The sequence below is a fragment of the Trichococcus pasteurii genome (genome assembly GCF_900112935.1).
GTDB classification, from domain to species: domain Bacteria; phylum Bacillota; class Bacilli; order Lactobacillales; family Aerococcaceae; genus Trichococcus; species Trichococcus pasteurii.
In genome coordinates, this window is record NZ_FONM01000019.1 from 1 (window position 1) to 57,671 (window position 57,671).

A 57,671-nucleotide genomic window follows, 5' to 3' on the forward strand; every position below is an offset into this window, starting at 1 on the left:
TAGCTGGATAAGTGTTCCACTGGCTCATGCGTCGGGCCGTCTTCGCCGACCGCGATTGAGTCATGCGTCATCACGTAAGTGCCAGGCAAGTGCGAAATGGCAGCCAAACGCATCGCTGGGCGCAAGTAGTCCGTGAAGACGAAGAATGTCCCTACATACGTTCTGGTTCCACCATGCAGAACGATACCGTTCATGATAGCAGCCATCGCGAACTCACGCACACCGTACCAGATATTGCGGCCGGCATAGTTGCCCGGCTCAAAGTCGCTTGCCGACTTGATCATTGTGTTGTTTGAAGAAGATAAGTCCGCAGAACCGCCCCAGAAGTAAGGTACGGCTTCACCCAATGCTTGAATGGATTCCGCACTGGTCACACGGCTTGCTTTGGCTGCGCTGCCCACTTCATAAGTCGGCAGCTTGTCTTGCCAGCCTTCAGGCAATTTACCGGTGATAGCATCTTCGAATTGTTGCGCCAATTCCGGATAAGCTGCTTTATAGTCGTTGAACATGGCAGTCCACGCTGCTTCAGCCTGTTGGCCTTCTTCGACCATCTTTTCATTGAATCGTGCCGTCACTTCAGCAGGTACGCAGAAAGCTTCGTCCGAACATCCGTAAGAGGCTTTCGCGAAAGCAACGCCTTCCGCTCCCAATGGAGCGCCATGGACTTTATGTGTTCCTGCGTCAGGAGCACCAAAGCCGATGATGGTTTTGATTTCGATCAGTGTCGGTTTTTCTGTTTCAGCTTTCGCTTCTTCGATGGCCTTGGAGATGGCTTCCAGATCATTGCCGTCCTTAACCAGGATATGTTGCCAACCGTAGGCTTCGAAGCGGGCAGCTACATCTTCCGTGAAGGATTTCGAAGTCGGGCCATCCAAGGAGATATCGTTGGAGTCATACAAACCGATCAATTTGCCCAATTTCAGGTGGCCAGCCAAGCTGGCTGCTTCATGGGAGATGCCTTCCATCAGATCGCCGTCGCCGTTCAGGAAGTACGTATAGTGATCCACAACCGGGAAGTTTTCTTTGTTGTAGGTAGCAGCCAAGTGCGCTTCCGCCATTGCGAAACCGACTGCATTAGCGATCCCTTGTCCCAACGGACCAGTAGTTGCTTCCACGCCATCCGTGTCATGCACTTCCGGGTGTCCAGGTGTCTTGCTGCCGAATTGACGGAAGTTTTTCACGTCGTCCAGGCTCACATTGAAGCCGGATAAGTGCAACAAGCTGTACAACATGGATGATCCATGTCCAGCGGATAATACGAAACGGTCACGGTCTGCCCACAAACTGTTCTTAGGGTTGACTTTCAAATGTTTTGTCCAAAGCGCGTAGGCCATCGGAGCGGCTCCCATCGGCAAACCAGGATGCCCTGAATTGGCCTTCTGTACGGCGTCTATGCTAAGTGTACGTACTGCATTAACTGCTAACTCATCAATTTGATCAAACATTTTTTTCCTCCTCAAGATAGTGAATCTAGTATTGAACTCCTCAACAAACTTTTTTAATCATGATTTAATCTTATTATAACATATTCCGAATCGGTTTATATCAGTTTATTAACTTAGGTATGCAGCAATAATGGGTTATCAATCCGACAATCCAACCAATCGCTCACCCTCGGCTTCCTTGCATCTTTTCTCTTCCAACAATGTCAACTTCCTTTTCAACTGACGATAGGCGTACATCATCGGAACGGCTGCCCCGACCCAGGCAACGGGATTGGCAAAGGCGACTGCCTGATAGCCTAACAGACCGGAAAATCCCAACGGAACGATGACACGCGCCACCATTTCCATCACTCCCCCAAAGGTAGGCGCAGCATTGTCACCCACCCCTTGCAGCGTATAACGCAAAATGATCAAAGTCGTCAACACAAGATAGAAACTGGCCGTGGCAACAAAATATGTATGCGCATATGCCAATACGGACGGATCATTCTGGTCGAACAACAACCTGATGAGATCCGTGCCGAATAACAAAAGCACTGCTCCCAACAGGATGCTGTAGGCAAAGGACAGCAGCAAACTGATGCGCGCGCCTTCCCAAATACGCGAATACAATCCGGCCCCGTAGTTTTGGGCTGCGAAAGTCGCCATCGCGATACCGATGGAGACTATCGGCAGCGTCGCCATGATGTCTAATTTTTGGGCGATGGCGTAGCCACCGACCGCATCCGGACCAAAGCCATTCAGGCTTTTCTGCAATACGATTGAACCGATCGCAATGATGGAGGCTTGCAGACCGATCGGGAGCGAAATTTTCAACGGCAACGAGAATTCGCCAGGCTGCATGCGCCAATCTTCTCTGGAAAAGCTCAGAATCGCCATTTTTTTCCGGATATATACGAAACAGAGAAAACTGGCGAATAATTGCGCTGCAACTGTTGCCAGCGCTGCTCCTGCAACCCCCATAGAAAACCAGACAATGAACACATAATCCAATACCACATTCAATAGGGAAGAAATCACCAGGATGACCAATGGAAGTTTGCTGTCACCCAGTGAACGCAGGATGTTGCTCAACAAATTGAATACCATGATCGCCACCGAACCCCACATCAAAACCAAAAAATAGGCTTCGGCTTCCTTGCGTATTTCTGCCGGCGTATCCATGAACAACAGGATATCTTCAGCCAGCCAAACGCTCAGGATGGTTATAAGGACAGTCATGAAAAGAGTGATCCAGACGCTTATCGTGATGCTCTTCCGAATCCGCTCCTCATTTTTCGTGCCAAAACGCTGCGCGGTGACGATCCCTAAACCGGAAGTGACACCGATCCCGAATCCATGGATAAAAAAGAGCACCCCGCCGACCGATCCGATGGCCGCCAGTCCGTCCACTCCCAATGTCCTGCCGATGATGATCGTGTCCGCCAAGCTGTACAGTTGTTGGAACATATTCCCTATCAGCATCGGAACCGCGAACAGCACGAGCAGCTTTGCAGGACTGCCGGCAGTCATATCTTTTGTCATCCTTCACCTCCATTTGATGATCCTTGGCCTTGCTGCTTTATATTATACCAGAGATGTACGAACAAATTAACAAAAATATTCAAATTGTACCTACAAAAATTCCGATTTATTCGTTTGGCTTGCTTCCGAAGCCGTTGTCGACGAGTATTTTCTCGCACAGCGAGTGGCTCAGATAGCTCGTTTCCGTGGAGACGGGGTTTGTGCGTTCCTTGACTCCTGCGACAAACGAACCGATCAACGGCGCGAAGCCTCGCTTGCGGAGCGTCCATTCCCAATCGCCAAAAGCAACTTGCTGCTTGCCATTTTTTTGTTCGATGGTCATATCGGCCAAATTCAGGACGCGCACAATCCCGTCAGGACTTTGGACTTCCATGACTTCCTGATTGGCTCCCGCTTCATAGTTCATCGAGACGAAACAAGTGGTGCTCTTCGTTTCGAGCATCAGCCATAGCCGTTTCAATTCCCCTTCGTCTTCGACCAGATGCGATTGCAACGAAACTACCTCATCATCCAACAAATACAAAGCGGTATCCGCGATATGGATGAACAAATCATAGACGGCAAAACGGACCGGTTCTACATTCTTTACACGATCCTTCTGAATCAGGATCATCTTTTTGTCAGGAATCTCTTTCAGCCGTTCCACCATCGGAGCAAAACGGCGATTGAAGCCAGCGGTAAGCAGCACGCCCTTGGCATCGGCCAACTCGATCAGTTCCTTTGTTTCTTCCAGATCCTCACTGATGGGCTTGTCCACATAGACCGAAATGCCGCGCTCCAGCAGCTTGCGGATGATTTCCGCATGGGCAACGGTAGCTACGTGCACAAAGGCAGCCTCGATTCCGCTGTCCAACCATTCCTCAATCGAAGTGTACAAATGTTGAAAGCCGAATTTTTTCCCTACAGTTTCCAGCGTCTCCCTATTCCGTGAGCACAGATGCCATTCCACCTCATCCTGCATCTCGACCATAACCGGAAGATACGCCTTTTGCGCAATGTTCCCTAACCCGATGACTCCAATTTTCATCATCTATCGCCTCCAAACCTGTTTGTTCTTTTTATACCATAATCTTGGTACTAATTCTCGCTAAAAGGCTGAAATAAGCAAGAAATAATAAAAATATATATTTTTTAATTGAAATCGATTGCATTTTCTTTTCTTGTTTTGTATAATTCTTGTTGAAGTTATGTATAGACATAGAAAAGGAGTTGTTTAGATGAAATACGAATTTCCTGCAGGTTTTTGGTGGGGATCGGCAGCAAGCGGACCGCAGACAGAGGGTACGGTTGCCGGAGACGGCAAGGGGGACAGCATCTGGGATCATTGGTACAAGCAGAATCCGGAGCTGTTCTTCAATCAGGTCGGGCCAGAAGACACATCTTACGTATACAATCGCTACAAAGAAGATATAGCACTCATGAAAAAAACGGGACACACTACGTATCGAACCTCCATTCAATGGAGCCGTCTGATTCCGGATGGGATCGGCGCGGTGAATCCGGAAGCGGTGGCGTTCTACAACAGCTACATCGACGAGTTGTTGGCCAACGGCATCGAACCTTTCATGAACCTTTATCACTTTGATATGCCGTTGTCATTACAACAGAAAGGGGGTTGGGAAAGCAAAGAAGTCGTGGATGCCTATGCAGATTACGCGCGCATCTGCTTCGAGCTGTTCGGAGACCGTGTAAAAAAATGGTTCACCCACAATGAACCGATCGTTCCGGTCGAAGGCGGCTATCTCTACCAATTCCACTACCCTAGTGTCGTGGATATGAAAAAAGCCGTTCAAGTCGCTTATCACGAAACTTTGGCAAGCGCAAAAGCCATCAAAATTTATCATGAAATGAACCTTGACGGGCAAATCGGCATCATCCTCAATCTGACGCCTAGTTACCCGCGCAATGAGAACGATCCTGAAGACGTCAAGGCAGCCCGTCTCGCTGATGCCTTCTTCAACCGATCCTTCTTGGACCCTGCCATCAAAGGCACCTTCCCAGAGGATTTGGTTTCGCTGCTGAAGGAATTGGATTACCTACCGGAATATACGCAATCGGAACTGGAACTCATCAAACATAATACCATCGACATTCTGGGGATCAATTACTATCAGCCAAGACGCATCATGAAAAAAGAAAGCACGGAACGCTTATCCGACAAGCCGATGCCGGATGATTACTTCGACAACTACATCTGGCCGGAACGGAAAATGAATCCGTACCGCGGCTGGGAAATCTACGAAAAAGGCATTTACGATTGCCTGATCAATGTCCGCGACAACTACGGCAACCTGCCCTGCTACATTTCCGAAAACGGGATGGGTGTGGAAGGCGAAGAGCGCTTCATCAACGCGGATGGCATGATCGAAGATGATTACCGTATCGAATTTGTCCAAGCTCATCTGAAATATGTCCATCAAGCGTTGCAGGAGGGTTGCAACGTGAAAGGTTACCACATGTGGACGTGCATGGATAACTGGTCCTGGACCAACGCCTACAAAAACCGCTACGGATTCATAGCGGTCGATCTGGCGGAAGAAGGAAAACGCACAATCAAGAAAAGTGGCTACTGGTTCAAAGAGGTTTCAGACAACAACGGTTTTGACGCATAAGGTTTCCAGGAAAGGAAAATGATTAATGAATAATTTTATTGATAATTTAGCCGAAAAATTGACTCCGCTTGCCGGCAAGCTCGGCTCAAACAGATACTTAGCAGTATTGCGTGACGCTTTTATGCTTTCTTTCCCACTGACGATGTTCGGTTCCATCGTAGTGGTGCTGAACAACCTGCCCTTCTGGAGCGATGACTTGAAAGGCACTTTGGGCGGTCTCTTCGGGAACGGCCAAAATGCGACCATGTCCATCATGACGATCTTCATCACGTTCGGTATCGGGTATTACCTGACCCGTTCCTATGATGAGGACGGCATCTTCGGTGGAGCTGTTTCGCTGGCTTCCTATCTGATTTTGACACCTTTCAGCTTCACGACTGCAGACGGCGCTGAAGTAAGCGGCGCCCTGTCCCTGGATCGTTTAGGCGCAAAAGGGATGTTCATCGGGATGCTGGCTGCCTTCCTTGCGGCTGAAATCTATGTCCGCATCACGAAAAAAGGCATCGTCATCAAAATGCCGGAAGGTGTTCCTGATGCCGTTGCCCGTTCTTTCGCTTCCCTGATCCCTGCCATTTCGACTCTGACCATCTTTTTGTTTGTGAATGCCTTGGTTTCAGGCGTGTTCACGACGAACTTGCATGATGTGGTCTACACCGTTATCCAAAAACCATTGGTAGGTTTAGGCAGCGGCTTGCCTGCCACCCTGCTTTCCTTGTTCTTTGTCCAAATCCTATGGTTCTTCGGTCTCCACGGCCAAATCATCGTCAACTCCGTTATGGACCCGATCTGGAACACTTTAGCTCTGGAAAACCTCGATGCTTTTAAAGCAGGCGAAGCCCTGCCGCACATCATCACGAAACCTTTCATGGAAACCTTCACTGTCGGTCTGGGCGGTTCCGGTATGACATTGATGGTAGTCATCTTGATGGCTTTCGTCATGAAGAGCAGACAAATGAAAGACATCGGTCGTCTGGCGATCGGACCTGGCTTGTTCAACGTTAACGAACCCGTCATCTTCGGCTTGCCGATTGTATTGAACGCATCTATCGCTATCCCTTGGATTTTGACGCCACTGATCGTAACGACCGTAAACTACTTATCAATGGCATCCGGTTTGTTCCCTACTCCAACTGGCGTAACGGTTCCGTGGACTGTTCCCTTGTTCTTCAGCGGTATGATGGCCACCAACTCCGTTATGGGCGGCGTGCTGCAATTGATCGACTTCGCAATCGTCGGAGTGATGTGGTATCCATTCCTGAAGGTTGTCGATAAAGCGAATTTGGCACTGACCGTTGAGGAAAATAAGCAAGCATCTGACCGCACTCCCTTGCAAGGCGCGCAATCAAAAAACTAAGCTGACTCATTCCGGAAACTACATTCTCTGATCTTTTCGAGCAAATGGCCCGAGGCAAACTGCTTCGGGCCATTTGCCTTTCCTTAATCAGCCAAATGTAAAGGTTAGCTTGTTTCAAGTCTAGCCATTACGGTATAATGGGAATGAAATCGTGTAATTTCCGGGAGGTTCGACAATAATGAAAAAATATGAAGAAATAGCGGATGAACTGCGGCGCCGCATCGCTGAAGGTGAATACGCAGAAGATGAAATGCTCCCGGACCAGATCGCTTTGGCGGAAGAATTCGGTGTCAGCCGGATGACATTAAAGAAAGCCATCGACATGATCGCAATGGAAGGCCTGATTTTCCGCAAACGGGGTGTCGGAACCTTTGTCATCAAGAGCGCCCTTTGGAACAGCGGAGATTCCAAAGCAGATGAATATGCTGGCTTATCCAAACAGTTCCCGAATAAGACTGTAAAGAGCAAAATCATCCTTTTTGATATCATGTTCCCTCCCAAAAATATCCAGGCCTTGTTGATGCTGGAGGACAACCAACCTGTCTATCATCTGCAGCGCCTGAGGATCATCGACGACAAACCGTATATACTGGAAAACACCTACTTTGTGGCCGGATTGGTTAAGGACCTGACGGAGGACATCATCCACCGTTCCATCTACGATCACATCCGCGATACGTTGAAACTGAAAATCGGCGGCGCCTACCGAAAAATCCACGCTGACCGATCCAATGAACTGGATTGGCAAGAACTGGATTGCGATGCGAATACTCCAATCCTTGAAGTGGAGCAAGTCGTTTATCTTACGAACGGGACACCTTTCGAATACTCAACATCCCGCAGCCGTTTCGATACGCGTTCCTACACCATCACCGATATTATTAAACAATAGCAAAAGCAGAACGGGTTCGCTCAGCCCTGAAAGAAATTTAGGAAATCGTGCCGACTGAGCATCGTAGAGCGCAATAGGTACGATTTATCTAATTTCCGAAGGGCTTACCCGTGAAGCTGGCCGTCATTATTAGATACATAATGCATTTTGTTAATCTGCGCTTTGTTTAATTCATCAAGAACATTTACTACTCAAACCTAGGAGGAAAAATATGCAAGAGCCATTGTTCATCCAACCTGTCCTGCAAGAAAAAATCTGGGGCGGCACAAAGCTGCGCGACATCTATGGTTACGATATCCCCAGCGACCACACCGGGGAATGCTGGGCCATCAGCGCCCATCCCGACGGCACCGGAGCGGTAGAAAACGGTCAATACGCCGGCACAAAACTGGATGTCCTTTATGCGGAACATCCTGAGTTGTTCGAAAATCCGACTTCGCCCGTCTTCCCATTGCTGACCAAAATCATCGATGCTGCGGAAGCCTTATCCGTCCAAGTGCATCCGGATGATGCCTATGGACTGAAGCAAGAAGGCGAGCTGGGGAAAACTGAATGCTGGTACATCATCGATGCCGATGAAGATTCCGAAATCATCTACGGACACAATGCCCAAACAAAAGAACAGTTTTCCGAAATGATCTCGGAAGGAAACTGGGCTGGGCTGTTGCGCCATGTCAAAGTGAAGAAAGGCGACTTCTTCTTTGTACCAAGCGGCACCATCCACGCCATCGGCGGCGGCATCACGATTCTGGAGACGCAACAGAGCAGCAACACGACTTACCGCGTCTACGACTTCGACCGCAAGGATGACCAAGGCAACAAACGCGACCTGCACATCCAGCAATCCATCGATGTGTCGATGATTCCGCACAAGGATCCTTCGAACCATTTCGAAACCAACACAGTGGACGGCAACACCGTGACGACTTTCATCGAAAGCGACTATTTCACTGTCTACAAATGGGATATCCTTTCGGAAATGGCCTTCAATAAAACCGCTCCCTACACCTTAGGAAGCGTCATCGAAGGCAACGGCAGCCTGACTGTCGACGCGAAATCCTATCCGTTGCAAAAAGGCGACCACTTCATTTTGCCTGCGACCGTTTCAGCTTGGTCCCTATCCGGCAACATGGAACTGATAGCCTCCACTCCCGGCCCGAAAAACAGCTAAGAAAAATAATAAAGCGACCCATTCCCGACGATAGATTCGTCGGAAATGGGTCGCTTTTTCTGTTGCTTATCCGAAATTTTTAAGCTTTCACTTCATTCGCCAGGATGATCGCACCCGTGATGCCGGCATCATCGCCCAAGCCTGGCAACACAAGATAATCATCGACAGCAGGGACCGGCACATAGTCGGCAAGCAGCTTCGTAAATTTGCCTTTGATATTATCAAGCATACCAGGGACCTTCATGACGCCACCGCCCAACACTATGCGTTCCGGACGCAGGATGACCGTGTAGGCTTCCAAAGCTTGAGCGATATAATAAGCGATGTAATCCCAGACCGCATCGGTAGGTTCCACGTCTTTACCGGCTTTACCCAGTCGTCCGTCGATTGAAGGACCGGCAGCCATGCCTTCCAGGCAGTTGCCGTGGTATGGGCAGAAGCCTTCATAATGGTCATGCTCATGCGGACGCACCAAAATGTGCCCCATTTCCGGATGCCCGATGCCTTCCAGTATTTTCCCATCCACGATTGCACCGGCTCCAACACCTGTGCCGATCGTGATGTACATAATATTCTTCATCCCTTTTGCTGCACCCAGAGCGGATTCGCCCAAGGCAGCGCCATTCACGTCTGTCGTCCACCCCATCGGAACAGCATATCTTGCTTTCATGGCACCAAGAAAATCAAAATCTTTCCAGGCCAACTTTGGCGTGCAGAGAATATGGCCATATGTTTCCGAGTCTTTTTTGACGTCAATCGGCCCAAAGGAACCGATTCCGATTGCAGCTAAATCAAAACGATCAAAGAAAGCAAATACCTGCTCCAATGTTTCTTCCGGCGTAGTCGTCGGGAAAGCGACCCGCTCCAACAACTCATTTTTTTCATTTCCGACGGCGCACACAAATTTTGTTCCGCCTGCTTCAATTCCACCTACTAGCATAAATGTCTCACTCCAATTGGTTAGTTTTTGCGTGCGTTGCCACCATCGGATCCCACTCGATACCTGCCCGATTTTTCCTGAAACAGCATACTCGCACCTCTTTCCATTATACCGCTTTCAGTGGCCGGAATCATGTTTTTCAGGCATTTTCTGCTGAAAATCGGCACTTTTTTTGATGAACGGATAGGCATCAGTAAAAATTTACTTAACTTATTAATTATTTTACTATTTTTGTTGCTTCGGGTAAATCAAACGCTTACAATAGAGAGGAAACTTAAAACAGCATTCCCAACAAAATTTAGCGGATTGATTCGCTTAATACTAAACAAGCAGGAGAGTGGAAAAACAATGAAAGTATCTGAAGCAATAATCGGGCAAGCCAACGGAACGGATGTCGTAGCTTACACCTTGACGAATCCGAACGGCATCTCCCTTACAGCAATGACTTACGGCGCAACCATCACGGAACTTATGATGCCGGATAAAAATGGAAAGACTGAGAATGTGATTTTGACGATGGATTCGTTGGATGATTATGTGACGCATCGCCCGTATTACGGAGCCACAATCGGTCGGGTCGCGGGACGCATCGCCAAAGGATCTTTTGATTTGGACGGAACTACGCATCAGTTAGTCGTGAACGAAGGCGTCAATCAGCTCCACGGCGGCCCAGCTGGACTGGATACGCATGTTTGGGACGCGGAGATCGAGGCTTCCGCTGATGAAGCCAGCATCCATTTCACAACGATCGATGCAGACGGCGCCAACGGCTATCCCGGAAACCTGTCGGTAACGGTCAGCTATACGCTTACTGCCGAGAATGAATGGAAAGTCACTTATCGGGCTACGACCGATAAGGCGACCTTGTTCAATCCGACCAACCATGTCTATTTTAATTTGAGCGGCGACATCAACAGACCGATTCTGCAGCATAATCTGCAACTGAACAGCGCTGTTTTTGCCGAATTGGGCGACGAAAACCTCCCTACCGGGGCCTTGTTGCCTTCAGAAGGGACCCCTTTTGATTTCCGCAGCGCAGGAACGCTTGCAGTTGCTGCTGAGCAGAGTCATCCACAGACCCAAAAAGTCGCCGGTTTCGACCACCCTTTCCTGCTGCAGCACGATGATGGAAAACCTGATGCGATCCTCAGCGATGTGGAATCCGGCCGAAGCGTAAAAATGTATACGGATCAGGATTGCGTCGTGATTTTTATGCACAACGGCTCGGTGGATAAATACACGATCTCCGGCAGTCCGGTCATCCAGTATGCGGGCATCACCTTGGAGACTCAAGCTTTGCCTGACGCCATCAACCAAGAAGGCTTCGGTGACATCACGCTCCGACCGGATGAAGTCTATTCGGCTGAAACGATCTACAAGTTCGAAGTGCAGGACTAATTGATAAGCAAAAGAAGGTGGACCGTAAATCCTGATGATTTACGGTCCACCTTCTTTTCTTGTCCTAAAGCGGCAGCATGTCCTGCATACTTTTCAGTATCTTTGGCCGGCAAAATCTTGACTACCTTTAGTCTTGGATATCCGTAATGGATTTTCGGTCTGTCATGGTTGTCTTCGGTTTCAATTCCACCACCAGAACGCCAGCTAGAATCAGCGCTGCTCCGATCAGCATCCTCAGCGTTATCGCTTCCCTCAGAAAAAGCGCTGAAGCGATCATCCCGAATACAGCCTCCATCGACAGGATGATTGCTGTTTCAGCCTCTTTGGTGAACTGCTGCGAGGCCGTTTGGATCAGAAAGCCCAGCATCGTGCTGACCGTCCCCAAATAAAAGATGGAAAAGTAGCCCTCTCCGGCTGCAGAGAACACGAATTCTCCCCTTGCAAGCGATACGATCACTCCCAATACAGCGGCTGTCCCCATCTGGATGGTGGTCAATGCGTATATGTTTTCACCCAGCACGAACCGATTTGTGAAGATGATCTGCAAGGCAAAGAATAATGCGCAGAGCAGCGTCAGCATATCCCCGAAGTTTACGCTGTGGAAATCGGTCAGGGAAATGACGGCGATGCCGCTGATCGATAACAGCGCGCCCACGATGGCCGGGGCTGTAACTTTTCTCCTGAAGAACAAGGCGCCAATGAACGGCACCAACACAACATTGAAGGCGGTAAGGAAGGCGTTCTTCGAAGGTGTCGTATAGACAAGACCTACCGTCTGAAACAAGAAAGCCAAGTAAAGGATGGTTCCAAGACCGATGCCTTTCAGATAGGTCTTTTTGGTCGCATGCTTCAGCTGGCCGAAAAAAATTGCCCCCATCAGTATGAATGCCAACAAAAAACGCATAGTCAATATTTGGTATGGGGAAAAATACTCCAATGATATGGCGCTCACAACGAAACCTGAACCCCATATCATTGTCACAAAAATAAGTCCGATCTGTCCCTTTCTTCTGTCTGTCATATCACTTCCCCTTTCTATTGATAACGATACTTGCCCGATTCTATTAAAGCCAATGAACAATCCGGGCGTACTTATCCACTTTACCCAATATTCTGATTGTCTGCAAGCAGATTTCAGCAAAATAATACAAATCCCTGACCGAGGAGCCTGATGCAGCTTCATCATCCTCTCAACAATCGAGTAGGAGGAGCCAACAGGCTCCGACCTCTCACACCACCGTGCGTACGGTTCCGTACACGGCGGTTCAATAACTTAAGTATCTGCGCTGGTAAAGTTGATTAAGGTCTTTCAGACCCCAACTAGCCAGCCTTTTGTTGTTAATGGCCCGGTGAATGGTCTGGTTCTTAGACATTCTCCAGTAGCCTTTACGGGAATTCGCAACTTTCCAAGCTTCTTCCTTGTCGATGCCATAACGCATCAATCTGTAAAAGCGGGTAGAGACTCTTTTCCATCTCTTCCAAATGAGTTGTCTTAGTCGGTGGTTCAGCCATTGGGCTGTTTCCCTAATAAAGGTTTTCATATCACCAATGCCATAGTAGTTTATCCATCCTTGTGTATACTGATTGATTTCTTTTACTATGTCCAGGAAGGTTCCTGGTCGTTTCCGACTGGTTAGACGTCTTAATCGTTTGCGGAATTTTTGTTTAGCCGTCTTATGTGGACGGCTTCTGACTTTCCCATCGTTTTCCAAATAGTGAACCCAAGGAATTTAGCACTACCTGGGGTAGTGACCTTACTCTTATCGGTATTTACCGTCAGCTTCAATTTCTTCTCTAGGAAGGTCGTAACACTAACTAGCACCCGTTCTCCCGCACGAGGGGTCTTCACATATATGCAGAAATCATCCGCATAACGCACAAAGCGATGACCTCGTTTTTCCAATTCCCTGTCCAGTTGATTGAGATAGATATTGGCTAAGAGCGGGGAGATTACCCCACCTTGCGGAGTTCCCTTGTAGGATTGGATAAATACATCCTGTTCCATAATCCCTGAACGAAGAAAACTCCAGATTAACTTCAACACGATTTCGTCTTGTATGAATTCCCTCAAGTACACCATCAGTTTCTGATGATTTACCATGTCGAAGTAATTCTTCAAGTCACAGTCGACGATTGTTTTGTATCCTTCTTCAATGTACTTCTCGGCTTGTTTGATTGCATCATGTGCGCTTCTTTCTTTTCGAAAACCGAAACTGTACTTGGAGAAGTATGGGTCAATCAGCGGTTAAATTATCTGTAGGATAGCCTGTTGCACGACTCTATCTCTCACTACAGGGATCCCTAGATTACGCATACTGCCATTTTCCTTGGGTATAGATACCCGCTTGACCGGTTGTGGCTCATAGGTTCCATCCAATAATTTCGCAATGATTGCCTTTTGGTATTTGACCATATGGTCATCTATTTCGTAGACCGTTATGCCGTCTATACCTGCGGCGCCTTTATTTTTGTAGACTTTCTCGCAAGCAACCACTAGGTTGCTTGTTGTTGCGATTTTCTCGATTAACGTGATACCATCTTGTTTCCTCATATCCATGCTGTATCTCTCTACGCTTCTCCATATCTCTTTCGTTTCCAACTTATCCCTTCTGGAGACAGCCGTCATTTGGTCTATACCATGACGTTTTCTGTAGTGCCGAGATACATTCACCTCCTTGTTTCTATCAAGATTATTATTGTTCAGCCCTTCATGACCCTAAGGTCACTACTACGGCTTCTGCTGACTTCTTATGGCAAGCTTTACTCCATGATTCCTCATGTCCATAAGACCTCCCCGGGTAAGAATGATAACCTTCCACTCATGTCACTGCCTCATTTACTGTAGGAGATTCGTGCAGTATAGGACTTTACTTTGTGATGCAAGCTCTTCCGTCTCCATTCAGCCTCATATGAGATTTCTGTTCGTCAGTGCGAGTGTTTGCGTCCGACTTCCTTCAGATTCCACCTCACGGTGGACACCCTTGTCATTCGCTAACAGTTCCTACTGCAAAGTCTGTAGTGGACTTTCACCACCAAGTTATCACCCATGCCGGGCGCACAACAAAAGCTTCCCGAATGATGCATGGCATCGCTTCGGGAAGCTTTTTCTATTTCATTATTTTGCCAATACCGCTTCAATTTCATCCAATTCTTCATTGCTGAAGTCAAGGTTTTCCAACGCTTTCACATTGTCATCAATTTGGCTCACTCTGCTGGCGCCGATCAGCACGCTTGTGACTTTCCCATCGCGGAGAATCCAAGCCACTGCCATCTCAGCCAATGTTTGTCCGCGTCGCTGGGCGATTTCGTTCAGAGCGCGTGATTTCTCGATGGTTTCCTGCACCCGCTCCGCATTCAGGAATGGTGAAGAAGGTCTCCCCGCACGTGAATCTTCCGGAATGCCATGCAGATAGCGGTCGGTCAGCATGCCTTGCGCCAACGGACTGAAGGCGATGGTGCCCAACTTGTTGGTTGATAACACATCCTGCAAGCCATCCTCAATCCAGCGGTTGTACATGTTGTAGGCCGGTTGGTGGATAATGAACGGCGTCTTCAAGTCTTTGAAGATTGCTGCTATTTCAGCAGTCTGCTCTGCAGAATAGTTGGAGATGCCGATATACAGAGCTTTTCCTTGACGGACCATCAGATCCAATGCTTGCGCAGTCTCTTCGAATGGTGTTTCGGGATCCGGGCGGTGCGAATAAAAAATATCCACATAATCAAGTCCCATCCGTTTCAGGCTTTGATCAAGGCTCGCCGTCAAATACTTTTTGGATCCCCATTCCCCGTATGGTCCGGGCCACATATCATAGCCGGCCTTGCTGGAAATGATCAATTCATCCCGGTAAGGCAGGAAGTCTTTTTTCAAAATCTTGCCGAATGTTTCCTCCGCACTGCCTGGAGGCGGACCGTAGTTGTTCGCCAGATCGAAATGGGTGATCCCAAGATCGAAGGCGCGTTGGACCATTTTGCGCGAATTGTCGAACAGATCCACCTCGCCGAAGTTATGCCAAAGCCCAAGGGAAATGGCAGGCAGTTTCAGACCGCTGTTGCCTACGCGGTTATAGATCATTTTGTCGTATCTGTTTTGTGCTGGTTGATACATGTCATCACCTCAACAAGTTAATATACCCAGTATAGCGTTTTCATCATTGAAGCGCAAAGCTTTTACGGAAAACGGACAACGAAAGTTGCCGCGCAACTTCGTTGTCCGTTCCATTATCCCAGTAATCCCTCTCTGCTTACGTTGATGAAGGACATCTCGACCATATCATAGCGATGATGCACGACCGAATATTCCAACGGCGTCCCTCTTTCAAGGAACATGACTTTGCTTACTTCAAGGACCGGATCCTCGTTGGAACAGTGCAAATATTTCTTGTCATTATCATCCGGCTTGACCGCACGGACGGTCTGTCGGTTGTCCCCGAATACGATGCCCAAATCCCCTTGCAGATAGTCGTACAGGGAGCGGTTCAGGATTTCCTTCGTGATGTTCGGTGCCAGCGCGATCGGGATGATCGTATGCTCCAAGGAATAAGGTTTTTCGTCCAGGATCCGCAAGCGTTTGATGTCATAGACGGGTTCTTCCTTCGTGATGCTCAGTTGGTTGCATTCTTCCTCATCCGGAAAACGGACGTTGAAGTCCAGCACTTCCGTCTTCAGTTCCAATCGTTCGCCGGCCGCAGCGGTCAAGCCGACATTCTGGCCGATTTTGATGCTCTGTTCGGCCAGATTGACCGCATTTTTCTTCACGTAGGTCCCCGAACCTTGGATCGTGTACACCAATCCAGCAACACTCAAAAGGTCCAACGCCTTCTTTACCGTCACACGGCTGGTGCCAAACTCCTTCGCCAAGGATTCCTGATCGGGAATCTTTTCTTCGGAATGATAGATCCCGCTTTTGATTCTTTTTCTGATTTCATTTGCGACTTCTTTGTATTTTGCCATGCCCTTCACCACTTATCTACGTGATATGAAAATTTGTATTTACAAATCTCTCCTTGTTGATTATAACATAGATAACTGGCCATTATGCAATAGGGAAAACAAGGGTCACTTGTACGTGTGTTCGACCACTTCCAGTCGTTTGCTTTGGATGAGGTCCCGGTACCAATAGCCCGATTGCTTCAGGGAACGCTTCTTGTCATCCTCCAGATCGATCCTTACGAGTCCATAGCGGTTCTTGAAGGCATTCATCGGCGAGACGCAATCCGTGAAGGCCCACAGCATGTATCCGTTACAGTTCGCCCCTTCATGGACGGCATCCAACAAGGAGCTCAAGTGTTCAGAGATATATGAGATGCGGTAATCGTCCTGAATGGTGCCCTTGCTGTCCGCAAAACGCTCCTCCTGCTCGATGCCCATCCCGCTTTCCGCAACGAACCACGGGATATTTCCGTATTCGGATTTCAGACGCATGGCCATATCATACATGATCTGCGGGTAGATTTCCCAACCGCGCGAAGTGTTCATCCTTCTGCCCGGCAAGGAAAACTCTTCATAATAGTATTCCGGATGGAACGGTGTCTCCTTGTTCCACTCGTAACGCGGGGACCGGACCCGTTTCGGGAAATAAAGATTAATCCCGAGATAATCCACCGTATTTTCTTTGATGATAAGCAGTTCCTCTTCTGAATATTCAAATGGAATAGCGTGCTTCGCGAGTACATCAAACAACTCGTCGGGATACTCCCCCTTCACCAACGGATCCAAAAAAATACGGTTATACAACAGATCGTACATCCGGGCGGCTTTTTGGTCCGCCGGCGATGAGGACCGCGCATAGGTCACCTCCGGATTCAGGATGGCTCCGATCTGACCGCTGTAGCCTTTTTCATGGAAAATTTGAACTGCCCGTGCCGTAGCGATCACCTTGTTGAAATTCCATTGCATCCATTTCGATGTATCCTGCTCATGCGGATAACGGATGGCATCGAGGTAGATGCGCGTCTGGATGACAACCGGTTCGTTGAAAGTGAACCAATGCCGGACGCGATCGGTATAGCGTTCGAAGGCTATTTCGGCATATTTCGCATAGAGATCGACGACATGCTTCGAGCTCCAGCCATCGTATTTCTCCATCAAATAGGCAGGGACTTCGTAATGCTCCAGGCAAAGCATCGGCTCGACTCCGGCTTCAAGCAGTGCATCCACGATATCACTGATGTGCTGGGCATAGTCTTCATCGACTACCGCATTTTCATAGTCCGTAAAGAAGCGCGCCCAGTTGATCGACGTCCGGTAATGTGTCAGACCGATTTCTTTCATCAAAGCCACATCTTCGTGGTAGCGGTCATAGAATGAGGTCGCTCCAGCCGGTCCATAGCCTTCATGCCATACGAAAGGCTCCTCTTTGTACCACATGTCCAGGTAGGAATCCTGCCCTTCTTTTTTACCCTTCCAGCCTTCCGTCTGCCATGCAGAAGAAGATGCTCCCAAGATGAATCCTTCAGGTATATTTTTAATCATCCTCATGCCCCTTTCTGTTCAAATCTTTCATTATTCCACGGCTGCCGCCACTTCTGCTTCCTTTTCGGTTTCTGGTTCCACTGCAAGCGCACGATTGCTGGCCTTCACGAACGGCAGATAGATCAATACGGAAACAGCGATACAAATCAGTTGCGTAGCGACCGCACCCAGGCTGCCTGCTGTCGCAAGATAGCCGCTGATCAATGGTGGCGTTGTCCAAGGAACCATCACGACTGCCTTACCCGCAAATCCGATTGCCGTCGCGAAGTAACCGATTGTACCTGTAACCAGAGGCGTCAAGATGAATGGGATCGCCATGATCGGATTCAGCATGATCGGCATCCCGAAAATAAGCGGTTCATTGATGTTGAAGAGGCCGGGGCCTACAGACAGTTTGCCGATTTCCTTGAAGTCGGCGCGCTTCGAAACCAAGAAGACGGCAATCAAGAGACCGATCGTAACTCCGGACCCACCCATGCTCATGTACATATCCCAGAATGGCATGTTGATGATGTTCGGAACTTCCTTGCCGGCTTCAAAAGCGGCTGTATTTTCGGCGATGGCAGCCAACAAAATCGGCTCGCGGATCGGTTTGATCATTTGGTTACCGTGGATTCCGATCACCCAGAAAATCTGCGAGACGAACATCAGCAACAGGATACCCGGCAAGCCTTGAACGACTTTCGCAAGCGGCGCTTGGATGGTCGTATAGATGATGTCATACAAAGTCAATCCCGTGATCATGAAAATCAGATGGGCACCTGCCGCAATCAGTGAAACCGTCAAAATAGTCGGAATCAAAGCAGAAAAACCGCGGGAAACATTCGTAGGTACCGTATCAGGCATGGTGATCTTCAGTTTTTCCTGTTTGCTCAACCAGGTGTAAAGTTCAACGGATAAGATGGCGATGAACATACCCAGGAATAAGCCGCGTGACCCTGTATAATTGCTGGAAAGGACATTTGTCACCGGAACCGGCGTCTCTTCAAACAAAACTTCGATTGCTGTCGGGATGGTCGCGATATAACTGATGACCGCCAAAAGACCAGCGAAATGATCGGATACTTTGTTCAGTTTAGCGACTTCGATCCCGATCAAAAAGACCGCACCGATCGTCATCAGGTTCATGGTGGCATAGTTGATCGCCTGCGTAATCGGTTTCATTTGTTCCAAGAACCGTAAAGCCTCAAATTGGGCCAACCCATTCGTTGAATCAAACACCATGTTCGAAAACAAAGTGGCAAAAGCACCCGTGATGATGACCGGCAACAACATTGAAAAGGCATTTTTGATTGCGATGATATACTTCAAATCATTGATCTTATAGGCGATCATATTCAAACGTTCAATCCACTTCGCATTTTCCATTCTTTTTCCTCCTAAACTTTTTGTTCTGATTGATGATTGAGTTGCCTCCTCCAACTCTCTTTTTCACATTGTAACCCCTTTCCCTTTCGTTGTAAATACCTATTTTATATTTGTGTTTACAGATTTTTAATTTGAGCAGATGAATGCGTCGCCTCGAATTGAGGCGGAGGCTCTGTACTCCGGTGAACGAAGGCTTCGCCGTAGTTCGGACTGTCATTTTCCGTGCGTTCTCCGGCGAGATCGGCCTCGCAGAAGTTGATAACGATATTGGTTATCGTGCTCCAGCGAGGAGGCTCTCACCGGAGCTGGATGAAAGATACGTGGACCCCCCACCAGAAATATTGGTTGGGACGGCCGAAAAAACGGGGAACATCTCAGATGAGACACTCCCCGTTCTAGCTAAGCTCTATTCATGCAACTCCAGCGGCAAGCCGTCCGGGTCCTTGAAAAAAGTGAATTTCTTATTCGTGTAGTCATCCAAGCGGATCGGCTCAGTCTCCACGCCTTTGCGGTTCAATTCCGCCACAGTAGCCTCGACATCCTCCACATAGAAGCAAAGATGGCGGAGCCCGACTGATTCCGGACCGCTCGGACGCTCAGGCGGATTCGGAAAAGAGAACAGTTCGATTTCGCTCTCCCCAAGTTTGAGATCGAGTTTGTAGGAATCCCTTTCCGCCCGGTAGTTTTCGCGGATGATCGGCAATTCCAGCACCTCAGTGTAGAAAGCTTTTGAGGCCTCATAATCGGAGGCGATAATCGCGACATGGTGAATTTTTTCAAATTTCATAGTAACAGCCCTTTCTGTTTCGAGTCTTCCATAATTTTACCATTAACGAACAATCTGTACACTTTTGCCCACAACATTTTTCTGCCCAACGGCCATCAAGATGACAGATTTCTGTATCTTTTCAAGCCTGACTTTTGATATAATGAAGGCATCACCAGAAAGTTATAATCGATTTGTTGCACTGATTGTTTCACCGTTAGGAGAAAGGATGGTAAGTCACATGATTATTACAACAACAGCCCATATCGAGGGGAAAAAAATCACTGCCTATCAAGGCATCGTTTTCGGAGAAGTCATCACAGGCATCAACGTGTTCAAGGATTTCGGAGCCGGCATCCGCAACATCGTTGGAGGACGTTCAAAGAGCTACGAGGATGAATTGACTGTGGCACGCGAAAACGCCTTGTCAGAAATGCAGGATCGTGCAGCCGCAAAAGGCGCAAACGCCATCGTCGGCATGAAGATGGACTATGAAGTGCTGGGAGCCGATAACGGCATGCTGATGGTCACCTGCAGCGGCACCGCGGTGAAATTGATGGATGAATCGGAATATTTGGGCTAAAAATTAGAGAAAGGTATCCGGGAAGCAATTTTCCGGATACCTTTTTAGGTTCATTGTGTCTTTTTACGCACCGGCTTTTTCTTGCTCGGAGCGAACGGTTTGAAGGAAACGGCATAATTGCCTGCTTCGTCTTTCCCCAACAGCAATGCTGTCGAAAAACTCTTGCCGTCTTTTTTCTTGAAACCGGAAAGGCGCTTCGTTTCCTTTCGGGCCAAGAGTTCTTTGGCTTCCTCGGGTGACAGATAGCGGCGGGCGATATAGCGGGAAATCCGGAATGAACAGGACTCGCCGTAGTCCTGGCATTGTAGGTAACTGCCCTTGATGATCGCTTCTTTCCCGCAGACCGGGCAATCGCCTACGACCGCACCGTCGCCTACAGCATCGATGCGCTCTGCGATCCCTTCGGACTGCAGCATCTCGTTCTTCGTGCCGAGGATTTCCATAACGAAGTGTTTGATATTATCCAGGAAATAGTCCTGGTCACCCTCGCCTTTATGGATTTTCGCCAAATACTTTTCCCATTCGGCTGTGAAGGCGACATCGCTCATCTTGTTGCCGGCCACGGCCTCACACAGCAGGATTCCCTTTTCGGTGATCGCCAGCTGATTCTTCGAAGCCGTAATGTAGCCTCTGTCCTTCAGGTTTTCGATGACGCCGGCGCGGGTCGCTTCCGTTCCGATGCCGTGCGTTTCCTTCAGGATCGCCTTGTCCTCGGCATCATCCACCTCTTTGCCGGCGTTCTTCATGGCTGCAATCAGCGTGCCTTCTGTGTAAGGCTTCGGAGGAGTGGTCTTCTTCTCCTTCGTGGCCAAGACGGCTGTTCCGGTTTCCCCTACCGTGACCATCGGCAGGATTTTGTCCTCCGGTTCGCCTTTTTTCCTTGTGTTGCCTTCCAGCTTCTTCCATCCCAGATTCTTGATGATCTTACCGGATGCCACAAAGTCCAGTCCGCCGATATCCGTAATGATGGTCGGTTCATCGTAGATGAAGTCCTCTTCAAACATCGCCAATGTCCGGCGCAGGACGAGATCATAAATTTTCTGCTGGTTCGCATTCAATTTCGCGATCCGGGCCTGATCCGGCACTTTTTTCGTCGGGATGATGGCATAATGCTCCTGTACTTTGGCATCATCGACGTATTTTTTGCGCGGAGTCAGATTCGGCTTTTCGATGGTGTGGCCCAAAATGCCCAGATAGCCGGAAAGATTGTCCTTCAGATAGGCGAATTCATTTTTGGTGATGAATGTCGTGTCCGTCCGCGGATAGGAGAGCATCTTCGCTTCGTACAAGGACTGGACGGTTGCCAATGTGTCTTTCGCGCCCATCTTGAATTTGGCGTTGGCTGCCCGCTGCAGATCGCTGAGGGAATACAGGCGCGGCGCAAACTCCCGCTTGTTCTCGTTGGCTTCGAAGCGTTTGATGACGGCGGGCATCTCAGCCGCCAATCCGTGCGCCGAGATGAAGGTTTTCATTTCCTGTTTCGACTCGAATTCATGCTGATACTTGGCCTCGAACGTCCCATTCGTGACCGTGATCCGGGCCAAACATTCATAATGCGTCTCTTCCTTGAAGGCGGCGATTTCCTTCATGCGCTTATAGATCATGAAGAGCGTCGGTGTCTGCACGCGGCCGACCGAAAAAGCCCCTTCTTTGATTCCGGCCTTCTGGAGCGCAATGGTGTACAGCCGGCTCAGGTTCATGCCCACCAACCAATCGGCGATTTCCCGGCTTTGGGCCTCGATGTAGGATGGATAGGTGTCTTTCCCGTCCAGCAATTCGCTGAACCCGCGGCGGATTTCGTTAGATTCCAGACTGTTGATCCAGAGGCGCTTCATCTCCTTCTTTTCTGCACCGGCATGCCGGATGATCGAACGGGCAATATTTTCCCCTTCGCGATCCGAGTCGGTGGCGATGATGATGCGGTCCGCTTCCTTGAGCTGCTGTTTGATGTTCGCCATCTGCTTGCCTTTTCCGTATTGGATCTTGTATTTGTAGCTTTCCGGGAAAATCGGCAAGTGATCCAGGCTCCATTTTTTCCATTTCGGATCATATTCTTCCGGCTGCAGCAGCCCCAACAGATGACCGGAGGCATGCACGATGACCGTTTCGCCATCGAACAGGCTGTCCTGGATCACGTAGTTCCCGGCAACCGTCGCCTTCTTTTGGAAAGAGCTCGCGTAGGCGGCCGCCTGCGATGATTTTTCGGCTAAAATGACTGTTTTCATTCTGAAATTTCCTCCCTGACAGGATTGCCGTCTGAGACTTTCAAGGCAATCGATACCCTACAATTATAACATACGCGCATTCCCGAAATCCGATTGAAAAAGGACTGCGACAGGCACAAAAAGCGCCGTTGCAGTCCTTTTAGGTGAATCGTGCTTAATCGTCCAGCTTGAGTTTCTTCAGCGCCTCGAACAAAGCATTGTTTACCGGCTCTTCATCTTTATTTTGTTTCTTCAGATACTTTTGGACGTCTTGCTTAGCGGCTTTTCCGCCGGAGCCTTTTTTGCGTCGTTCGTTGAAGGCCGAAAGTTTTTCGCGATAGCCGCATTTGCAGGTGAAAATTTGGCCGTCGCCTTCGCCGTGCAGCTCCATTTTCTTCATGCACTGCGGACAGCGGGCATTCGTGACCCGCGCCACATTCTTGCGGTACCCGCAATCGCGGTCCTGGCACACAAGCATTTTGCCTTTTTTGCCGTTCACTTCCAGCATCGGTTTGCCGCATTCCGGGCAGGTCTTGGTTGAGATGTTTTCGTGCTTGAACTTGCCTTCGCTCGTCTTGATTTCCGAAACGATTTCTTTCGTGTAGGCCTTCATTTCGTTGATGAATACATCCTTCTTCAGCTTGCCGGCAGCGATCTGCTCGAGCTTTCGCTCCCAATCGCCAGTCAGGGCCGGGGATTTCAGTTCTTCCGGAACCAGCTCCAGCAATTGCTTTCCTTTTGAAGTGATATGGATTTCCTGTCCGCGTCTTTCGATCAGGAAGGAATTGAACAGCTTCTCGATGATGTCCGCACGCGTAGCGACGGTTCCCAATCCGCCTGTTTCCTTCAGCGTCTGCGCCAAATTTTTGTCAGTCGTTTCCATATATTTTGCCGGATTTTCCATCGCCGTCAACAGCGTCGCTTCATTGAAGTAGGCAGGCGGTTTCGTCTGTCCGGATGTCTCGCTTACGTAACGGACAGCCAACACATCACCTGCCTCGATTTTCGGCAACAGTTGCTCCTGAAGACCATCTTCCGACTCCTCATCCTCCGTGCGATTGCTGTAGACTTCTTTCCAGCCGGCAGCGATGACCGTCTTGCCGCGGGCCACGAAGCGCTCGCCGCCGATATCCGCGCGCAGAGTCAGCTGCTCATATTCGTAAGCCGGGAAAAGCACAGCCAAGAAGCGTTTCACAACCAGGTCATAGATTTTGAGTTCCTGAGCCGAGAGCTTCCCGATTTGCACGACTTGTTCCGTCGGGATGATGGCATGGTGATCGGAAACTTTGCTGTCATCGACGAACGATTTGTTTGCCTTGATCGGTTTCGCCAATACCTTGTTCACGAGCAGACGGTATTCCTTGATGGCGCATGCCTTTAGTCGGTCCGGCAGCGTGGCGACGATGTCGTTCGACAGGTAGCGGGAATCCGTACGCGGATAAGTCAACAATTTATGCTGCTCATAGAGTTTCTGCATGATATTCAGCGTCTCTTTGGCGGAATAACCGAAAAGCTTGTTGGCGTCGCGTTGCAGTTCAGTCAGGTCGTACAAGCCTGGTGCATAGGCTTTTTTCGGTTTGCGGTCGACCGCCACAACCGTAGCCTGTTGCTTATCCAACTTTTTGACGATGGCTGTAACTTTATCGCGATCGAAACTCTTCGTGTCGTTCGTTTTTTCGTCCTGCCAGATCAGCTTCAGCTTCGTATCGGTCTGAGCCTCGATGCCGTAGTATGTCTTTGGCTGGAATTTTTTGATTTCCTCTTCGCGTCTGGCGATGATGGCAACGACCGGCGTCTGGACGCGGCCACAGTTCAACTGGGCGTTGAATTTCGTCGTCAACGCGCGGGTCGCATTCAGGCCGATGTACCAATCCGCTTCCGAACGGGCCACCGCTGACTGATACAAGTTTTCATAGTCCTTGCCCGGCTTCAGGTTCTTGAAGCCGTCTTTGATAGCCTTGTCCGTCACGGATGAAATCCACAGGCGTTTGACCGGATTGTGGACTTTCGCTTTTTCGATGATCCAGCGGGCGACCAGTTCCCCCTCCCGGCCGGCATCCGTCGCGATGATGATGTCGGAAACGTCATTCCGCACCAGTTGGGACTTGACGGCATTGAACTGCTTGCCGGACTGCTTGATGACCGTCAGCTTCAGGTCTTGCGGAAGCATCGGCAGATCCGCCAAGTTCCAATTTTTGTATTTCACATCGTAGGCTTCCGGATCGGCAAGCGTCACAAGATGACCCAAGGCCCAAGTGACGATGTAGTCTTTCCCTTCAAGATATCCTTGACCCTGTTTCTCGCACTGCAGCACGCGGGCGATATCGCGCGCCACTGATGGTTTTTCAGCTAATACTAGACTCTTTCCCATTCTCTATTTCCTACTTCCTAATTTCTTGATTCGTCAGTCTTACTATATCACAGAAGTTTTATGCGAACGCCATCTTTTTGTTTTCCGCTTGTACATCTATCCAAAAAACCACAGAGCATCCGGACGTTTCCGTTGGATGTTCTGTGGTTTGTTCTTAAAAATTCCAGACTAGATCGGTGACTTCGGAAACTCAACAAGCCAGCCTATATTTTTCGGTAGCGTTTCAAGCCCAAAACGTTCAAAACGGTAAAAAAACTGATAAACAGCAAAATGGCTACTACATCATTCCCGATATCCACCAGCGTGGCCCCTTTGATCATGACGCCCTGCAATGCATTCCCGATGTAATACAGCGGCATAAATTTAGCCAATGCCTGTAGCCATTCCGCCAAGGTACCGATTTCGATGAGTCCTGAAAAGAAAATCTGCGGGATGATCACAACCGGAATGAATTGCACCATCTGGAATTCCGAGGCAGCGAACGTCGACAGCAAAACCCCGAACGATAAGGCCAACAATGCTGCCAGGAAGGTGATCAACATCACCAATGCGAGGCTTCCAGCCACCGTAACCTGCAGAATGCGGACAACAAATTCCACCAGCAACATGGTTTGGATAAAGGCAAAAAAACCATACCCCAAAAGGTAGCCTGCAATGATTTCAAACCGCCGGACGGGCGCCGCCAATATCTTGTCCAGCGTCCCGCTTGTCCGTTCCCGCAGAAGTGCCATTCCCGAAATCAGGAAGACCAGGAAAAAGACAAAAAAACCGAGTAATATGGGACTGATGGTCGTGAAGTAATCCGAATCCGCCTCGCCATACAGATACTGTTCATCGATGGCCGGCTGTTGTGGAACAGCTTGAACAAGACTCGGGTTAGCCGCTATCGCCTGCTGGGCAAGCGACGCAAAGGCTCCCAATTGTAGTTTGACCAGGGCGCTTTGCAGCTTTGCCCTGACGACCGCACTCTTGGCAGGCGCGCTGTTCTCATAAGTGATTTCGATTGGGCCGGCATCTGTTTGTGCGATAAAAGCCACCAATTGATTATTTTTGATGTTTTCCTCGACTTGTTCTCCGTCCGAAAACAGGGTGACTTCCACATGGCTCTCTTCCAGATTCTCGACTATTTCCGGATTCAGGTTGTATACCCCCACTTTGTAGGTTGTGTCTGTTCCCGAGGAAGTGAACAAAAAGTACATCAACGTGAATATCATCAAAGGCGCGAACCACATCAAGGCTAATGTCCGCTTATCCCGGAACATTTGGATAAAAATTCGCTTAGCGATGGCAAATGCAATCATTCTTCCGCACCTCCCGCAGCCAAAAAGACTTCCTCAATGGTATCCACGTTAAATTGCCCCATCATTTCTGCAGCGGTCCCCAAAGCGATCAATCGCCCATGGTTCAGCAGAATCAGCTTGTCGCAACGTCCGGCTTCATCCATGGCATGGGTTGTGACCACAATCGTTTTTCCCTGGTCCCGGATTCCGTTCAGCTCTTGCCAGATGCTTTGCCGCAAAATCGGATCGACTCCGACAGTCGGTTCATCCAAAATGAGTATATCCGGATTATGCAGCAACGCTATCGCCAAAGACAATCGTCGCTTCATACCCCCTGAATAATTCGATACGCGCTTGGATAAATCTTTCGTCAAATTCGTCACTTGAGCGACATACGCCTGCCTTTGCTGGAGCACATCTTTTTTCAACCCGTACAATTTCCCGAAAAAAGCCAGGTTCTCTTTTCCCGTCAGTTCCTCGTATAAGGCATCCGCTTGGGCCATATACCCTACTTTTCCCAATACAGAAAAATTGGGCATCAGCTGGTCATAAATTTTGGTCTGCCCCGTATCTAGGCTCTCCATCCCCAGCATGAGCTTAATCAAGGTTGTCTTCCCCGTTCCGGAGGGGCCGATGATGCCGACAATTTCGCCCTCCTCAATCGTGAAATGAATATCTTCCAAAACTCGTTGCTGCTTGAACTTTTTTGAAACGTGTTGAACCTCGATTGCATGCATAAGCCTATCCCCCGTTGTCCTTATAGATCGAAAAGGATCCTGTATTTTTCCATTATAGTCCTCGGCAGTTCTGAAAACTAGTAGCGAGGCCCGACCGAATGCAAGAAACCCCTTCAGATTCGCGAGTTGAATCTGAAGAGGTTTCTTGCGAAATTAAGCCAAATAGCGCAAACATTTTGTTAAATCCTCTCTGCTTTGAGATATTTCTTTGGCTAATTTTTTCTCTACTTCATCTTTATCGATTATCAACCTGTAACGTTTGACGAATGCATATAGCTCTTTCCTAAATGCCGCATCCAAGCTTTCGAAGTCCAGCGGTAATTGGGGTCTGTCCCCTGTCGTCACATAATTTTGATACTGTTCTTTCGCCCAACTTTCGGCACATGCGTCAAGGCCAATAGCTATTTCTCGATTTTCTTTGGATACTGTTTTCCAAGCAAGCATATTCGGTTGCAAATATCTTGACCTCAGAGCATTCTTTTGCAAAAGAAAGAATGCATTCCGATATTTTTCCAAGTAATACCGCAAGAGTGTTTCTTGGATATAATCTTTATGCACTGCATAGCAACGCTCTATTTCGCTTTTTTCGCCTTCAATTGGTTCACGTTCAAACTTATAGCTGAATCCTCGTATGGCGCCGTCGACATGAACTTCAGAAGTACTATAGTTGGTGAGCAACCTATCCTCTTTTTGAACAGCATTCGATCCAGGATCGAAGTATTTACGGAAAGCTGCAAATAAACTGTAGTCTACCCGGATAAAGTCATTTATCAAAACAGCAGGCATCGCTTCGCTGAGCTCTGCGCGCTGAGGATCTTTCCACGAAGATTCCAAAAACGAGCGCACCTTATCAAAGCTGAAATAATTTTCGTCAAATCCCGACACTTTCGAAGACATCAAAAAAGCCAAATAGGAACCTGCTGCAAACAGCAACACCAGTACCGTTACAATAAGCCCTTGGAAACCGCCTACAAAAAAACCACACACAGGAAGTACCAGAAAAAGAATGAGGAATATATTTTTTATGTTTTTCATAGCCATCGCCTCACACAAATTTTACATAAATCCATCAATACTGCCCGCTTTCTCGGGGAATACAACGATCAGCACATACCACGGAGCGTGCCTATGCAACACCATTATACTGGAGCACATTTACTGTTTTGATGGGATTACTTTTCGTGCTCCTTTTGATTCAGGAATTCGCGCATCACCTTTAACTGCATTTTTTTCCGCATTATTTGTGTTACAAAACACATAATTACTTCCGCCGTACGGGTGAAGTTTACTAGGCAAGCATGCTTCAGCCCCTTCCTGACAATTTGAACGATGTACTCATCCACACCTTTACAGGGCGTTCCCCCATTTTAAAAGAATAAAGCTAAACATTACTAACTCAAATTTCACACCCTAAAAAGTACTACTATCGATTTATAAAACAATGGTTTTATAAATGTCATTATGCCTCCAAAGCCCCTGTGCGATATTTATCTACCTATTGAACCGCACATTTCAAAAAGCAGGTACGTCGTGGAAAAGAACATCCAGAAGCGACTAAACTATTTCTTCGGACAAATAAAGTTGAGTTACTAAAGATAATATCTGTGAACTTAATATAGGGTTAGATTTCATCAGAAGAAATGTGCACATAATGAGATCTAACTAACCTTTGTGTTAGCTGTTCCTATTCCAATAAAATCACTGTAAAAATTTTTCATTATGCTTGTAGATTCGGATGATTCGAATTTGAGAATGTCTACAAACTTGATATAAAATCCTTACCGGATCGCCATTAGGGAAATTAAAGCCTAAATGGTCAAAACTTTCACCTTCATGTTCCACCTTACCTCTGCTCAAACACCGAGGATCTGAAGCACTTTTCAACTCTATCAGCTTCTGTTCAATACTAATGCGTTCTTTATCATTAAACTTCACAAATTCTCGCACAGTTCTTGAGCTAAACTCGAAATTAGGGAAATACTGCTTCCATTTATATTTCATATTTTCTCTTTTCTCTTTTTCATGTTTCTCAATCTTCTTTCTTTCAATTTCCATTTGAGCAGTCAGTTCAGCAACTTCTCTCCTGAGACTATCATTTGTCACCTGTAAATCTTCCACATTCTCATTCAGCTTATCGATTTCTTCTGATGATATTTCAACTAAGTCTTTTTCATACTTTAGCTGATCTGTTACTTCCTTAAGTAAATCAGCATTTTTTTCCTTTTCTGCAAACGCCGATGCCAACTCTGACTCTATGTTTTCAAAATGTTCATCTTTCTTTGATTGATTTTCAAGTTCAGTCTTAAGACGGGATACTTTTAATTCTGTGTTCTTCTGCTTATCCAACAATCTTTTTTTTGCCTCTGTTAGGATTGAAATATTTGTCTCAGCTAGACTGGATTTCCTTATTTCCTCATCTAATAATTCTTTATAACGATTCATCTTCGACTGAGCAGCCTCTAATTTTGTATCACGATCTTCAACTTCCAATAACAGTTTATTTTTTTCTTGAACCACTTGTAGATATTCTGATTCTTTATCAGAAATCTCCATTGCGGATGAATCTAATCCATAATGGGGCAACGGGATATTGTCGAAAAAAGACTGTACATCTTTTGCTAATTTTATTTTGTGTTGTATTTCTTCAATGTCGTTGTTGTTAACAATGTCGGAGAGATCTTTAAGATATTTTTTCCAATCTGATTCAAGCTTGTCAGCAGAAGCATTAAATGCCATCTCGGTGTCTTTCCAATAGTCGTCGATGATGTCTTCGAATTTTAATAGGCAATTATTTTTGTCATATTCGGCGACAATTTTCTTTGCAATAGATTGTTCCCATCCTCCTGAAAAGATTGCAAAGACAGAAAGGGCTGTAATAATTGCTAGCGCAACACCGAGTACGATTGGGCCTCCAATCGCTGCTACAGTAGATACCGCAGCAGCTGTTCCTCCAACAGATATTCCAAGAGCAGACAATAGACTGACGCCTTTAGCAACTAAAATATATGCACCTAGATTACCAAACGTTGATGCCCAGAAAGCTAAAGCTCCGAAAGTAGTTAATCCTGCTAGCCCAGAAGCAAATGCTCTGGCAACATTAAATGGTGGCATTGATATTGAAATTCCCGGAATGCTAGATTCATTAATACTTTTCTGATATACGCCAATGTATGTATCGATTTCTTTATTAAGTAATTCTGTTTTTTTCTGCAATGTGTCCTGTAAAGCGGTTTGAAGTTGTGAATTCAGATAACTTGCAAGAGCTTGCATATCTTCTTTTTTCTTCTTAAAGCCTTGCTGCTTTATAACCGATGCAATGTTGTCATTTGCTATGATTTTATTATAAGATGAAACAAACTCTTGGGCAGAATCTTGCTTTATCGAATGTAAATAATCAATCAAGTACTTTCGTTTTTTTTTATTATCTTTAGCGCGTTTTGGCTCATTTTTATTGAACTTAGCCAGGTGCATGACATATTTTTCTCGCTCTTCAGCCAACTGAGTATAATATTCAATTTCTTTACTCAAATCGATTCCAACTGATTCTGCAAATGAACGAACCTGAGCTATTGCCTTCTCATTGATTATTAGTGGTAAACGTTCTATCATCTGCGTGAAGTCTTTGTTAAAATCCTCTCGTAGACTTTCAATGTCTGTTGTGTAGGTGAAAAATCTGTTTCGTAAATTCTCATACGTATAATTATGTTTCGAAATAGATTTTCTGCTATTCCAAAAATTGCTTGGAATTGTTTTATTAAGGCGTTCACAACCTGAATTTAAAATATCGTGCAAAGATGTCTTATTTCCAGCATTAACGGTTTGTGCTTGGGAAGCAAGTATATACAAATTAGAAAAAGGCTCTATGTCGTTGTTTTCTTTATCTTCAAGGATAACTAAGTTCTGAACGCTTTCTTTAATATACTCAATGTCTTCGCTACGCATGAATCCATTTGCAATAGACATGTAAATTAATATATCAGCAGCTTGCTTTGCTCTCAATGTCATTAAATCATCTTCAACTCGATCCCCTGTACCGAATCCAGGCAAGTCAATTATGTCACACACATTGAGAAGAGAAGAGTCTACAAAAACAACCGCGGCTCCTGCCTCGTTTTTATCAAAGTCTTCACCTTGACGAGTACCGTAGTTTTTTAAAATGTCAGCGCTCCCGCCTGCGATTTTCCATGCGCGGCAATATTCTTCGTCATATAGTTTGTGGTCGTCCCAATTTTTTTCTTCTCCTAAAGAAGCTTTAAATATCCAAACATCTTCCTCGATATACTTTGGACGGTCGTCAACATGTTTTATATATACGACGATAGATGTAGTAGGTGTCCAGGATGTTGGCATCTTTTCAGCTCCAAGTATGGAATTGATTAAAGCGCTTTTACCAACGTCTGATCTTCCTACAATAGCCACTTTAGGTTTCGATATAATGCTGTTAACAGTAGTTTTTAAATCAGCAATGAATGAATAATACTTGTCATCGAGAGTATCTTTTTTCTCAGAAAGGTAAGGTTCAATATAATCAACAATTGTTTTCTTTGTAAACTCAGTTACTCTCCAAGAATTTTCCACATCTAAAGGTTTTGGTCTGGATTTGTTAAACATTACTAGCTGATCGATTGTGACACCACACTTTTCTGCGATTGTCTTGAGATCATCAATAGTTACTAGGCCTGAATTCTCTTCCCATCGGGATACAGTATCTTGTTTTGTGCCAATCATTTCTGCAAATTCAACTTGAGTAATTTTTAGATTATCTTCGCGAAAGCCTTTTAAGTCAAACATAATAACTACCTCTCCTTTGAATGTTATAAATAAGTTGAATCAGATTTTTTTCATTCATAGTCGTTCTCTAAATAAAATAGCTGTAAAAACATTTATACAATCACAGCAAATTCAACTTATATAGCAGGCATAATCCAACTTATTTTTCATTATCTTTCCAATGTATATTATCTTTGAATATGCTACTTTTAAATCAACATTCGGTACAATTCCAAAGGTATTTGTGATCATCAAAACTATCTTGATTGTTTTGATATACTCCACAATTATCGCACCACCAGTCGACATCTGGAAATCTCTCAGCCACTCTCCACCATGCAAATTAATAGAAATATTTTGATTTCTACCTCTCAAGTATATCAACCGAACCGCAATTTATCTATCTTTATTTAATCATTTTTTAATCAAATAATTATATGATAGTTTTTAGTGTTTTGGATAAATCAAAATAACCCACAAAATTTGGATTTGCTGTTGGCTCGGATTTCATGGCTCTAGTAGGGCCATCCTTCTATATTTTGTAACCCTTCATCCCTAAAATACGATTCAATTCTTTGATGCAACAAGCTAAAACCGCATCTATTTGTGTTACGCACATCAATGTATGATCGGGAAGACGCGATAGACTATTTCAGGTAAAAATAAAAAATAAGCCATGTGGCATACGCTCTTCAACGAGTGCGTTCCATATGGCTTTTCTTATTATGTTTTTTTCTGTTGCGCCAGCAATAAGGGCACCAGAATCGGCTCCAGGATCAGATAGAACCCGGCATTCCCCAGGCCGTGCAGGAGATCGAAAGGAATCCCTGCGATGTAATAGGCCCAAAAACTGTTGATGCCCATCAATTTTACGGAAATGATGGAGATGACGAACCCGTAAAGCAGGCCGCCGAAAAAAGCGAACAGCGCGAAAAAGATTCTGCGGCCCTTCTTTTGGCTTGTGCTGTAGAACGGCTTCACGAACAGACCCGTGACCACGATCAGAACGCCGAAGCTGGCAATCTGGGCGATCGTCCATGGCCCCATTCCCAGCAGGAAGTTGGTCAAAATAATCGAGAGGATGGCCACAATGAAGCCGTCCGTCATACCCAACGTCAACGTCAGGATGATCAACACTGCCGTCACCGGCTGCACATTCGGGATGAACTGGAACGCCAACCTGCCGACATAGCAGAGGGCCGTCAGAATCGACAGCAACGCTAGGCGCCTCACCCCGAAGCCCGCATTCTTCCTTACATTTCTGTCAGGTTCCACACGATTACGTCTCCTTCTTGGAGCGCCACATCAGCAGCTCCAACCATCGAAGGCTCGCCGTTTACATCAAACAACCAATATTTGGCTTTTGTTTCGGCTGATGCTTCCACTTGTGCCAACCCGTCGATGGCTGTGATGAAGCCGTCCGCTTCTTCGATTTCATAGTTCTCTTTCATGACATCCAACAAGTTCGCACCCGCTTCGACCTCAAGCGTTTTTTCAGAGCCTGCGATGACTGTGCCGCCATCCGTCAAAGAGATTGTTACACTGACTGTCTCCGCTGCTTCTGAGCTGACTGCAGCAGTCGACTCTTGCAGGACAGAGCTTGTTTCCGCTTCTTCCGTCGGGGCGCACCCGAATAATACCAAACTCAACGATAAGGCCAACAATAATTTTTTCATTTTTCCACTCCTAATCTGTATTCGACAGGGGTTGCATCGCCAACGGCCGGGATAATGCAAAAAAAGTCCATGCGCCATCGCATAGACAAGTAACGGGACCGTTTTACCTCGAAACGGCACGCTTGCAAAAAATAGCAGCTTGGAATGAAGACCTGACTAAGACGTTCCGGGACGTCATCACAGTGGCGGGACCGCGTTGGATTTTCACCAAACTTCCAAATTCCAAGTGTCTTTGAATGGTTTTCCTATCCCTACCATTTTACCCAAAGGAGAAAAAAATACAAGACCAGTTGCGCTTTTCTGTGCATCCTGGTCTTGCAATTGATGATAAGTGTGTCAAGCCAATCTTTGGTTTTCTATCACGCCTTCAAGCTTTCGCCGTTGGTTGCGATGACGTCCTTATACCAGTAGAAAGATTTTTTCTTGTAACGGTTCAGTGTGCCGGATCCGTCGTCGTTGCGGTCGACATAGATGAAGCCGTAGCGTTTCTTCAACTCTGCAGTTGATGCGCTGACCAAGTCGATGCAGCCCCACGTCGTGTAGCCCATCAGATCGACACCGTCCGCGATTGCTTCCGCAACCTGCACCAGGTGGTCGTTCAGGTACTTGATGCGGTAATCATCATTTACCGTCCATTCGCCGTTTTCGCCCTTGACCAGTTCATCAACAGCACCCAAGCCGTTTTCAACGATGAACAATGGTTTTTGGTAGCGATCCCAGAAAGTGTTCAGGATGATGCGCAAGCCTTTCGGATCGATCTGCCATCCCCATTCAGATGCTTCCAGATAAGGATTCATCACTCCACCGAGGATATTGCCTGCCCCCTTCACCTTCTTGGACTCGTCAGCTGTTTCAGTAGAACTCATATAGTAGCTGAAGGAAACGAAATCGACCGTGTTTTTCAGGATTTCTTCATCTTCAGGTGTGATGTTCAGCTCGATACCGTGCTCACGGAAATAACGCTTCATGTAACCAGGGTACGTTCCGCGTACATGCACATCCGAGAAGAAGAAGTTTTGGCGATCCGCTTCCATCACGGCGATGACATCATCAGGATGGGAAGTCAATGGGTATGTCGGCATTGCAATGACCATGCAGCCGATTTTGAAATCCGGATTGATTTCGTGGCCGATTTTTGTCGCCAAAGCGCTGGCTACCAATTCGTGGTGACAAGCTTGGTACAGATCTGATTTAGACAATTGTTCCTTAGGTGTTGCGATCCCTCCGCTCATGAACGGTAAATGGATGATTGAGTTGATTTCATTGAAAGTCAACCAGTATTTGACTTTGTCTTTGTAGCGCGTGAAGACCGTACGCACGTAGTTTTCATAGAAGCCGATCATTTTGCGGTTAACCCAGCCGTCATAGGTGCGCGCCAAGTGCAGCGGCGTTTCGTAGTGGGAAAGCGTGATCAGCGGCTCGATGCCGTATTTTGCCAATTCATCGAACAAGTCATCATAGAACTGCAGGCCAGCTTCGTTCGGTTCGGTTTCGTCGCCATTCGGGAAGATGCGCGTCCACGCGATCGATGTACGGTATGTTTTGAAGCCCATTTCAGCGAACAAGGCGATATCTTCCTTATAGCGGTGGTAGAAGTCGATCCCTTCCAATTTCATGTTGTCAGGTGTCGGTCCGTCGGTGATCGGTCCGAATCCGCCTTTAGGTGTTACGTCCTGGACGGATAATCCCTTCCCGTCTACGTTATAGGCTCCTTCGTATTGGTTGGCCGCGGTTGCGCCACCCCACAGGAAGTTTTCTGGAAATTTCAATTCTGTCAAAGTCCTTCATCCCTTTCATGATAGCGGTTTACAACATCTATTTTACCCGAATGAGTGGAGAAATGAAACCGTTACCCTCTAAGCGCTGAAATCTGCTATGATAAGCATGAGAAGCTGCAGTCATTTTTATATACCTTTTGTTTGGACGTTTTGAAGCAAAGGAGGAATACCCAGATGGATGAACACAAACATACGGAGCACACGCACACAGCCCACACCCCGGAGGCCCCAAAGACACTTGACCCGCACGCCGGGCACGACCATTCCGGGCATCATATGCCCCCAACTCAGCCGGTTGCTGCCGGACCCAAACCAGAAAAGCACGCAGCACATGATCACGACGGTGCACAAGAACACGAACCGAAACCGGCCGCTTCCCATGGCCACGAACAAGATGAACAGCACGTGGCGCACGATATGTCCGGGCATAGCGCCGCTGGGCATGCCGGCCACCACGAGCAGATGGTGGCCGATTACAGGAAACGATTTTGGATCGTGTTGCTGCTGACGATTCCAGTAACCCTGCTATCCCCAATGATCATGATGCTCTTCGGTTACCATTTCGACTTTCCGGGAGCAAACTTCATCGTCTTTGGCTTGTCCAGCGTCATTTTCTTCTACGGCGGCAAACCGTTTCTGGAGGGCGCTTGGGAGGAATGGAAAAGTAAGTCGCTCGGCATGATGATGCTGATCTCCTTGGCGATCGTTTCCGCCTATATCTACAGCACCTTCACAGCCTTCTTCATAGAAGGATCGGACTTTTATTTCGAACTGGCAACCCTGATCCTGATCATGCTGCTCGGCCACTGGATCGAGATGAAATCCCAGATGGGGGCTTCCAAGGCTCTGGAGGAACTCATTAAACTGATGCCCAAGGAAGCACACCGGTTGGATGCGGTCGGCAATGTCGAAGAAGTGTCGATCGAAGCCCTCGTTCCGGGTGAACGCATCCTCGTCAAGCCCGGCGAAAAGATCCCTTTGGACGGAAAAATCTACGAAGGCCTCTCAACGGTTGACGAATCGATGCTGACGGGCGAATCTGTGCCCGTCGAAAAACAACCGGGCATGCAGGCCATCGGAGGCTCCATCAACGGGTCAGGCGTCCTGAAGCTGACCGTGGAAAAGGTCGGGAATGAAACCTACTTGGCTCAGGTCATCAACATGGTCCAGGATGCCCAGAAGCAAAAATCCAAGTCGCAGGGTTTGGCAGACAAAGCGGCCGGTTGGCTATTCTATATCGCTGTCATCGCCGGCGCCCTGACTTTCCTTTATTGGATTTTTGCAGCCGACCTGGCCTTTGCCTTGGAACGGATGGTGACGGTCCTCGTCATCGCTTGCCCCCACGCACTCGGGCTGGCTGTTCCTTTGGTGAATGCGGTGTCCACTTCAATCGCAGCCCGAAACGGCTTGCTGATCCGCAACCGAACGCAATTCGAGGAGGCACGTACCGTAGATCGGATCGTCTTCGACAAGACCGGGACCTTGACGGAAGGCAACTTCGGCGTAACCGACATCCTTCCCGCAGCTGGGGTCTCCGAGAAGGAATTACTGACGCTGGCCTATTCTGCCGAGAGTCAATCGGAACACCCAATCGCAAAAGGCATCGTCCGCAAAGGGGAAGCAGACGCTATCGCGCTTCTGCCGGTAACTGATTTTCAAAACCTTACCGGCCAAGGTCTGCAGGTAACTGTGGATGGCATGCAGATTGCTGTCGTCAGCCCCGGAACCATGGATGAGCGCGGTGTCGCATACGACAAGGAGACATTCGCCGGCTTGGCCCAGCAAGGCAAAACCGTTGTCTTCGTCCTCAAGGAAGGCCTCCTGCAGGGAATTATCGCCAGCGCTGATATCATCCGTTCGTCCTCGCACGAAGTCGTGGCTGCCCTGAAGGAGCAAGGCATCGAAGCCATCATGCTGACAGGCGACAACAGCCGCGCAGCGCATTACGTGGGCGATCAGTTGGAGCTAGCTCAGGTATTTTCGGAAGTTCTGCCTGCCGAGAAATCGAAGCACATCACCGCGCTGAAGGCCGGAAACAAGAAAGTAGCGATGGTCGGGGATGGAGTCAATGATGCGCCCGCTTTGGCGGAGGCTGACCTTGGCATTGCCATCGGCGCCGGCACGGATGTCGCGATCGAAACAGCCGACGTCATTCTGGTGGACAGCAATCCGAAAGACGTATTGACCATCATCACACTTTCGAAAGCCACTTACCGCAAGATGGTCGAAAATCTGATTTGGGCTGTCGGCTATAACGTGATTGCCATCCCGCTGGCTGCAGGCGTTTTGGCCAACCAAGGCCTCGTCATAACACCGGCCATTGGGGCAGCCGTCATGTCGATCAGTACCATCATCTGCGCGGTCAATGCCCGACTGCTGAAGATAGACTGAGCTTGCACTTCAAATAATCACCGCAACAGACTATAAAACTACATCCAATCTACACAATATGACTGTATACTGCATATATAGAGAAAAAAAGGGGGCCTTTGCATGTTTGGCAGATGCTTACAATATTTTGGAGGTTTTGGCATGGGCGGCATGATGTTTATGTGGATTTTCTGGATTGCTTTGATCATACTCGTCATTTACTTGGCAACCAGGCTTTTGAACGATAGATCAGGCAAAGTTTCAACAGACGAATCCGCTTTGGACATCCTGAAAAAAGAACTGGCTAAAGGGAACATTACCGAGGAAGAGTTCGATCGCAAGAAGAAACTTTTGTAATCCAGCATGAATACAAAACGAGGGACAGTCACATTTTGTGGCTGTCCCTCGTTTTGTTTGTCATTCATCGGATAGTTAAAATTCGAATCTCTTTCGTTCATGCCCGTTCCTGCTCCAACGGAATGGAGACCGTAAACGTGGCTCCCTTGCCGATATCGCTGACAACGCGCACAGTTCCGTTGTGCTTCCTGATGATGCTTTTGACGATGGCCAGGCCGAGACCTTGCCCACCGGATTTGCTGTTGCGCGACGGTTCCGTCATATAGAACCGCTCAAAAATTTTCTCCTGGTCTTCCGGATCGATGCCGATGCCGTCATCGGACACTTTCAGCACCGCTTGGTTACCTTCCTGATGGATTTCGATATGGATACTCCCTTGCTTCGGAGTGAATTTGATCGCATTCGCCAAAAGGTTCGTCAGCACTTGACTGATTTTGTCCTGATCCGCCGTTATCATCACCGGCTCCCCAGCAACCGCCAAAATGATATTCTTTTTGGCGGCTGCAGCCGTGAAATTCGTCGCGACTTTCTTGCTCAAAGCCTGCAAGTCAAAACGGCTGAATTCCAATTTCTCGTGATTGCTTTCCATTTCGTTGATTTTGTCGATATTCCCGATCAGGCGGGAAATCCGGTTCACTTCATCATAACAGATCTTCAAACGCTCGTTGCTCGGCTCCCAGATGCCGTCAAGCATCGCTTCCAGATTGCCCTTCAAAGTCGTAAGCGGGGTCCGAATTTCATGCGCAATATCGGAAGAAAGGCGGTTCCGGATTTCCTGTTGGCTGTCCAGTTGACGGGATAGGCTATCCACCGAACGGATCAACGCATCTATCTCGACGATGTTCGTTTCCTTCGGTGCTTGCTCCGTATAGTTCCCTTTAGCGATTTCTCCGGTGAAGCGGCTCACCGCAAAGACCGGCACGCTTAATTTTCTGGCGATCCAGACCGCGAAAAAAAGCGATAAGGCGAAAGCCAGCAGCGCCACGATCAGCAGATTGTTGCGGATATCGCTCATGAATGCGACATCATGTTCTGTATAGAAATACGTACCCATTGTTCCGAGTGTCAGGCTGCCGATTGTTTTGGAGCCATCATTAAGCTCCACAGTGGTCACCGTATATTCGCTCTCTGTCCCACCCATCATTTCGCTCATTTGCGACATATGGCTGGACATCATCTGGCGGTTTTCCTGTTCCTCCATCGCAGTGGGGGTCCAGATCAGCTCTCCTTGGCTGTCGTACACTTTCAGGATGATATCGGCCTGCAATGCCTGCCTGCCGATGACCGCTACGGCATCCTCATCCCAACTGCCTTCTTGAGCATAAACCGCTTCGATTTCATCCGTAAAACCGGTTATTTCTTCTGTGCGCCGTTCGCTGACATATTCCGAGAAGTGGCTGTCCAATAAACGCATGCTGAACCAGCCGAACAGCCCGATGATGACGCTCGAAAAGAGCAGGAAGGAAAAAATCAGCTGCCAACTGATCGTCCGCCTCATCGCTTCCCACCAAACCGGTAGCCGCTTCCCCGGACAGTCAATATATAAATGGGCTGCTTCGGTTCCGGCTCAATCTTTTGTCTGATGTTCTTGATGTGCGTATCGATGACCCTGTCCAACCCTTCGAAGTCCAGCCCTTTTACGCTCTCCAGCAATTCTTCCCTCGTGAAGAGCCGGCTCGGATTCTTGGCCAACAAAGTCAACAGTTCATATTCGGTAGCCGTCAACGCGACTTCCTGTTTCCGCGCAAAAACCTGCTTCGTTTTGGGATGAATGACCAATTGCCCACCATCGAAGCTCCATTTCTCTTCAGCATTGGCTGGGGCAGCGCGCCTCAAAACTGTCTCGACCCGCGCCACCAGTTCCTTTGGGCTGAATGGTTTGACCATGTAATCATCCGCACCGATCCGCAAGCCGCTCAAGATATCCTTTTCGGATGACCTTGCCGTCAGCATGATGATGGGCACGTTGGATTCTTCGCGGATTTTGGCGCAGATATCTCCGCCTGACATATCCGGCAGCATCAGATCCAACACGATCAGATCCGGATTGAAAGCATGAAATTTCTCCAATGCCTCCGCCCCGGACTCGGCACGGTATACCTGATATTTTTTGGCGGCCAGATAGGCCTCCACGATATCCAAAATATTTGGTTCATCATCGACGATCAAAATCTTCACGGGCATCCACCTCCATCTTATTCCCCTGATTTTTATTGTACACTGACCTGACCCATCATGCCATTGTCCTCATGCTCCAAAATGTGGCAATGGTACATGAAGACTCCCTTCTCAGGAAAAGTCACCGCCAGCCGGACCGTTTCGCCGGGGTAAACGGCGATGGTGTCCTTCCAGCCTTGCTCGTTCTGCGGCGGCTCCGCTCCATCACGCGACAGCACCTGGAATTGGACGCCATGGATATGGAAAGGATGAACCATGCTGCCCATCATATCCTGCGCATTGTGGACTTCCCAGATGACTGTTTCATTCAGGCTCTGCTCGGTATCGATCCGATCCATGTCGAACTGGTTGCCGTTGATGTTGACCATGAATGACATGCCGCTCAGCGTGAACTGTTGGACGGCCGCTCCTTGCGTCGTCATTTCAGGAATCGCGTTCAAGGTTTCCGGCAGTGCCATCTGTGCGTCCGTCTCCTCCGTGACGTTCAGGGCAAGGACTGTTGCATCCCCATCCATCAGTTTCACGGTATCTCCTTTGCCGTAGGAACTCAGGTCCACGATGATTTCCGCCCGTTCACCCGGCGTCAACGTCACAGATTTCAACGCAACCGGCTGCTCCAGGAAACCGCCGTCGCTGGCGATCTGATGGAACACCGCGCCATTTTCCAATCCGAACGTGTAATTGCGGGCATTCGAGCCATTCACCAGACGCAACCGGACCAGTTCATTTTTGACTTCCACATACGGATTGATGGTCCCGTTCACCAACAAAGTGTCGCCGTAGGTGCCGTCGGGATCGTAAGTGCCTGCGTAATCGAATTGGTTGTCCGCATCGAAGCTCCGATCCTGGACGATCAAAGGAAAGTCATTCACCCCATAGTCCTTCGGCAAGTTAAGCTGGTCGGAATTGTCGTCCTCGACAAAGATCAATCCGGCCAGACCGGCATAGACTTGTTCAGCTGTAGTCCTCAAGGCATGCGGGTGGAACCACAACGTCGCCGCCTCCTGATTGACCGTGAAATCCACTTGCATCGTTTCATTCGGTCCGACCGGATGATGCGGCCCGCCATCGATATCAGAAGGGACCTTTAGTCCGTGCCAATGGAAAGAGGTGGCTTCGGACAACTGGTTTTCGGTCTTGATATGCACCTCTTGACCTTCATTCACGACCAAAACCGGACCAAGATAGGAACCGTTGTAACCGAGCGTCTGCGTCGTTTTTCCTTCCAGGAAGGCAGTCTCCCCCGCTTGCGCTGTGACCGTGTAGGTGATTTCACTATCCGATTCGGAATCCGGCACCGCCAGTTCCGGAACCCGCAGTGCAGTCATTTCCTGCCCGCTTTCATCCAGGACTGTAGCCCGATCTGCGCCCATCATATGCCCCATCCCGATAAAATTCCCTGCGCTGCTCGAATCCGTACCAATAGTTGTCACCCGATTGTCACCGTTATTGAAAAACGTCGAGAAAAGATTGGCTGATACAAACAGCAACAACGCCAGCGAAGCAACCAAAGCGACAATCAACGAGGTTCTCCTGCTCATTTTAATCCGTCCTTCCCGTTCTGAATCTTTTGTTGCCTTCATTATACATCCTCCGTGTGTAGAACAGATGGATTTTGCAACCGGATAGCCTTGAAACGATAAAAAATCTCCCTCTGACGTGAAATCAAAAGGAGACTATTTTAATTATCCATCCTCAACCGAAGAAAGCCAGCAGGACACCGGCTGCGACAGCCGATCCTATGACGCCCGCAACATTCGGACCCATCGCATGCATCAGTAAGTAGTTGGAGGGATTGTATTTGATGCCTTCTTTCTGCACAACCCGCGCAGCCATCGGTACGGCCGAAACACCGGCTGCCCCGATCAACGGATTCACTTTACCGTTCGTCAATTTGTACATCAGTTTTCCCATCAGGACGCCGGCTGCAGTCCCTACAGCAAAGGCGAAAAGCCCCAGTATGATGATTTTGATCGTGATCAATGAAAGAAAGAGCTCGCCGTTCGCCTTGGCTCCGACGGTTACGCCCAGGATGACGGTGATGGTGTACATCATGGCATTCTGCAGCGTTTCCGTCAGTTTCGGAACCTGACCGCTTTCCCGGATCAGATTACCCAGCATCAGCATCCCCACAAGCGCTGTGGCGGATGGGACGACCAAGCTGACGAAAATGGTGGTTATAATCGGGAACAGGATGCGCTCGTTCTTGGATACCACGCGCATCTGCTTCATGACGGTCTGCCGCTCTTTTTCGGTCGTCAACAGGCGCATGATCGGCGGCTGGATAAGTGGAACCAAAGCCATATAGGAATAGGCCGCCAGGGCGATGACCGATAAGAGATGGTTGGCCAATTTTGTCGTCAAATAGATGGCGGTCGGTCCATCCGCCCCACCGATGATGCCGACCGAGGCCGCTTCCTGGGGCGTCATCCCCAAGGCCAAAGCCCCGAAGAATGCCGCAAAGATGCCGAACTGCGCTGCCCCGCCCAACAACAGCGTTTTCGGATTGGCGATGAGCGGTCCGAAATCGGTCGCGGCCCCGAGACAGAGGAAAATCAACGGCGGATAGATGCCCAGATTCGTCCCTTGATAGAGATAATAAATCAACCCGCCCGGTTCACTCTCGGTAGGCGGCGCCATCAATCCGGCCAAGGGAAGATTCACCAACAGGATGCCGAACGCAATCGGGAGCAACAGATAGGGCTCATAGCCCTTCTTGATGGCCAAATAAAGGAAAATGCAGGCAATGATGATCATAATGATTTCTTTATACGTAAGATGCGCCAATCCGGACATCCGGATCAGATCCGTCAAAGCTTGTATCATAAGAATCCCTTCCCTTCTAGAGAATCAACAACGGTTGGTCGGATTCGACACTGTCATTTGCTTTCACCAAAATACTTCTGATGATGCCATCCTCATCTGCAACGATTTCATTCTCCATCTTCATGGCTTCGAGCACGATGAGGTTTTCGCCTTTTTTGACCCGTTGTCCCTCTTTGACTAGGATGCGCAATATGGTCCCGGCCATCGGCGCCAGCATTGTTTTTCCCTCTGCGGGTGGCGCGTAATCAGCCGCGGGTCTGCCGCTTCCGGCCTTTGGTTGTTCTGTCATGAGCGCATCATCCGGCAACTCCCTTACCTTGACATGATAAACTTGTCCGTCGATTTCGATTTCATAGTTCTTCATAAAAAATCCTCCCTTTACGATCAGCGACTGGAATTTATTTGATACGCGTTACATCAACGATTTCAAACTTCTTGGCCGGATGCGCTTCATAAGCTGCGATCAATGCCGTGATTGCAGCCGCTTTGGCGCGTTGTTCATCCACACCCATATCCCGCAAAACGGGCTGCACATCTTCTTCCCTGGTCAACAGGGTGGAAGACGTTTGGGCCGGTTCCCCTAACAACTTATGGACCAACTCCACCAGAAACCAAAGACTTGCCAGCACCGCAAAAACAACGATCATCGCAACAACAGTGACAATCAGACCGTCTCCTAAATTAAATTCTTCCATTTTCTTCACCTCTTCCTATTGGTTGCGATAGCGGGCTTGGATCCGAACCACTGTATCCGTCGTCTCGCCTGGAGATGGCGCTTTTATTTCCGCTTGTTCTTCTGGAATGGTTGGATAGTAGACTTCTTGCAGATAAGCTTTGCCAACCTGTGGGAACAAGGCATAAGTCAACACGTCCTCGTCAGTGCGCGCCAAGTCTCCCAACTCCGCCTTCAATCTTTCAAACTCCGGCTCCAGATGATCTGCCGGGCGATCCGTGATGACGGCATCATCCCCGATGATGCTGCGCCGAAAATTGTCGTTCACCGGGACCGGTGTCTTTCCGTATTTTCCGTGCAGGTAATCCTTCACTTCATTCGGGACCATTTTGTAGCGTTCCCCCGTCAGGATATTGAAAACGGCTTGCGTCCCGACCATTTGGCTCATTGGGGTGACCAGCGGCGGAAAGCCTAAGTCTGATCTGACACGGGGCACTTCCCGCAACACTTCCTCGTACTTATCGCTGGCCTTTGCCTGCTTGAGTTGCGAATTCAGGTTCGACAGCATCCCTCCAGGCACTTGATAGATGAGTGCTTTGGGATCGACTGACAGCATTTTTGGGTCCAGCACACCCGAAGCGATGTACTTATCGCGGATCGGTTTGAAATAATCAGCGATTCCTTCCAATTTAGCGATGTCCAAGCCCGTACTGTACCCGAGTTCCTCCAACACAAGCGCCATCGATTCGGTAGGCGGTTGGCTCGTCCCTTCCGCAAAAGGCGAAATGGCGCAGTCGATGATGTCCGCACCGGCTTCAATGGCAGCAATATAGGTCATCTGCGAAACGCCGCTGGTGGCGTGCGTGTGGATATTCAAAGGCACATCAATCACAGCTTTGATGGCTGGAATCAGCTCTTTGGCCACTTTCGGCGTCAAGATGCCGGCCATGTCCTTGATGCAGATCGAGTCCGCCCCCATCTCGGTCAGCTCCTTGGCCAAATCGGTGTAAAATGGGATAGTGTGGACGTCGCTGATGGTGTAACAGATCGTCAGTTGCGCATGGGCGCCATATTTTTTTACGGCATCCAGCGATGCTTGCAAGTTTCTCGTATCATTCAAGGCATCAAAAATCCGAAAAATGTCGATGCCGTTTTCGACGGCTTTGCCGACAAAACGATCCACGATATCATCCGCATAATGGCGGTACCCGATCAGATTCTGTCCCCGAAGCAGCATCTGCAGCTTCGCTTGCGGAGCGCGCTTACGGATTTGCCGCAGTCTTTCCCACGGATCTTCATGCAGAAAACGGATAGCCGCATCATAGGTTGCGCCGCCCCAGCACTCGAGCGCGTAATACCCGGCTTCATCCATTTTCTCCACAATCGGGAGCATGTCCTCCGTAGACATGCGTGTCGCCATCAGACTTTGATGCGCATCGCGCAGAACGGTCTCAGTAAAAAGCACTTTCTTTCCTTTTTCCAATCCGATCACATCCATTCTTTTCTTTGGAACCAGCTTTGAAAAAATCTTTTTGTGATTTTATTAATTATGTACTTCGCTCCTGTTCCTGCAAAAACTCTGTTGCACGGCACATACTTGTAAGCGTTTTCCATAATGTTAGCTTACACTAAATTGACCAATAATTCAATCTGTAGATAAAAAATAAGAGAAAGAATATAGAAACAATCTACCTTCAATATTGGTGAAAAAGCGAAAAAAAAAAGACCGCATCTTGGCAGTCTTAATTGTGTTTGTCACCAAAATTTTGCTCAATGTTTCATTTTACGTACAATTCCTGCAACTGCTCACGGATTTTTTCATAGGGCGTATCCGCCTGCAGCAAAGCTGCTGCCAGATAGGCACCCTCCACAAACGCCGCATCGCAAATGAACAGATTTTTTTCGGTCATTTCACTTACCAACTCAAGATTCATCTTGGCGCTGCCCAAATCATAAAAGGCCAATATATTAGGCTCTGGCATTTCATTGAGAGCCGCCGTGACTTTATCAAAACTAGTGCCGATACCGCCTTCTTCCGCTCCGCCGACTGCTTTAACGGTAACGTCCTTCGCTACCTGCTTCAGCAAACGGGTCAGCCCGTCAGCGAGCTCCGCAACATGCGAAACCAATAAAATACCGTACTGTTCACTCATCGTACACACCCGCTTCCAGCATTGCCTCAAAGAAATAACCGCAGGAGGCTGCTCCTGGATCGATATGGCCATTCAGTTGTTCCGACACATAGGCCGCGCGTCCTTTTTTCGCCTGAAAATCCTTCGTACTTATGACATATTCATTGATTTTTTCCAACGTCAGACGATTATTCCGGATGTCTTCCATGACCGGAATCCAAACATCCACTAAGGTCTTTTCCTTCAGTTCCGTAGGGCCGAACGTTTGGATGCCTTCAAGCCCGCTCACCAAGCTATCCATCAGATTGTTATCCTCTTGAAAAGCCTCCGACATATGCAGAAAGACTTGCCCATAAAGGAGTCCGGCTGCCCCACCCGTTTTCTGGATGAAAGACATCCCCGCCATTTTGAACAGATCTGACAATCCTGCCTGAAACCCTTCTGCTAATTTTGCCTTCAGGTCTTTGGCACCCCGAAGCATATTGGCCCCGTGATCGCCGTCACCGATGGATTCATCCAGCGTATTCAGATACTTCTCGTTTACTTCCAACTTTTCGATGAACAGGCTCAACCATGTTCTGGCCGTCTCAACAGTCAACATTTCCATCACCGCCTTGGATTCCTGGATCACATGCTTTCCATGCTACCTCTGCTTCCATTGTAAACGTTTTAATCAAAAACGACAATCCGGAGACTCGTGGGGAGTAGCCTGCGGATTGTCTGATTCACTATTTTTTCGTGAGCATTTGCGCAGCTGCTTCGTCCAGTATCACGGTCACATGCTTGTGTGTCTGCAGAACGCTCGCCGGTAAGTCTTCCGTAACCGGACCTTCCAGCGCGGCTTTGACGGCAGCGGCTTTTTCTTTTCCGAAAGCCATCAGGATAATCTGTCTTGACGAGAGGATCGATTGGATCCCCATCGAATAGGCAAAACGCGGGACATCTTTTTCATCCGCAAAGTAACGTTTGTTGGAATCGATCGTGGATTGCCACAGCGCCACTTTCTGGGTCCGGGAATCAAAGGATGTGCCAGGCTCGTTGAAACCGATATGCCCGTTCGTGCCGATGCCAAGAATTTGCACATCGATCGGATTCGCTGCGATGATGGCTTCAAATTGCGCGCACTCTTCCACTTCATCCGCCATTCCATCCAGCAGATAGTTTTTCTTGAATGGTTTTGCATCGAATAATTGTTCATGCATAAAATGATGGTAGCTGTGCGGACTGTCCTCGGACAATCCCATGTATTCATCCAGATTGATCGATGTCATCCCCGAGAAATCAAGCTCGCTTTCCCGCATGATCCGGTACAGCCTGACTGGCGTGCTGCCGGTGGCCAACCCGAGCACTTTCGCACCTCTTTCCATTTCCTCCCTGATTTTTTCGAATGCGCAACGGCTGGCCTCTTCAGGAGTCGCTTTAATGATTATTTCCATGATCCGTAACCTACTTTCCATTTTTCTTGAATACTGTCTGTCCATAACTGATCGTCAGTTCCACGTTGAACGCATCCGAAAGCAGCGCCATATCGGCATCTTTTCCCGGAGTGATACCCCCTTTTCGAACCAGACCGAATTCCCGGGCCTGATTGACCGAACTCATCTTTACCGCATCCAAGATGCTGCAGCCGGTAAAAGCGATGATGTTCCTGAAGGCATCCTGAAATTCCAGCACACTTCCTGCTAGATTTCCGCTTTCCAGACGGGCTTGTCCTTCTTTGACGATGACCTTCTGTCCGCCCAATTCACTGATGCCGTCGCCCATCCCTTTGGCGCGCATAGCATCGGTAATCAATTCGATGCGGTCTGCGCCCTTCTGTTTGAAGGCGATCTTCACCATTTCCGGATCGATATGCAGACCATCGACAATCATTTCCGCATAGATACCATCCTCCAGGAAAGCATGTCCGGTCACACCGGGCTCACGGTGATGGAGTCCCCTTTGCGCATTGAAGAGGTGAGTGATGTGCGTTGCCTTGGATTGTTGCAATTGCCTGCGCCGAGCATCCGAATGCCCGACCGAAAGCACGATGCGGTTATCCAGGCAATACTTTTCGAAGGCAGTAGCATCACTCGTCTCCGGCGCATAGGTGACCAAACGGATCAAACCGCCGCTCAAGTCCTGCCACCTGCTCATCAAGGCTGCATCCGGCAGTTTGATGTGCTCTTCCGGCTGCGCTCCCTTAAATACAGCAGAGATGAACGGCCCTTCTAGGTGGATGCCTTGGATGACCGGATTTTTTTTTGCAGCCTTGCGGATGCCGATCAATGCCTTTTCGATATTTTCAGAAGATTGCGTCATCGTCGTCGGAAAATAACTGGTGATCCCTTCCCGGTGCATCGCCGCAATCATCCGATCGATGCCATCCGCATCGCCGTCCATGTTGTCCACACCATAGCCGCCATGGCTGTGGATATCAATGAAGCCAGGCATCAGCCTGCTTCCGGTTGCGTCAATCACTTCCTCGCCGGATTCGGGAACATACTCCGACATATTGCCGACTGCACTTATTTCTTTTTCGAACCGGACGAATCCGTCGGCGATGACTGTTTCCCCGGTATAGATTTCTGCATGGATGATCACTTTTTTCATTTGTGTTTCCCCTCTTTGATCCTGAGCTTAATTTTCACTGTGCACCTGCATGATTTGGCAGCCACATCTCGCTATTCCGATTTTTTCGAATAACCTTGCACATTTTTTCTCGTCAGATCCATGTTGTATTTGAAATTCTCATCCTGCACCAGGAAGGTCGAAATCACATCGATCAGGTACATCATCCCGAACTGCGTGTTGACGAACACCGTGTTGTTGACGAAACGCGAGTGGTAGCCGAAGCACGTGACGTCCGCCAGTTTCGTCAGGGAACTGTTTTTGAAGCTTGTCAGGGCGATGATCTTCGCTTTTTTCTTCTTGGCGATCTCCAGTGATGCTATCAGTTCCGGCGTTTCGCCTGAATTGGAGATGGCGATCACCAATTCGTCCTCCCTGATGATCGAACTGTTGATGATCATCAGATGGGAATCCGTAACCCCCGTGGCATTCAGACCCATCCGGATCAAGCGTTGCGCCAATTCCGCGGCCGTGAACCCGGAACTGCCGATGCCGTAGATGACTGTTTTGTTTGCATTTTTGATCCAATCGACAACCGTTTCGATTGCCTGATCCTCGATCATCTGATTGGTTTCATCGATGACTTGCGTATAATAGCCATAAATATCGTCATAGACGGTCGGCATTTCTTTCGAAGGATGACCGCTCGCCAATGACCGCAATGCAATTTTCATATCCACAAACCCATCGATGTTGATGCGCTTACAGAACCGGGTGATGCTGGACGTCGAGGTATCCACCTTCGCCGCCAAATCCTTGATGTTCATATTTTTGATGGATGCTTTGTTCTGCAGAATGTAATCCGCGATTTTTTTCTCGTTCCCGGAAAAAGCGGAATATTGGTTTTGGATCTCTTCGATGATTGTCATTTTCATTGCCTCCTCCTGTTTTGCGCAACCGCCAAAAGCGCGCTCCGCATTTCTTGACTTCGCCTTTTCCCCTTCGCTGATAGAATAACACATGAAAATAGTTTTTTCAATTATTAATTAATGAAAATTATTTTCTTAACTATTTCTATTGGAGACACTTTTGGACAACAAAAAGCCGCCCTCTTCCGAGAGCGGCTTCCTGCTTATGCGGATGTTTTAAATTCTGTTGCGATCCAACACGCTTCTTTTTTCCATTTCCAGGATGATGAAATAAGCCAGCCCCGCTCCGATGGCGGAGCTGATTGCGAAGCTCGGCAAAAAGAGCATAAACGCTGCTTCCATACCCATAAAGAGTTGCGCCAGCAAAGTACTTACCAGAGAGCCCAGGATTCCGGTGCCTATCCATTCACCCAGTGCCGCGTAACCGATCTTTTGCGTTCTGGCATAAAACAGACCTGCGCAAACAGCTCCGATCATGCTGCCAGGAAAGGCAAATATGGTTCCCGTTCCCAACAGGTTGCGCAGCACGGAAACGCCGAAAGCCTGCAGGACGGCGTATCCGGGTCCTAACCAGACAGCGGTCAGTACATTCAGCAGATGCTGCATCGGTGCTACCTTTGCAATGCCGATTGGGATGACGAAGATGCTGTTGCTGACCACCCCCATGGCGATGATCAAGGCAGTGGTGACTAATTTCTTTGTGTTCATAATATTTTCCCCTTTTCAGTTTGATTGATTCCTTTTGCAGCCTGATCTATGCGAACCTTTTCCCTCCTCCCCGAATTGAATGAAAATAAAAAGACACCTCCCCCTGAGATGTCTTGGATATACATACGGACTCCAGACCAAGCTCAGTTCCCTCCGCCAGTACGAACTGGATCAGGTTTGAAGGGTTCCGGCAATGCCGGTCTCAGCGCTCGCGCGCACCCCTACTGAAAATAAAAAACGCTATATGATCTGATGCGAAATCAGAAAATATAACGTTTTGATGTCTATTTATGCGAATAGTCAAACGCCACATTCCCTACGCTAGTATGAACTAGATCAGGTACAAAGAGTTCCGGCAATGCCGGTCTCAGCGCAGTTGCGCACCCCCAGTGTTTCTCATTTGATTCTAACCAATAATCCGCGGAAACGCAACCCTATTCTGAAGCGTGTTCTCCCGCAGCGCTCGGATCCAGCACGATGACTTTCCCAAAACTGTCCTGGCTCTGCAAAAAGGCATGGGCTTTCGCAACCTCTTCGAGCGTGAAGACTCGCTCCGGCTCCACCGCAACGCCTTTCCCCTCGATGTAAGCCAGCAGTTCATTCAACTTCTCGCCGGAGACGTCACTCGAATGGAAAGTAGTCAAGTAGCTGTTGTGCTTCAATTCCATGATGGGATCGAAATCCTCAAGGTACCATTTCCCGCCCAGTTGGCCGGTGCTGCAGACGATGCCGGCTTCCCTGATATGGGAAAGGCTGTCCTTGATCGTCGCAGGCCCGATCAATTCCAGAATCTTGTCGAAAGTCTCTTCCGTTTCCAAAATGCCATTGCGATCTTCGACGTAGTCGGTGAAGCCGGCTTCCTTCAGTCTCTCGCCCTTTTCGGCTTTTCGGGTGCTCCCATAAATCCGGATATCCGGGAATTGGGCTTTGACCAACTTGGCAAAGGCAACCCCGACACCGCTCGTTGCCCCCCGAACCAAAACCTGATCGGATGCTTGGATCCGCAGATTCTTCATGGAACCGAAAGCCGTATAGTAGGTTTCCGGAATGGCCGCCAATTGGGACCAAGGCAAATTGGTGTGGACTGGATAGATTTGGTCATCCGGCAACAGGGCATATTCCGCATAACTCCCGTCGAAGGCTCTCCCCATTTCCCCCATGATCGACACCACTTTTTGACCGAGCGGCAATTTTTCTTCGTCGCTCGAACGCTCCACTATCCCTACGCATTCAATCCCTAAAATGCGGGGAAATTTGACCGAGGGGGATTTCCCCTCCCGCGTAAAGATTTCCGAATGGTTGATGCCGAAGCCCATGACCTTCACGAGCGACCAGCCTTCCCGGATTTCCGGAAGCGGAACTTCCTGATGCACCAGTTTTTCCGGTCCGCCCGCTTCATGCACTACGACTGCCTTCATTTCTCCGACTTCCTTTCTTATTTTCATAGCGACAGCATGCAGCTGGGTCTTCCCGATTGCGTACCGCAAAATTTCTTGTAGGCACAGGAGTCGCACAAAGTCACGGCATCTGTTTGAAAAAGCGGCACCGATTCGCCCTGGGCAACCTCCGTCAGTTGAACCGAAACCGCACGCCCTTCATAAGACAGGCCGGATTTCTTTGCCTGCTCCTGCTGCTTTCTTTTGTCCAAAATTTCATACTTCCGTCCGTTCTTCACAAAATGATTCCCGGTTTCGATGAATTCGAAGTTCACATGCTGGTCCACGCAATCTTGGTGCATCCTGTGCACCCATTCATAATGGCATTCCCTTGCCCCATCATAGTTTTCCCCGCCAACGATGACGCGTTCGATTTTTCCGGAAGACAAATGCTTCTTCAAGTCGATTTCGCCGATCAGTGGTGCGGCCATGATGCCTCGGTGTTTGAAAGGCAGATCCAGGAGTAGCGGGATCCGCCTGTCGGCCATCTTCTGGTTTTCGGCAGAGACATTCATCCACACGTTTTCCCAACCGTCTCCCCAATTTTCTGGCAGGCAATCTTTCACGCGCTCGATTCTTTTCGTCAACAAATAGAACAGCACATCCGACCGCTTCTCGATCATCTTCCAGACTTCCCCGCGCCACTCGTCCGCTTCCTCCAGAAAGAAGTCCGAAGTCATGCAGACGCGTATCGTGGAACCAGGAGGTATGACAAAGTCGCCGCGCCGGTTTCTTTTCAACGGTCGATCGAAGCTGCTCTGGACTTTGTAAATCAGCGCGCCATCTTTTCCTCGTTGACTATCCAAATGAAACATATAACAATTTTGGCATCCCGGGCTGACCTTTTTGCAGCCGTGCCACGGGTTCCAGATATCACTCAAGCGACCACTCCTTTGAAAAGATCAGGCAAATCTCCGTCGCAACGCGTTCTCAAGTAAGTACAAGATGACATTGACAAGCAGACACAACAACATCGACAGCACAGTGCCCCACAACAGTTTTACGACGCTGAATGTCCGCAAGCCATCGAAAAGGACAGTTCCCAACCCGCCCGCATTGATCGTTGCGGCGATGGTTGCGATGCCGATTGTCGAGGTCGCAGCGATCCGTATCCCTGCAAGGATGGATGAAATTGCCAATGGAAGCTGAATTTTCCTGAACATTTGATTTCTCGTCATGCCCATCCCGACAGCAGCTTCGATGATTGTCGGATCGATTTCCTTGATCCCTGCGGAAAAACTGCGCAACAGGACATATTGGCAATAAATCACCAGCACGATGATGGCCGTGTTCCTTCCCAATCCCGTCAACGGAATCAAGATGGCAAACAGAGCAAGGCTTGGGATCGAATAAAGCAAAGAGGTCAGATAGATCAAGCCGTTCATCACACGTTCCTGATGCATGCAGGCCAGGATTATGCCACTAGCGATGAGGATGGCGATCGTCAGCGTCGTCCCCACTAATTCGATATGCTGCATCGTGGCAAGCAACAGTTTTTCATGGTAAGTATTCCAGTATGCAATCATTTCAGCTCACTCCAAAATGCCTCTTGTTCCTTTACGGTGGCAATCAAATTTGCGACAAACTCCGTTTTCGGATTGCGCATGATTTCCCTCGGTGCATCAAATTGACAAATCTTGCCTTTGTCCATTACCAGCACTCTCGTCCCCAGCTTGAACGCCTCATTGATGTCGTGGGTGACCAGCACAAAGGTTTTGTCTCCCAATTCTTTGTGGATCTTTTGCAGTTCATTCTGCAGTTGTAGGCGCGTGATCGCATCGACCGCTCCAAATGGTTCATCCAGCAGCATCACTTTCGGATTGGCGGCAAGCGCCCTCGCAACGCCGATACGCTGTTGCTGACCGCCGGATAATTGTTTCGGCTTTCTGTCGGCAAACACATTCGGATCCAGTTGGACAAGCTCCAGCAATTCTTTGACGCGGGCTTGGATTTCCTTCTTGTCCCACTTCAGCAGTTCCGGGACTGTCGCGATGTTTTGGGCAACGGTCATGTGCGGAAACAGACCGATTTGTTGGACGACATAACCGATTTTCCGCCTGAGGTCCACTTCGTTCATTCCGCTGATGTCTTCCCCAAAGAAGATGATGTGTCCTGCATCTTCACGGATCAGGCGGTTGATCATTTTTAAAGTCGTCGTTTTGCCGGAGCCGGAAGAACCCAGGACAGTGATGAACTCCCCCTCCTTAATTTCAAAAGAGATATCATCGACTGCCTTCGTGCCCCCTTCCCCGTAGAGCTTCGTCACATTTTTGAATTCTATCGCGGTTTGCTCCATGCGGCCTCAACGCCTCCTTATTTTATCATTTTCCGCCAGAAGACTTCCACCTCAAGGAAAGAGCACTGCCCAACAAGTAGGTGGGAGATGAATGGCGGTAGGCGTTAGCCTACATTTTTTTCTAGGATATTCTTTGCTTGTTGCACACCTCCCCGTTTGATAAAGAACGTTTGTTCGTGTATCATATACTATAGAAGGAGGTGAAAAACAATGCTCGTCAACAAAGCATTCAAATTCCGTATCTACCCCACCAAAGAGCAGCAAATCCTGATTGCTAAGACTATCGGCTGCTCCCGTTTTGTGTTCAACCATTTCCTGTCTGAATGGAACAAAGTCTACAAGGATACGGGAAAGGGACTGAGCTACGGCACCTGTTCGGCCGAGCTGCCTTCGTTGAAAAAGGATCCGGCAACCGCCTGGTTGAAGGAGGTGGATAGCATCGCCCTGCAATCAGCCGTGCGGAACCTTAGTGATGCCTATGACCGGTTCTTCAAAAAGCAGAACGATGTCCCGCGCTTCAAAAGCAAACGGAATCCGGTCCAGTCCTACACGACCAGACAAACCAACGGGAACATCGCCGTTTTGGGGAACAGGTTAAAGCTGCCAAAGTTGGGGCTGGTCAGGTTCGCGAAGTCCAAAGAAGTGGACAGCAGAATATTGAGCGCCACTGTTCGCCGGAACCCTTCGGGCAACTACTCTGTTTCCCTTCTGGTCGAGACTGAGGTCCACCTATTGCCGAAAACGGGTTCCGTTTGCGGAGTCGATGTCGGCTTGAAGGATTTTGCTGTCGTTTCTGACGAGACTGTCTACGGAAACCCAAGGGTTTTCCGCAAACTGGAGCGGAAACTGACTAAAGAACAGAGAATCCTTTCCAAACGTATGAAACAGGCCCAAAAGGACGGACGCAAGCTTTCCGAATCGAAAAACTATCAGAAGCAGCGTGTCAAAGTTGCCAGAATCCATGAACGAATCAGTAATGCCAGAACCGATTACCTGCAAAAGATTTCAACCGAAATCGTCAAAAACCACGACGTCATCGGCATCGAAGACCTGCAGGTGTCCGGCATGCTGAAGAACAAAAAGCTTTCCAAAGGAATAGCCGAAGCATCATGGGCGCAGTTCCGGACGATGCTGGAATACAAAGCGAAATGGTACGGCAAGCAAGTCGTCGCTGTTGCCCGGAACTTCCCTTCCAGCCAACTCTGTTCGTGCTGCGGCTACCAAAACAAAGACGTGAAGAATCTCGCCGTCCGGGAATGGGATTGCCCGCAATGCAATGCCCACCATGACCGGGATCTGAACGCAAGCATCAATCTGAAAAACGAAGCCATGAGGCTTCTAACCGCAGGAAGCTGCGGGGATAGCCTACTAAGATAACCGGGGGATACTCCGGTGTTCATAGGAATCTCCCACCTCTAAACGATAACTTAGGTGGGGTTAGTTCAACGAATCAAAGTACTCTTTTGCGACCGCTTCATATTCTTCTCCATCGACATCCACTTTGGCATTCAATCCGGTCACTGTTTCTGTGTCCAGCGTGCTGCTGATGTTATTCAGCATTTCCGCCACGTCAGGATTTTCTTCCAATACTTCATTCCGGATTACTGGAGCCAAGTTGTACGGCGGCCAGAAATTTTTGTCATCCACCAAAACAGTGAATTCCTCTTTGTCGGTCAGTTGTCCTTCAGTCGTATAAGCCGGGGCGACATCCGCTTCATCATTTTTCAAGACTTCATATTTCAAACTGTTGTCGTAGACTGTCGAGCTCTTCCAGTTGAATTCGCCGTAAGCTTTTGTCAATCCCGGCAGGCCATCTTCCCGCTGATCGAATTCACCTTGGGAAGCAAAACGCAACTCTGAAGCATGTTCCTGCAGATCAGAAACGGTCTGAATGCCGTATTTTTCGGCTACGCTCGTTTTGATGACCAGCCCAGCACTGTCATTGGCTTCCGCATAATCCAACCAAGTCAGATCAAACTGCTCTGTGTATTCTGCTTTGATTGTGTCATATACTTTCTGAGGGTCGGTTTCCATCTCCATTTCCAATATTACTAACAGACCAGTACCTGTATACTCCGGATAAAGGTCGATTTCATCATTGGTGATCGATGTATGAACAACCGAACTGGCGATATTCGGGATCCGTTCAACTTCATACCCGGCATCTTCCAAAGCCAACGCATAAATTTCCGAAACAACCAAGTTTTCGGTGAAATCCTTGGAACCCACTCGGATGACTGTATCTTCCGTGCTGCTATCGCTTCCGCCAGTCAGGCTTGAACAACCTGAGACTATAAGTGTTACGGCCAACATTGCAATCGTACTGATGATATTTTTTCTTCTCATTTAATTTATGCTCCTTTTAATTATGTAATCAAGAAAAATGCTTGTCGTGAAGGCAATCATCGCTACCGATACCCCTCCAATGAGAAGCAGATCCATCCTGTTCAAACCCAATCCTGTAAAAATCAATGTTCCCAAACCACCAGCACCGATGTATGTAGCCAACGTCGCACTTGATATGATTTCCACCAACGCCAGCTTCACGCCGGTCATCATAAAAGGAAACGCCAGCGGAATCTTCACCCTTTTCAAGAGCTCACGATCGGTCATCCCCAAGCCCTTTCCCGTTTCGATCATCACAGCAGGAACTTCCAGGAATCCGACCGTTGTATTGACCAAAATCGGCGGAATGCCCAACAGCACCAATGCGATCAATGCTGGAGCCCTTCCGACGCCTATGAAGGAGATCAATAAAAAGAGGACCGCCAAACTGGGAATAATCCGCAAGGCTTGGGAACTGAGGGTGATCATCTGGCTGAGTTTCCGGTGCTTGTGGCTGATGTACCCCAGCGGAATGCCGATCAGACAAGAAATGCCGATCGCTTGGACGCTCAATCCAAGGTGCTGATAAACATAAATCAAATATTGATTCAAGTTCGCTTGAAAGTATTGCAGTATTTGATCAAATACCATTTTTGTCCTCCTATCATTTCAAACAACAATTCGAAAAATCTGCTATCTGACTAAATACCTTCAAACTAGCTGTCCCGCTGCTCGTCAAGGAATAGTAACAGTGTCTTTCGTCATCGATATGGTTGACCACAATCGTATCCATTTGCAGTCTCCAAAGACTGGTGATCACACTTTCTTTTTTTTCACCAGACAATCGGACGATATCATTGCAGCTCATTGTCGGGTAGTAAAGGAATAGGTACATAATGGCAATCTTAACATCAGTATCAAAGGTTGCCGCAAATACTAAGATAGGATTTATCATCTGATGCATTCCGCCTCCTTCAACACCTGCACATCAAAAATCATCGCCGAGTCAGTTTCTATGCACAAGCAATATCATCATGATGAGCATTCGTGCGTGTCTGTCTTGCTTAACACCTCACTGATGTTTCAACCTTTCAATGACTTATGGTTGGATTTCCATACTATTACTATAGCCCTAAAGTTTCTTTTGCAAAAGTACGCACTTTTATATCAGGTACTTACCTTTTTGTAAGTCATTGATAGGACAACAAAAAAAGACCAGATTCAAAATCTGATCTTCTTAATACCTTTGTCTATTTTTGTTCCAAAAGATTATTTTTGATATAATCGGTTCCCCAATCGCTCATGCTGTTGATGATCGGTCTTAGTGAGTCACCAAGGTCGGTTAACGAATACTCCACTCTGGGTGGCACTTCTGGGAATACTTCGCGTTTGATGATTCCATCACTCTCCATCTTCCGAAGATTTTCAGTCAATACTTTCTGGCTGATGCCCTCAACCAATCGGTGCATCTCATTAAAACGTTTTGTCCCTGTCAACAGTTCCCGCATTATCAGGAGTTTCCATTTATTTCCGATCAGATCAACTGTTGTC

52 protein-coding genes and 3 riboswitches (1 of these 55 running past the window's edge) are annotated in these 57,671 nt (G+C 48.3%); of the genes, 9 read left to right on the forward strand and 43 right to left on the reverse strand.

Features of this window, described 5'->3' with window-relative positions:
• The 3 genes from tkt to BM184_RS12750 all read right to left on the reverse strand — a co-directional run.
• Window positions 1-1,445, reverse strand: a 1,445-nt coding sequence (tkt, locus tag BM184_RS12740) for a transketolase (RefSeq protein WP_093365110.1), incomplete at its 3' end; no start/stop codon positions are given.
• Window positions 1,446-1,583: 138 nt separating this feature from the next.
• A complete protein-coding gene (locus tag BM184_RS12745; protein ID WP_086943853.1) occupies window positions 1,584-2,969 on the reverse strand; it encodes an MATE family efflux transporter in 1,386 nt (461 codons plus the stop codon).
• Window positions 2,970-3,075: 106 nt separating this feature from the next.
• Window positions 3,076-3,999, reverse strand: coding sequence for a Gfo/Idh/MocA family protein (locus tag BM184_RS12750; RefSeq protein WP_086943852.1), 924 nt, complete (start codon window positions 3,997-3,999; stop codon window positions 3,076-3,078).
• 187 nt (window positions 4,000-4,186) lie between these two features.
• Between BM184_RS12750 and BM184_RS12755 the strand changes: the two genes are divergently transcribed.
• From BM184_RS12755 to manA, 4 genes are all read left to right on the forward strand, one after another.
• Window positions 4,187-5,581: a glycoside hydrolase family 1 protein gene (locus BM184_RS12755; protein WP_086943851.1), complete on the forward strand. Its 1,395-nt coding sequence runs from the start codon at window positions 4,187-4,189 to the stop codon at window positions 5,579-5,581.
• Window positions 5,582-5,606: 25 nt separating this feature from the next.
• Window positions 5,607-6,935, forward strand: coding sequence for a PTS cellobiose transporter subunit IIC (gene celB / locus BM184_RS12760; protein WP_086943850.1), 1,329 nt, complete (start codon window positions 5,607-5,609; stop codon window positions 6,933-6,935).
• Window positions 6,936-7,113: 178 nt separating this feature from the next.
• Window positions 7,114-7,827, forward strand: coding sequence for a GntR family transcriptional regulator (locus tag BM184_RS12765; RefSeq protein ID WP_086943849.1), 714 nt, complete (start codon window positions 7,114-7,116; stop codon window positions 7,825-7,827).
• 211 nt (window positions 7,828-8,038) lie between these two features.
• Window positions 8,039-8,998 carry a mannose-6-phosphate isomerase, class I gene (gene manA, locus BM184_RS12770; protein ID WP_086943848.1) on the forward strand — a complete coding sequence of 320 codons (960 nt, stop codon included), beginning with the start codon at window positions 8,039-8,041 and terminating at the stop codon, window positions 8,996-8,998.
• A gap of 79 nt (window positions 8,999-9,077) precedes the next feature.
• Here manA and BM184_RS12775 read toward each other — a convergent pair whose 3' ends face one another.
• Complete coding sequence (locus BM184_RS12775; protein WP_086943847.1) at window positions 9,078-9,938, reverse strand: ROK family protein; 861 nt, start codon at window positions 9,936-9,938, stop codon at window positions 9,078-9,080.
• A 348-nt stretch (window positions 9,939-10,286) separates the two neighbouring features.
• On the opposite strand from BM184_RS12775, the gene BM184_RS12780 reads away from it, so the two are divergent.
• Window positions 10,287-11,336 carry an aldose epimerase family protein gene (locus BM184_RS12780; RefSeq protein WP_086943846.1) on the forward strand — a complete coding sequence of 350 codons (1,050 nt, stop codon included), beginning with the start codon at window positions 10,287-10,289 and terminating at the stop codon, window positions 11,334-11,336.
• 127 nt (window positions 11,337-11,463) lie between these two features.
• Here BM184_RS12780 and BM184_RS12785 read toward each other — a convergent pair whose 3' ends face one another.
• The 9 genes from BM184_RS12785 to gloA2 all read right to left on the reverse strand — a co-directional run bounded on the left by BM184_RS12785 (window position 11,464) and on the right by gloA2 (window position 19,962).
• A complete protein-coding gene (locus BM184_RS12785) occupies window positions 11,464-12,357 on the reverse strand; it encodes a DMT family transporter (RefSeq protein WP_086943845.1) in 894 nt (297 codons plus the stop codon).
• 244 nt (window positions 12,358-12,601) lie between these two features.
• Entirely contained in the window at window positions 12,602-13,048 is a 447-nt protein-coding gene (locus BM184_RS15610; protein WP_245830782.1) for a group II intron maturase-specific domain-containing protein, read from the reverse strand.
• Window positions 12,979-13,578, reverse strand: coding sequence for a reverse transcriptase domain-containing protein (locus BM184_RS15615; RefSeq protein ID WP_322787147.1), 600 nt, complete (start codon window positions 13,576-13,578; stop codon window positions 12,979-12,981). Before BM184_RS15615 ends, BM184_RS15610 begins: the two co-directional genes overlap by 70 nt.
• Window positions 13,579-13,581: 3 nt before the next feature.
• Window positions 13,582-13,893 carry a reverse transcriptase family protein gene (locus tag BM184_RS15620; protein WP_245830781.1) on the reverse strand — a complete coding sequence of 104 codons (312 nt, stop codon included), beginning with the start codon at window positions 13,891-13,893 and terminating at the stop codon, window positions 13,582-13,584.
• A gap of 558 nt (window positions 13,894-14,451) precedes the next feature.
• A complete protein-coding gene (mgrA, locus tag BM184_RS12795) occupies window positions 14,452-15,441 on the reverse strand; it encodes an L-glyceraldehyde 3-phosphate reductase (RefSeq protein ID WP_086943844.1) in 990 nt (329 codons plus the stop codon).
• A gap of 113 nt (window positions 15,442-15,554) precedes the next feature.
• Complete coding sequence (locus BM184_RS12800; protein WP_086943843.1) at window positions 15,555-16,286, reverse strand: GntR family transcriptional regulator; 732 nt, start codon at window positions 16,284-16,286, stop codon at window positions 15,555-15,557.
• A 105-nt stretch (window positions 16,287-16,391) separates the two neighbouring features.
• On the reverse strand, window positions 16,392-17,807 hold the full coding sequence (locus BM184_RS12805; protein WP_086943842.1) for a glycoside hydrolase family 1 protein: 1,416 nt from the start codon (window positions 17,805-17,807) through the stop codon (window positions 16,392-16,394).
• Window positions 17,808-17,837: 30 nt separating this feature from the next.
• Window positions 17,838-19,175 (reverse strand): PTS sugar transporter subunit IIC, encoded by a 1,338-nt coding sequence (locus tag BM184_RS12810; RefSeq protein ID WP_086943841.1) that lies wholly within the window; start codon window positions 19,173-19,175, stop codon window positions 17,838-17,840.
• 406 nt (window positions 19,176-19,581) lie between these two features.
• Window positions 19,582-19,962, reverse strand: a complete 381-nt coding sequence (gene gloA2, locus BM184_RS12820) for an SMU1112c/YaeR family gloxylase I-like metalloprotein (RefSeq protein WP_086629743.1) — start codon at window positions 19,960-19,962, stop codon at window positions 19,582-19,584.
• A gap of 220 nt (window positions 19,963-20,182) precedes the next feature.
• On the opposite strand from gloA2, the gene BM184_RS12825 reads away from it, so the two are divergent.
• Window positions 20,183-20,524: a heavy metal-binding domain-containing protein gene (locus BM184_RS12825; RefSeq protein ID WP_086943839.1), complete on the forward strand. Its 342-nt coding sequence runs from the start codon at window positions 20,183-20,185 to the stop codon at window positions 20,522-20,524.
• Window positions 20,525-20,574: 50 nt separating this feature from the next.
• Here the strand turns inward: BM184_RS12825 and topB are convergent, their stop codons facing one another.
• The 9 genes from topB to BM184_RS12875 all read right to left on the reverse strand — a co-directional run bounded on the left by topB (window position 20,575) and on the right by BM184_RS12875 (window position 35,340).
• Complete coding sequence (gene topB / locus BM184_RS12830; RefSeq protein ID WP_086943838.1) at window positions 20,575-22,749, reverse strand: type IA DNA topoisomerase; 2,175 nt, start codon at window positions 22,747-22,749, stop codon at window positions 20,575-20,577.
• Between the two features lie 154 nt (window positions 22,750-22,903).
• Window positions 22,904-25,099, reverse strand: coding sequence for a DNA topoisomerase III (locus tag BM184_RS12835; RefSeq protein WP_086943837.1), 2,196 nt, complete (start codon window positions 25,097-25,099; stop codon window positions 22,904-22,906).
• Between the two features lie 203 nt (window positions 25,100-25,302).
• The gene (locus BM184_RS12840; RefSeq protein WP_086943836.1) at window positions 25,303-26,400 is read right to left on the reverse strand and encodes an ABC transporter permease; all 1,098 of its coding nucleotides are present in this window, start codon (window positions 26,398-26,400) and stop codon (window positions 25,303-25,305) included.
• The gene (locus BM184_RS12845) at window positions 26,397-27,116 is read right to left on the reverse strand and encodes an ABC transporter ATP-binding protein (protein ID WP_086943835.1); all 720 of its coding nucleotides are present in this window, start codon (window positions 27,114-27,116) and stop codon (window positions 26,397-26,399) included. The genes BM184_RS12840 and BM184_RS12845 overlap by 4 nt, the downstream gene beginning before the upstream one ends.
• A gap of 153 nt (window positions 27,117-27,269) precedes the next feature.
• Window positions 27,270-28,151, reverse strand: coding sequence for a hypothetical protein (locus BM184_RS12850; RefSeq protein ID WP_086943834.1), 882 nt, complete (start codon window positions 28,149-28,151; stop codon window positions 27,270-27,272).
• A gap of 663 nt (window positions 28,152-28,814) precedes the next feature.
• Window positions 28,815-31,907, reverse strand: a complete 3,093-nt coding sequence (locus tag BM184_RS12855) for a dynamin family protein (RefSeq protein ID WP_086943833.1) — start codon at window positions 31,905-31,907, stop codon at window positions 28,815-28,817.
• Between the two features lie 702 nt (window positions 31,908-32,609).
• A complete protein-coding gene (locus BM184_RS12865) occupies window positions 32,610-33,161 on the reverse strand; it encodes an ECF transporter S component (RefSeq protein ID WP_086943831.1) in 552 nt (183 codons plus the stop codon).
• On the reverse strand, window positions 33,140-33,562 hold the full coding sequence (locus BM184_RS12870) for a DUF4430 domain-containing protein (RefSeq protein WP_177208665.1): 423 nt from the start codon (window positions 33,560-33,562) through the stop codon (window positions 33,140-33,142). The genes BM184_RS12865 and BM184_RS12870 overlap by 22 nt, the downstream gene beginning before the upstream one ends.
• A gap of 87 nt (window positions 33,563-33,649) precedes the next feature.
• A riboswitch (adenosylcobalamin (AdoCbl) riboswitch) is annotated at window positions 33,650-33,806 on the reverse strand.
• A 115-nt stretch (window positions 33,807-33,921) separates the two neighbouring features.
• The gene (locus tag BM184_RS12875; protein ID WP_086943829.1) at window positions 33,922-35,340 is read right to left on the reverse strand and encodes a glycoside hydrolase family 1 protein; all 1,419 of its coding nucleotides are present in this window, start codon (window positions 35,338-35,340) and stop codon (window positions 33,922-33,924) included.
• Between the two features lie 174 nt (window positions 35,341-35,514).
• Between BM184_RS12875 and BM184_RS12880 the strand changes: the two genes are divergently transcribed.
• Together BM184_RS12880 and BM184_RS12885 are read left to right on the forward strand one after the other, a co-directional pair.
• Complete coding sequence (locus BM184_RS12880) at window positions 35,515-37,731, forward strand: copper-translocating P-type ATPase (protein WP_086943828.1); 2,217 nt, start codon at window positions 35,515-35,517, stop codon at window positions 37,729-37,731.
• A 141-nt stretch (window positions 37,732-37,872) separates the two neighbouring features.
• Window positions 37,873-38,067, forward strand: a complete 195-nt coding sequence (locus BM184_RS12885) for an SHOCT domain-containing protein (protein ID WP_232309347.1) — start codon at window positions 37,873-37,875, stop codon at window positions 38,065-38,067.
• A gap of 97 nt (window positions 38,068-38,164) precedes the next feature.
• Here the strand turns inward: BM184_RS12885 and BM184_RS12890 are convergent, their stop codons facing one another.
• The 17 genes from BM184_RS12890 to BM184_RS12970 all read right to left on the reverse strand — a co-directional run bounded on the left by BM184_RS12890 (window position 38,165) and on the right by BM184_RS12970 (window position 53,795).
• Entirely contained in the window at window positions 38,165-39,565 is a 1,401-nt protein-coding gene (locus BM184_RS12890) for a sensor histidine kinase (RefSeq protein ID WP_086943827.1), read from the reverse strand.
• Window positions 39,562-40,245 carry a response regulator transcription factor gene (locus tag BM184_RS12895; RefSeq protein WP_086943826.1) on the reverse strand — a complete coding sequence of 228 codons (684 nt, stop codon included), beginning with the start codon at window positions 40,243-40,245 and terminating at the stop codon, window positions 39,562-39,564. Before BM184_RS12895 ends, BM184_RS12890 begins: the two co-directional genes overlap by 4 nt.
• Window positions 40,246-40,277: 32 nt before the next feature.
• Window positions 40,278-41,828 (reverse strand): multicopper oxidase family protein, encoded by a 1,551-nt coding sequence (locus BM184_RS12900; protein ID WP_086943825.1) that lies wholly within the window; start codon window positions 41,826-41,828, stop codon window positions 40,278-40,280.
• 112 nt (window positions 41,829-41,940) lie between these two features.
• Window positions 41,941-43,071 carry a sodium ion-translocating decarboxylase subunit beta gene (locus tag BM184_RS12905; protein WP_086943824.1) on the reverse strand — a complete coding sequence of 377 codons (1,131 nt, stop codon included), beginning with the start codon at window positions 43,069-43,071 and terminating at the stop codon, window positions 41,941-41,943.
• Between the two features lie 16 nt (window positions 43,072-43,087).
• The gene (locus BM184_RS12910) at window positions 43,088-43,435 is read right to left on the reverse strand and encodes a biotin/lipoyl-containing protein (protein ID WP_086943823.1); all 348 of its coding nucleotides are present in this window, start codon (window positions 43,433-43,435) and stop codon (window positions 43,088-43,090) included.
• 34 nt (window positions 43,436-43,469) lie between these two features.
• The gene (locus BM184_RS12915) at window positions 43,470-43,766 is read right to left on the reverse strand and encodes an OadG family protein (protein WP_086943822.1); all 297 of its coding nucleotides are present in this window, start codon (window positions 43,764-43,766) and stop codon (window positions 43,470-43,472) included.
• Window positions 43,767-43,781: 15 nt separating this feature from the next.
• The gene (locus tag BM184_RS12920) at window positions 43,782-45,227 is read right to left on the reverse strand and encodes an oxaloacetate decarboxylase subunit alpha (RefSeq protein ID WP_256213166.1); all 1,446 of its coding nucleotides are present in this window, start codon (window positions 45,225-45,227) and stop codon (window positions 43,782-43,784) included.
• Between the two features lie 295 nt (window positions 45,228-45,522).
• Window positions 45,523-45,897: a dihydroxyacetone kinase phosphoryl donor subunit DhaM gene (dhaM, locus tag BM184_RS12925; RefSeq protein ID WP_086943820.1), complete on the reverse strand. Its 375-nt coding sequence runs from the start codon at window positions 45,895-45,897 to the stop codon at window positions 45,523-45,525.
• Window positions 45,890-46,477, reverse strand: a complete 588-nt coding sequence (dhaL, locus tag BM184_RS12930) for a dihydroxyacetone kinase subunit DhaL (RefSeq protein WP_086943858.1) — start codon at window positions 46,475-46,477, stop codon at window positions 45,890-45,892. Before dhaL ends, dhaM begins: the two co-directional genes overlap by 8 nt.
• 127 nt (window positions 46,478-46,604) lie before the next feature.
• Complete coding sequence (gene nagB / locus BM184_RS12935) at window positions 46,605-47,312, reverse strand: glucosamine-6-phosphate deaminase (RefSeq protein ID WP_086943819.1); 708 nt, start codon at window positions 47,310-47,312, stop codon at window positions 46,605-46,607.
• Between the two features lie 10 nt (window positions 47,313-47,322).
• A complete protein-coding gene (gene nagA, locus BM184_RS12940) occupies window positions 47,323-48,468 on the reverse strand; it encodes an N-acetylglucosamine-6-phosphate deacetylase (RefSeq protein WP_086943818.1) in 1,146 nt (381 codons plus the stop codon).
• A 71-nt stretch (window positions 48,469-48,539) separates the two neighbouring features.
• Entirely contained in the window at window positions 48,540-49,355 is an 816-nt protein-coding gene (locus BM184_RS12945) for a MurR/RpiR family transcriptional regulator (RefSeq protein ID WP_086943817.1), read from the reverse strand.
• Window positions 49,356-49,571: 216 nt separating this feature from the next.
• The gene (gene thiW / locus BM184_RS12950; RefSeq protein ID WP_086943816.1) at window positions 49,572-50,063 is read right to left on the reverse strand and encodes an energy coupling factor transporter S component ThiW; all 492 of its coding nucleotides are present in this window, start codon (window positions 50,061-50,063) and stop codon (window positions 49,572-49,574) included.
• Between the two features lie 131 nt (window positions 50,064-50,194).
• Window positions 50,195-50,296, reverse strand: a riboswitch (TPP riboswitch).
• A gap of 62 nt (window positions 50,297-50,358) precedes the next feature.
• Window positions 50,359-50,461: riboswitch (TPP riboswitch) on the reverse strand.
• Window positions 50,462-50,497: 36 nt separating this feature from the next.
• On the reverse strand, window positions 50,498-51,481 hold the full coding sequence (locus tag BM184_RS12955) for a zinc-binding dehydrogenase (RefSeq protein WP_086943815.1): 984 nt from the start codon (window positions 51,479-51,481) through the stop codon (window positions 50,498-50,500).
• A 23-nt stretch (window positions 51,482-51,504) separates the two neighbouring features.
• The gene (locus tag BM184_RS12960) at window positions 51,505-52,380 is read right to left on the reverse strand and encodes a DUF5131 family protein (RefSeq protein ID WP_086943814.1); all 876 of its coding nucleotides are present in this window, start codon (window positions 52,378-52,380) and stop codon (window positions 51,505-51,507) included.
• Between the two features lie 21 nt (window positions 52,381-52,401).
• Window positions 52,402-53,025, reverse strand: coding sequence for an ABC transporter permease (locus BM184_RS12965; protein ID WP_086943813.1), 624 nt, complete (start codon window positions 53,023-53,025; stop codon window positions 52,402-52,404).
• Window positions 53,022-53,795, reverse strand: coding sequence for an ABC transporter ATP-binding protein (locus tag BM184_RS12970; protein ID WP_086943812.1), 774 nt, complete (start codon window positions 53,793-53,795; stop codon window positions 53,022-53,024). The genes BM184_RS12965 and BM184_RS12970 overlap by 4 nt, the downstream gene beginning before the upstream one ends.
• A gap of 210 nt (window positions 53,796-54,005) precedes the next feature.
• Between BM184_RS12970 and tnpB the strand changes: the two genes are divergently transcribed.
• On the forward strand, window positions 54,006-55,172 hold the full coding sequence (gene tnpB, locus BM184_RS12975) for an IS200/IS605 family element RNA-guided endonuclease TnpB (protein ID WP_086943811.1): 1,167 nt from the start codon (window positions 54,006-54,008) through the stop codon (window positions 55,170-55,172).
• A 60-nt stretch (window positions 55,173-55,232) separates the two neighbouring features.
• Here tnpB and BM184_RS15625 read toward each other — a convergent pair whose 3' ends face one another.
• The 4 genes from BM184_RS15625 to BM184_RS12990 all read right to left on the reverse strand — a co-directional run.
• Entirely contained in the window at window positions 55,233-56,141 is a 909-nt protein-coding gene (locus BM184_RS15625) for a glycine betaine ABC transporter substrate-binding protein (RefSeq protein WP_086943810.1), read from the reverse strand.
• A complete protein-coding gene (locus tag BM184_RS15630) occupies window positions 56,142-56,771 on the reverse strand; it encodes an ABC transporter permease (protein WP_086943809.1) in 630 nt (209 codons plus the stop codon). It abuts the gene before it with no gap.
• A gap of 13 nt (window positions 56,772-56,784) precedes the next feature.
• Window positions 56,785-57,075, reverse strand: coding sequence for a hypothetical protein (locus BM184_RS12985; protein ID WP_143091142.1), 291 nt, complete (start codon window positions 57,073-57,075; stop codon window positions 56,785-56,787).
• A gap of 295 nt (window positions 57,076-57,370) precedes the next feature.
• On the reverse strand, window positions 57,371-57,671 hold the 3' portion of the coding sequence (locus tag BM184_RS12990) for a winged helix-turn-helix transcriptional regulator (RefSeq protein WP_086943807.1). Its footprint extends 38 nt past the window's final position; 301 of the gene's 339 nt are visible here — the last part of the coding sequence; its start codon lies off the right edge, out of view — the gene reads right to left on this strand; its stop codon occupies window positions 57,371-57,373.

Excerpts from the sequence above, each read along its gene's own strand:
- BM184_RS12745 (WP_086943853.1), bottom strand. The coding sequence starts at position 2,969 with ATGACAAAAGATATGACTGCCGGCAGTCCTGCAAAGCTGCTCGTGCTG.
- BM184_RS12750 (WP_086943852.1), bottom strand. The coding sequence starts at position 3,999 with ATGATGAAAATTGGAGTCATCGGGTTAGGGAACATTGCGCAAAAGGCG.
- BM184_RS12755 (WP_086943851.1), top strand. The coding sequence starts at position 4,187 with ATGAAATACGAATTTCCTGCAGGTTTTTGGTGGGGATCGGCAGCAAGC.
- celB (WP_086943850.1), top strand. The coding sequence starts at position 5,607 with ATGAATAATTTTATTGATAATTTAGCCGAAAAATTGACTCCGCTTGCC.
- BM184_RS12765 (WP_086943849.1), top strand. The coding sequence starts at position 7,114 with ATGAAAAAATATGAAGAAATAGCGGATGAACTGCGGCGCCGCATCGCT.
- manA (WP_086943848.1), top strand. The coding sequence starts at position 8,039 with ATGCAAGAGCCATTGTTCATCCAACCTGTCCTGCAAGAAAAAATCTGG.
- BM184_RS12775 (WP_086943847.1), bottom strand. The coding sequence starts at position 9,938 with ATGCTAGTAGGTGGAATTGAAGCAGGCGGAACAAAATTTGTGTGCGCC.
- BM184_RS12780 (WP_086943846.1), top strand. The coding sequence starts at position 10,287 with ATGAAAGTATCTGAAGCAATAATCGGGCAAGCCAACGGAACGGATGTC.
- BM184_RS12785 (WP_086943845.1), bottom strand. The coding sequence starts at position 12,357 with ATGACAGACAGAAGAAAGGGACAGATCGGACTTATTTTTGTGACAATG.
- BM184_RS15620 (WP_245830781.1), bottom strand. The coding sequence starts at position 13,893 with ATGGATATGAGGAAACAAGATGGTATCACGTTAATCGAGAAAATCGCA.
- mgrA (WP_086943844.1), bottom strand. The coding sequence starts at position 15,441 with ATGTATCAACCAGCACAAAACAGATACGACAAAATGATCTATAACCGC.
- BM184_RS12800 (WP_086943843.1), bottom strand. The coding sequence starts at position 16,286 with ATGGCAAAATACAAAGAAGTCGCAAATGAAATCAGAAAAAGAATCAAA.
- BM184_RS12805 (WP_086943842.1), bottom strand. The coding sequence starts at position 17,807 with ATGATTAAAAATATACCTGAAGGATTCATCTTGGGAGCATCTTCTTCT.
- BM184_RS12810 (WP_086943841.1), bottom strand. The coding sequence starts at position 19,175 with ATGGAAAATGCGAAGTGGATTGAACGTTTGAATATGATCGCCTATAAG.
- gloA2 (WP_086629743.1), bottom strand. The coding sequence starts at position 19,962 with ATGAAATTTGAAAAAATTCACCATGTCGCGATTATCGCCTCCGATTAT.
- BM184_RS12825 (WP_086943839.1), top strand. The coding sequence starts at position 20,183 with ATGATTATTACAACAACAGCCCATATCGAGGGGAAAAAAATCACTGCC.
- topB (WP_086943838.1), bottom strand. The coding sequence starts at position 22,749 with ATGAAAACAGTCATTTTAGCCGAAAAATCATCGCAGGCGGCCGCCTAC.
- BM184_RS12835 (WP_086943837.1), bottom strand. The coding sequence starts at position 25,099 with ATGGGAAAGAGTCTAGTATTAGCTGAAAAACCATCAGTGGCGCGCGAT.
- BM184_RS12840 (WP_086943836.1), bottom strand. The coding sequence starts at position 26,400 with ATGATTGCATTTGCCATCGCTAAGCGAATTTTTATCCAAATGTTCCGG.
- BM184_RS12845 (WP_086943835.1), bottom strand. The coding sequence starts at position 27,116 with ATGCATGCAATCGAGGTTCAACACGTTTCAAAAAAGTTCAAGCAGCAA.
- BM184_RS12850 (WP_086943834.1), bottom strand. The coding sequence starts at position 28,151 with ATGAAAAACATAAAAAATATATTCCTCATTCTTTTTCTGGTACTTCCT.
- BM184_RS12855 (WP_086943833.1), bottom strand. The coding sequence starts at position 31,907 with ATGTTTGACTTAAAAGGCTTTCGCGAAGATAATCTAAAAATTACTCAA.
- BM184_RS12870 (WP_177208665.1), bottom strand. The coding sequence starts at position 33,562 with ATGAAAAAATTATTGTTGGCCTTATCGTTGAGTTTGGTATTATTCGGG.
- BM184_RS12880 (WP_086943828.1), top strand. The coding sequence starts at position 35,515 with ATGGATGAACACAAACATACGGAGCACACGCACACAGCCCACACCCCG.
- BM184_RS12885 (WP_232309347.1), top strand. The coding sequence starts at position 37,873 with ATGGGCGGCATGATGTTTATGTGGATTTTCTGGATTGCTTTGATCATA.
- BM184_RS12890 (WP_086943827.1), bottom strand. The coding sequence starts at position 39,565 with ATGAGGCGGACGATCAGTTGGCAGCTGATTTTTTCCTTCCTGCTCTTT.
- BM184_RS12900 (WP_086943825.1), bottom strand. The coding sequence starts at position 41,828 with ATGAAGGCAACAAAAGATTCAGAACGGGAAGGACGGATTAAAATGAGC.
- BM184_RS12905 (WP_086943824.1), bottom strand. The coding sequence starts at position 43,071 with ATGATACAAGCTTTGACGGATCTGATCCGGATGTCCGGATTGGCGCAT.
- BM184_RS12910 (WP_086943823.1), bottom strand. The coding sequence starts at position 43,435 with ATGAAGAACTATGAAATCGAAATCGACGGACAAGTTTATCATGTCAAG.
- BM184_RS12915 (WP_086943822.1), bottom strand. The coding sequence starts at position 43,766 with ATGGAAGAATTTAATTTAGGAGACGGTCTGATTGTCACTGTTGTTGCG.
- dhaM (WP_086943820.1), bottom strand. The coding sequence starts at position 45,897 with ATGAGTGAACAGTACGGTATTTTATTGGTTTCGCATGTTGCGGAGCTC.
- dhaL (WP_086943858.1), bottom strand. The coding sequence starts at position 46,477 with ATGTTGACTGTTGAGACGGCCAGAACATGGTTGAGCCTGTTCATCGAA.
- nagB (WP_086943819.1), bottom strand. The coding sequence starts at position 47,312 with ATGGAAATAATCATTAAAGCGACTCCTGAAGAGGCCAGCCGTTGCGCA.
- nagA (WP_086943818.1), bottom strand. The coding sequence starts at position 48,468 with ATGAAAAAAGTGATCATCCATGCAGAAATCTATACCGGGGAAACAGTC.
- BM184_RS12945 (WP_086943817.1), bottom strand. The coding sequence starts at position 49,355 with ATGACAATCATCGAAGAGATCCAAAACCAATATTCCGCTTTTTCCGGG.
- thiW (WP_086943816.1), bottom strand. The coding sequence starts at position 50,063 with ATGAACACAAAGAAATTAGTCACCACTGCCTTGATCATCGCCATGGGG.
- BM184_RS12955 (WP_086943815.1), bottom strand. The coding sequence starts at position 51,481 with ATGAAGGCAGTCGTAGTGCATGAAGCGGGCGGACCGGAAAAACTGGTG.
- BM184_RS12965 (WP_086943813.1), bottom strand. The coding sequence starts at position 53,025 with ATGATTGCATACTGGAATACTTACCATGAAAAACTGTTGCTTGCCACG.
- BM184_RS12970 (WP_086943812.1), bottom strand. The coding sequence starts at position 53,795 with ATGGAGCAAACCGCGATAGAATTCAAAAATGTGACGAAGCTCTACGGG.
- tnpB (WP_086943811.1), top strand. The coding sequence starts at position 54,006 with ATGCTCGTCAACAAAGCATTCAAATTCCGTATCTACCCCACCAAAGAG.
- BM184_RS15625 (WP_086943810.1), bottom strand. The coding sequence starts at position 56,141 with ATGAGAAGAAAAAATATCATCAGTACGATTGCAATGTTGGCCGTAACA.
- BM184_RS15630 (WP_086943809.1), bottom strand. The coding sequence starts at position 56,771 with ATGGTATTTGATCAAATACTGCAATACTTTCAAGCGAACTTGAATCAA.
- BM184_RS12985 (WP_143091142.1), bottom strand. The coding sequence starts at position 57,075 with ATGATAAATCCTATCTTAGTATTTGCGGCAACCTTTGATACTGATGTT.